Origin of the sequence: Streptomyces sp. NPDC091377 (genome assembly GCF_044757045.1) — a bacterium.
Lineage (GTDB): Bacteria > Actinomycetota > Actinomycetes > Streptomycetales > Streptomycetaceae > Streptomyces.
The window spans coordinates 395,894-453,445 of the sequence record NZ_JBIVUE010000005.1; the positions used below are offsets into that span (position 1 = coordinate 395,894).

Genomic DNA, 57,552 nt, shown 5'->3' on the forward strand with positions numbered 1-57,552 from the left:
CGCACCGCCGTGTCACGGACCCGGAGCAGCGACCCGATCGCGGCGACGGCGACCGGCGCGACCGCCACCAGGGCGAACCCGCCCGCCACCATCACGGGCGCCGCCCAGGCGGCGACGGTCACGGCCAAGGGGGTGGGGCGGGCGCCTCGACCGCCACGGGCACGGGTGGGTGACGGGACGGTCGATGTCATGGGATTCCCCTCGTTCAGCTCAGCTAGATGTACTGCCGTTCGTTAGAAGTTGTAACGCAGAGATTCTGTGAGAGTCAAGAGCGTCAGTGATAACCTCTCACTCACCTTGAGGGTGCGGATCCCACCGCGGCACACCAGCAGCCCACCAGCAGGACACCGGCATGAAAGGGCGGCAGCCATGGCCGACACCGGCACGACCCCGCGCGAGCGCTACCGCGCCCAGGTGCGGACGGAGATCAAGACCCACGCGTGGGAGCAGATCGCCACCGCCGGAGCCTCCGCTCTCTCCCTCAACGCCATCGCCAAGCAGATGGGCATGAGCGGACCCGCCCTCTACCGGTACTTCGCCAGCCGGGACGACCTGATCACCGCCCTCGTCCGGGACGCGTACCGCGGTCTGGCGGACACCGTGCGGGCGGCGGCCGGGTCCGGCGCCGACCTGCTCGGACTCGCCCACACCCTGCGCGCCTGGGCGCTGGACGACCCGCAGCGCTACTTCCTCGTCTACGGCACGCCCGTGCCGGGCTATCACGCGCCGGACGACATCACCGAGATCTCCGACGAGATCATGACGGCCCTGCTGGACGCCGCCGTCGCCCACGCGCCGGCGGCCACCGGGTCACCGCTCGAAGCGCATCTCGACGGCCCTCGTCAGTGGGCGCCGGGCCATCGCGCCGACGCCGCCGCCTCGGCCAAGGCCCTCACCTTCTGGACCCGGCTGCACGGAGTGCTGTCCCTGGAACTCGCCGGGCACTTCCAGGGGATGGGCCTCGACCCGGCCGTACTGTTCGAGGCGGAGGCGGAGAGCCTCCGTAGGCCCTGAACCGACACTGATCCGGTCCTGAGCCGGCCCTGATCCGGCCCTGATCCGGCTCTGAGACGGTCCTGAGCCCGCACCGGTGCCGCACCAGTGCCGCACCGGTGGTCGACACCTGCCGCGCCCTACGTCATCCGCCCCCGAGGTCCGGCAGACCCCGCAGCGCGTCCAGGACGACCCGGACCGCGGCGCGGGGCGGGGCGCCGCGGCGGACGGCGGCGGTGATCGTACGGGGCACGGGCGTGGCGAGTTCCCGGGTGGTCACCCGGTGCCGGTCGCCTACGGCGAGGCTGGGCAGCAGCATGATCGACAGTCCGGCCTCCACATGCTCAAGGCCCAGCATGTAGTTGCTGAAGCGGCAGACCACCCGGGGTTCGAAGCGGGCCTGGCGGCACAGTCGCAGGGCGAGGTTCGCCATGTAGGACTGGGGCATGTCGAAGGCCCAGGGCTCGTCCGCGCAGGCGGCGAGGTCGACCGGGCCGCGTCCGGCGGCGGGGTGGTCGGGGGGCAGGACCAGCACGATGTGATCGGTGGCCAGTGGGACGAGGTCGAGATCGGGGCCGAGGGGCAGATCGTGCACGTCCGTCGTGGTGACGATGACGTCCGCGTCGCCGACCCGCAGCGCGGGCACGCTCTCGTGCGGCTCCAGTTGCAGCAGTTCCACGTCCAGGTGGGGATACGCGCGGGCCAGCCGGGTCACCGCGGGCACGGCCACCGTGTGGATCGCGCTCTGGAAGGCGCCGAGCCGGACCAGTCCGGCGGGCTCCGCGCCGAAGCCGCGCAGTTCGGTCTCCACGCTGTCCATGTGGTCGAGGATGGCGCGGGCCCGCCGCGCGAGGATCAGTCCGGCGGAGGTCAGTCGGACCCGGCGGCCGGTGCGTTCGAGCAGTTGGGTGCGGGTCTCGGTCTCCAGCACGGCGAGTTGTTGGGAGACGCCCGACGGGCTCAGATTGGCGGCCTGGGCGACCGCCCGGACGGTGCCGAGGGTGTCGAGCTGGACGAGCAGGCGCAGCCTCCAGGGGTTCATCACACCCCCATTGTTGTGCGGTTTTTCCGAACAGCACAGCCGGGATCGTTTGATGGACGTGCCGCTCGGGCGGTCCTACGGTCGGGGCATGACGCCCTCCCCCGGAACCTCCCCCACGCCCCCGTCCGCCCCGTCCACCTCGTCCGCCTCGTTCAACCGGACCACGGCTGACACGGCCGCCTTCTGGTCGGACGCCGAGCGGCATCTCGTGCGCTACGGCGGCGGCGCGTTCACCCCGGAGATCATCGAGCGGGCCGCCGGAAGCTATGTGTTCACCGCGGACGGCCGCCGGATCCTGGACTTCACCTCCGGCCAGATGAGCGCCATCCTCGGCCACGCTCACCCCGAGATCGTCGCCACGGTCCAGCGGCAGGTGGCGAGCCTCGATCATCTCTACAGCGGGATGCTCAGCCGCCCGGTGGTCGAGCTGGCCCGGCGGCTGGCCGGCACGCTGCCCGCGCCGCTGGAGAAGGCGATGCTGCTGACGACGGGCGCCGAGTCGAACGAGGCCGCGCTGCGGATGGCCAAGCTGGTCACCGGCAAGCACGAGGTCGTGTCGTTCGCGCGTTCCTGGCACGGGATGACCCAGGCCGCCGCGTCGGCCACCTACAGCGCGGGCCGCAAGGGCTACGGGCCCACCGCGCCCGGCAACTTCGCGATCCCGGTGCCGCACGCGTACCGCCCCGACCTCACCACCGCCGACGGCGCCCTGGACTGGCGACGTCAACTGGACCTCGCCTTCGATCTGATAGACGCCCAGTCGACGGGCAGCCTGGCCGCGTGTCTGGTGGAGCCGATCCTCAGCTCGGGCGGCATCATCGAACCGCCGCCCGGCTACTTCGCGGCCCTCCAGCACAAGTGCCGGGAGCGCGGCATGCTGCTGATCCTCGACGAGGCGCAGACGGGACTGTGCCGCACCGGCACCTGGTACGCCTTCGAACGCGACGGCGTCGTCCCCGACATCCTCACCCTCTCCAAGACACTCGGCGCCGGGCTGCCCCTCGCGGCTGTGATCACCAGCGCGGAGATCGAGCAGGAGGCGTACGACCGCGGCTTCCTCTTCTTCACCACCCATGTCTCCGACCCGCTGGTGGCCGCGGTCGGCAACACGGTCCTGGACGTCCTGGTCCGCGACCGGCTGGACGAACGCGCCCGGACGCTCGGCGCGTTCCTCCGCGAGGGCCTGACCGATCTCGCGGGCCGCCACCAGGTGGTCGGTGACATCCGCGGCCGGGGTCTGCTGGCCGGTCTGGAACTGGTCGTGGACCGCGAGAGCGGGCGGACCTCGGACGAGCTGGGCGCCCAGGTCACCCGCCGCTGCCTCGAACTCGGGCTGCACATGAACATCGTCCAGCTCGCCGGGATGGGCGGCGTCTTCCGTATCGCCCCGCCGCTGACGGCGACGGAGGAGGAGCTGTCGCTGGGCCTGGAGATCCTGGACCGGGCGATCGGTGACGTATCCCGAAGCCCAGCTCTCTGACCGGGGGCTCGCCTAGCCGAGGAAGCTGAGCCGGACCTTGCGTTCGGGGTTGTCCCGGTTGGTGTCCACCAGGCACACCGACTGCCAGGTGCCCAGCTCCAGTCGGCCGCCGACCACGGGCAGGGTCGCGTGCGGGGGGACGAAGGCCGGCAGGACGTGGTCACGGCCGTGACCGGGGCTGCCGTGCCGGTGCTGCCAGCGGTCGTCGGCCGGGAGGAGGGTGTGCAGGGCGGCGAGGAGATCGTCGTCGCTGCCCGCACCCGTCTCGATGACGGCGATCCCCGCCGTGGCGTGCGGGACGAAGAGGTTGAGCAGTCCGTCCCGGCCGGCCGCCGCCTCGCGCAGGAAGGTCTCGCAGTCGTGGGTGAGGTCGTGGACCCGCTCCCGCGAACCGGTCGAGATGTGCAGCACTCGCGTCGTGAACGTGTCTGGCATGCGTCCCATCCTGACCCACGGACCGGTCTTCCCGCGCGTCAACGGGCCCGCGGGAGGGCGGGGGAACCCGACGGGCGGGGTGCGGACGCGCGGGTGTAGTGGTCGGCGATCTCGTCGCTGGTGGTCAGCCAGACTCCGGGGTGGTCGGCGACGTACTCCAGGGCCTGGTCCAGGTAGGTGTGCCGGAACGGCTGCCCGATGACGAAGGGGTGCAGTGCCAGTGCCATCACCCGGCCGCTGTCCGCCGAGTCGGCGTGGAGCTGGTCCAGTTGGTCCTTGACGACCTGGACGAAGTCCGGGCCGGTGAACCCCTTGCCGACGAAGAGACTGATGTCGTTCAGCTCGACCGAGTAGGGCACGCTCAGCATTCCGGGGACGTTCAGGGGGTAGGGCTGGTCGTCGTTGGTCCAGTCGAGTACGTAGTCCAGGCCGAGTTCGGCGAGGAGTTCCGGGGTGTGGAAGGTCTCGGTGAGGGCCGGTCCCATCCAGCCCCGGGGCCGGGTGCCGGTGGTCCTCTCGATGCTGTCGACGACCTCGGTCAGGTAGGTGTGCTCCTCCTCGCGGGTCATGCCGGTCTGGAAGAGGGAGTTGTTCCTCCCGTGGGCGAGCCAGGCCCAGTCCCTCCTCCGTCCGGCTTCCACGATCTGCGGATAGCGCTCACCTGCATCGGAGTTGAGCAGCGCGCTGGCGCGTATCCCGTGCCGGTCGAGGCTCTCGATCAGCCGCCACACGCCGACCCGGGGGCCGTAGTCGCGCCAGCCGTAGTTCAGCGGGTCCGGCGTCAGTGCCGCGGTGTCCGGGAAGGTGCTCGTGGCGGGACGGTCGATCTGGTAGTGCTCGATGTTGAGCCCCACGTAGAAGGCGACGCGGGCGCCGCCGGGCCACTGGATCGGCTCGCGGCCGGTGATCGGGCTGTAGTCGTAGAGCTGGTGGTCCATCAGTGTCACCCCATGGCTGCCGGTTTCCCTGTCCGTGGATACGCTCGGACCTTCACATTGATGTGAAGGTCAAGGGAACCGGTCTTGTGGGGTCGATCACATGCGTATCGGAGAGCTGTCGGATCGCACGGGCACGTCCCGTCGGCTGTTGCGCTACTACGAGGAACAGGGGCTGATCGCCGCCCGCCGGTGCGCGAACGGCTACCGCCAGTACGACGAGCGCTTCGTGGACCGGGTCGTCCAGATCAGAGGTCTGCTCGACGCCGGGCTGCCGACCCGGATCATCAAGCAGATCCTCCCGTGCCTGGACAAGCCCCGGACCATCTACTTCTCCGACGCCACACCGGAGATGCTGGCCACGCTGGAACGCGAGCGTGACCGCATGACGGAACGCATCCGGTGTCTGTCGCGCAACAGGGACGCCATCGCCGAGTACCTGGACGCGGTACGCGGCGAGAACCCCCCGGGCCGCGCGTAGCCCAGCGCTAGCTGCTGCGTCCCGGCAGGTCCCGGCGGTGTTGTGCGGAGGCGAAGCCGAGCCAGGTGTGCCGGTTGCCGGCCCAGCACCAGCCGACCTTCGGGGCGTTGCGGCGTTCGCGGCCGTCCCGGCCGGTGCCGTTGCTGATCCAGATCGCCGGGGTGCGGGCGTCCAGGGTGCCGCTGGGCTTGCGCAGCCGGGAGCCGATGGTCATGAAGCAGTGGTTGCGCTCCAGGGCGGCCGGCTGCTGGATCACCCAGTGGAGGCCCTCGGTGAGCAGGAGCGGCGTACGGGCCTGTTCGGTGAGGGCGGGCAGCGCCTCGTCGGGGCTCCAGTTGGCCATGTGGTCGCCGCGGTCCACGTCGGTGAGGAGGTAGAGCGGGGCCTCGGGGGGTGCGATCGGGGCGAGCGGGGTGAAGTCGTCGACGTCGGGCATGTCGATGACGACGAAGCCGGGCTTGTCGTCGCGGCGGAGCAGCGGTGCGAGCACCGAGGCGGGGGCACGGTCGGGGTGGACGGCGAGGAGGGTCCGGGCGTCGCCCTGTTCGTCGCCCGCGTCGGCCTGGGCGGCCCGGGTGGCGTCCCGAAGCTCGGCGGCGGACAGGCCGGCGATCTCGTGGACCCCCCGTGCGATCAGCCGCTCGGCCTGCGCGCCCAGCTCCGGGAGGGAGGTGCCGAACGGAGAGGCAGGGGTGGTGGGGATGGCGGGGGTGGCGGGGATGGCGGGGGTGGATTCGGGCAACGGTGCTCCCAGCGGCGGTGATGTGGACGGACCCGGGAGGAACGAGCCTGCCGGGCGGAATGTTCCCGTGCTCGCGCCGGCGAGGGGAGAGCGGCGGGGGAAGATCCATGCCCTCCCCATAGTTAGTAGAAGCGTGAACAACACACGTGAGGTCGAGGTGGTCGTCGTGGGCGCCGGTCAGGCGGGGCTGTCCAGCGCCTTTCACCTGCGCCGGGTCGGGTTCGAGCCGGAGCGTGACTTCGTGGTGCTCGACCACTCCCCCGCGCCGGGCGGCGCCTGGCAGTTCCGGTGGCCCTCACTGACGTACGGCAGGGTGCACGGGATGCACGCGCTGCCGGGGAGGGAACTGACCGGCGCCGACCCCGCGCGGCCGTCGTCCGAGGTCATCGGCGAGTACTTCGCCGACTATGAGCGGGCCTTCGATCTACGGGTGCGGCGGCCGGTGGACGTGCGGGCGGTGCGGGAGGTGCGGGAGCCGGGTGGCGAAGCCGACGACGACCGGGCGGGCGGGGGCGAGCGGGCCGGTGGGGGCGAGCGGGCCGGTAGGGGTGAGCGGGCCGGTAGGGGTGAGCGGGCCGGTAGGGGTGAGCGGGCCGGTAGGGGCGGGCTCGGGCGGCTGTCGGTGGAGACCTCGGACGGGATCTGGTCGACCCGGGCGCTGATCAACGCCACCGGCACCTGGGACCGCCCGTTCTGGCCGCGCTATCCCGGTCAGGAGACCTTCCGGGGGCGGCAGTTGCACACCGCGCAGTATCCGGGACGGCCCGAGGAGTTCAGCGGGCTGCGGGTGGTCGTGGTGGGCGGCGGGGCCTCCGGTACCCAGCATCTGCTGGAGATCGCCCCGTACGCCGCCGCCACGACCTGGGTGACCCGGCGTCCGCCGATCTTCCGCGAGGGTCCGTTCGACGAGGACGCGGGGCGGGCGGCGGTCGCGCTGGTGGAACAGCGGGTACGGGAGGGACTGCCGCCGCGGAGCGTGGTGTCGGTCACCGGGCTGCCGCTCACCGACGCGGTCCGGCAGGGCCTCGCGGACGGGGTGCTGGACCGGCGGCCCATGTTCGAGCGGATCACCCCGGACGGGGTGGAGTGGGCGGACGGTCGGCGGGTGGCCGCCGATGTCATCCTCTGGGCCACCGGTTTCCGGCCCGCGATCGAGCATCTCGCGCCGCTGCGGCTGCGGGAGCCGGGCGGCGGGGTCCGGCTCGACGGCACCCGCGCGGTCGCCGACCCGCGGGTCCAGCTGGTCGGCTACGGCCCGTCCGCCAGCACCATCGGCGCCAACCGGGCGGGCCGCTCGGCCGTACGGGACATCCAGCGGCTGCTGGGCGGGGACCGGTCGGCCGTCGCCGTGTGAGGTCCCGTCGCCCTGTGAGGTCCCGCCGCCCTGTGCGCGCGGGCGAGGTGCGCCCTGCCCGGCGTCACGCCTTGGCGGGCTGCGGGCTCTGGCTCTGGCTTGGGCTTGGGCTTGGGCTCCGGCTCTTCCGGAGCTTGTTGAACTCCGCCACATTGCGCTGGTGCTCGGCGTAGTCCGCGGTGAAGCGGGTGTCGCCGGGCTTGACGGTGACGAAGTAGAGCCAGTCCCCCGGGGTCGGGCTGATCGCGGCCCCGACGGCGTCCTCACCTGGGTTGTCGATGGGGGTGGGCGGCAGACCCATGCGCTGGTACGAGTTGTAGGGGCTGTCGATCCGGGTGTCGTCCAGCGTGGTGTCCAGGGTGCTGCGGTTGAGCGCGTAGTTGATGGTGGAGTCCATCTGGAGTGGCATACCGCGCTCCAGCCGGTTGAAGACGACCCGGGCCACCTTGCCCATGTCGGTCTTCGTGGCCGCCTCGGCCTGGACGATACTGGCGATGGTGACGGCCTGGTAGACGTTCATGGCGTTGCGCTGGGCGCCGGCGGCGATCGGGGCTCCGTTGAACTTCTTGTTCGCCGTCTCGACCATCTGCGCCAGCAGCGCCTCCGGTGTCGACTCGTCGCTCAGTGGATATGTCGCCGGGAAGAGGTAACCCTCCGGGTTGCCGTCGGCGTCGTTCGGCAGCTTGAGGCCGGCCTTGGTGAGGGACTTCTTGGTGGTGCCGGGGGCCAGTTCGAGCGACTTGTCGACGGCCGCGTAGACCTGGGTCGCGCGATACCCCTCCGGGATCACCAGCGAGGTGGGCTTGGCGGGCACCTCGTCGTCCAGGGTCAGCAGCGGCACCGCCACGGCGGTGCCGGCCACGACGGCCCCGGTCGCGAGGAGGGCGATACGGCCTCTGCGCGTCAGTCGGATCGTGCTCCGTGGCGGAGTGTTCATCTGCATGCGGGCACGGTAACCCGCATATCGTCACAAACCCGGCATATCTTCATCTTGTCGATGGTGAACTGTGCACGGGGCCGGCGGTGGGTGCGGGGGGGCCGGCGGTCGGGGCCCGGGGCCGGTCAGGACGCCGGTTCCAGTTGGGCGTCCCTGCGGGCCAGGGCGGCGTAGCGGCCGTCGAGGGTGAGCAGTTCGTCGTGCGTCCCGAGTTCGACGGCCTTGCCCGCCTCCAGGACCACGATCTGGTCGGCGTCCCGGACGGTGGACAGCCGGTGGGCGATGGTGAGGGTGGTCCGGCCCGCCGAGAGGGCGTCGATGGCCTCCTGCACGGCCTGCTCCGTCCGGGTGTCCAGCGCGCTGGTGGCCTCGTCCAGGATGAGCACCGGCGGGTCGCGCAGGATCGTGCGCGCGATGGCCAGCCGCTGCTTCTCGCCGCCGGAGAAGCGGTGGCCCCGCTCCCCCACCACCGTGTCGTAGCCGTCGGGCAGCGACGCGATGTGCTGGTGGATCTGGGCCGCGCGGGCGGCGGCGTACAACTCCTCGTCGGTGGCGTCCGGCTTGGCGAAGCGGAGGTTGTCGGCGACCGTGGCGTGGAAGAGGTAGGTCTCCTGGGAGACGACTCCGACTCCGCGCGCGAGGGTGTCGAAGGAGAGGTCGCGGACGTCGATCCCGTCGAGGGTGACCCGGCCGCCGGTGACGTCGTAGAGGCGGGGCACGAGGTGGCCCAGGGTGGACTTGCCCGCGCCGGTCGTGCCGACGATCGCGAGACTGCCGCCCGCGGGGACGGCGAGGTCGATGCCGTCGAGGACGGGGCGGCGGCGGTCGTCGCCGGGGGCGGGGTGGGCGCTGCCGGGTACGGGGGCGGGGTGGGCGCCGCCGGGTCCCGGGGCGGCGCTGTCGGGTCCGGGGGCGCCCTGGGCGTCGTACTCGAACCGGACGCTCTCGAAGCGGACCTCACCCTTGACTCGGTCAAGGTGGACCGGGTCCTGGCGTTCGGTGATGTCGATGGGCAGGTCCAGGTACTCGAAGATGCGCTGGAACAGGGCGAGCGACGCCTGGATCTGCACGCCGGTGCCGAGCAGGCTCACGGCGGGGCGGAACAGGCCCTGCTGGAGGGTGACGAAGGCGACGATGGTGCCGATGGAGACCGCCGGTCCGCCGGTGTGCAGGGCGAGGCCCGCGGTCCAGTAGATGACGGCCGGCATGGCGGCCATGACGACGGTGATGACCGCCATCCGCCAGCGGCCCGCCATGTTCGACCGGACCTCCAGGTCGACCAGGCGCTCGGACTCCCCGGCGAAGGAGTCGGTGAGTGAGCCGGAGCGGCCCATGGTGCGGCCCAGCAGGATGCCGCTGACGGAGAGCGACTCGGTGACCGTGGCGGCCATCGCGGCCATCTGCTTCTGCCGCTGGGTGGTTATCCTCCGGCGCTCGTCACCGACCCGGCGGCTGATCCAGACGAAGACCGGGAGCAGGGCGAGCGAGACGGCCGTCAGTCGCCAGTCGAGCGCCATCATCGCGACGACGGTGGCGACCACACTGGTGGCGTTGGAGACGAGGGAGGTCGCGGTGGAGGTGACCGTGGCCTGCATACCGCCGATGTCGTTGGCTATGCGGGACTGCACCTCACCGGTGCGGGTGCGGGTGAAGAAGGCCAGTGACATGCGCTGGAGGCGGCCGTAGACGGCCGTGCGCAGATCGTGCATGACGCGCTGGCCGACGGTGGTGGAGATGAAGGTCTGCAGGACACCGAAGACGCTGGTCAGCACGGCACTGAGAATCATGCCGAGGGCGAGCAGTGTGAGCAGCCCGGTGCGGCCCTGCGGGATCGCGGTGTCGAGGATCGCCTTCAGCAGGAACGGGGTGGCCACGGAGACCAGCGCCGCGGCTCCGACCAGCAGGCCGACGACCGCGAGCCGACCGCGGTACGGGCGGAAGAGGGCGAGGATGCGGCGCACCTCATGCGGCTGCGCCGGGGCGTCGCCGTCGGCTCTTTTCCGGACGGTCGAGTCACTGGGGAAGCGGGTCGGGGTCCGGGTCCGCGCGGAGTGATGTCCGTGGTCCATGTCACGGCTCATGTCGCGGTCCATGTCACGGCTCATGTCGCGGTCCATGTCACGGCTCATGTCCCCGTCTTTGCCACGGCTCATGTCACGGTCCGTGTCACGGCTCAAGTCGCCGTCGTTGCCGGGGTTCATGTCTCCGCGCAGGTCGCGGTTGATGTCTCGGTTCATGACAGGGTGTGTGTCTCGATTCATGTCGGGGTGCATGGGCTCCTTCGGAGGGGAGTCAATCAAGGTCTGGCGGAGCTTAGCTCATTGTTACCTATACTCACAATGAACTGAGTCCTGATATTGTTCCCACATGACCTCCCCCGATCCCGACGGCATGCTCGCCGAGCAACTGCTGCGGTTCACTCGCCGGGTCCATCGCATCCAGAAACGCCATCTGGAGCAGCGCGCCCTGGGCATCACACCGGCTCAGTCCCGGCTGCTGCGCACCCTCGCGCATTTCTCGGCACCGCCGCGCATGGCCGATCTGGCCGCCCGGCTCGAAGTGGTGCCGAGGGCCGTGACCACCCTGGTCGACGGGCTGGAGGCCAGCGGCAAAGTGCGGCGCGCACCCGACCCCGAAAGTCGCCGGGTCATCCGGATCGAACTGACCGAGGACGGGCGCAAGGCGCTGCGCGAGCTACGGGACGCGCGTCGGGCCGCGGCCCAGGAGATCCTGGCTCCGCTCACCGCCGATCAGCGCTCGCAGTTGGCCGGACTGCTGGACACGCTGATCGACGGAGGGCCCGTCGGCCCCTGCTGAGAGCCGGGGTGGGCAGGGATCGCCGCAGGTGAGAGCGGTGGTCAGCAGCGCCGACGGTCCTCCGTGAGCACCCCCTGCACCGAGGTGACCGTACGGTCGTGGCATCCGTCCGAGCCGTGCAGCCGGTAGCGCTCGGTCGTCGTGGCGACACCCTGACGTTCCTCGCGCGGCACGTTCACGGTGTAGGTGGCGTCACCGGTGTAGGTGTCGTCCAGTCGCGACCAGCCGGTCACCTTGCCGCCCCGGGCCCGGGTGACGGTGGCCCGGTCGCCGAGCGTCAATACGGTGCGCAGGCGGTCTCCGGCACCCAGGGTGGTGGTGCCGTCCACCAGGTAGGTGCGATGGGTCCGGGTGGTGACCGCCGGGCCGCGTCCGTCCGTGGTGACGGTCTCCCGGTCCGTCCAGGTGCCGTCGAGCACGTCGGTGCTCTCGTCGTCGCTCCAGCGGTGCACGGAGGTGTGGGCGAGCGCGCGGGTCACAGTGGTGGTGACCCGGCCGTGCGAGGTGTCGACATAGCCGGAGACGGTGAGCCGGTGGCCGCCCTCGGTGTCCACCCGGTGCCGCGGCCCGGGCGATCCGGGTGACCCGGGTGAGTAGGTCGAGGAGCCGGTCAGATCACCGGCCCGGTGCGTGGTGAGTCCGCCGGTCACCTTCCGGCTCCCGGCGTCCTGCCACACCAGCACATTGACCGGGGTGCTCCAGCCGCTCTGCCCCTCGGGCACACCGGCCACCGAGACCTCGACGCGGTGCGGGCGGCCGTCGTTGAGCAGCCCGGCGAACGGGGTCAGGTCGTACTGGATCGGCTTCACGTCGAGGGCGCGCGGGCCGGGGACGACGTACCAGAGGAACGGGTTGGACCAACCGCCGGTCCAGACGGTCGGGAACGGTGCCGCGATCCCCGCGAGCTTTCCGTCGACCGTCACTCGGACCTCGCGGTAGGGGCCCTTCTCGGTGCGGCAGGAGTAGGGGGCCGCAGTCGGTACGGTGAGGTACCAGTACTCCTCGCAGCCGCCGCCGGAGCCGGTCGCGTACACCTCGGCGACGACGCGCTCACTGTTGCGCGGGGTGGTCAGTGTCGTGCCGCCGGTGGTGCCCTCGGCGAGGGTGAGGACGCGGTCGGGGGTGTCGGCGCGCGGGGCGGTGCCCTCGTAGAAGGTGAGGGTGACTGTGACGTCGATGACGCCGGTGTAGGTGTCGTTGACGACATTGCCGATGAGCAGCTCGACGTCCTGGGTGCCGCGGAGGGTGTCCCGGTAGCGCGTGACATCCTTCTCGACGGACCACTCGATACCGTCGGGTGACGGCTGCGGTGTGGACGTACGGAGGATCTCGACCCCGCCGAGGCGGAGGTGACCGAGGCGGTCGTACTGACGCCCCTTCACCTTACCGTCCAGCCGGAGCACCACCTTGCTCCAGTCGTCGCCGCAGCCGTCGGGCGGGGTGTAGCGGCCACGGTGCGGGGTGAAGTCGCGGAACTGCGCCTGCGCGACCGTGATGGTGCAGGACTTGGTGTCCGGCCTGGGGACGGGCGGGGCGGCGGTGAGGGGGTCGTGCCAGTCGGTGCCGAACTCGGGGGGTATGTCGTGGGCGCCGGCCGCCGGTGCGGGGGCCGCGCCGATGAGGGTGCCCACGAGGAGGGTCACTCCGGTGAGCAGAGCCACAAGGAGCCTTTTTGTCATGCACGTGTTCTACGGGGGCGGGAGGCGGGGCCGCAATGAGGCATCCGGGGCCACGGGGCTCGGCACGAGTCACCCGGGCCGCAGCGGGGACGGCCGTCCCCGCCTCGCAGAACAGGCCGCTCCCGAGGCGGAAACCGGGTTCCCAAGTCGACCGAAACACACCCCTCCCGCCATGAGAAAACAGCTTGCCCCGAAGCGCCCTCCAGGGTGAACCTTGCACGGTTTGCTAGAGCCTTTTCACGGCGGGCGGACGTCACTCTCCGCACCCACCTGCCTACCTTCCCGATCCACCGCACGACACGAACCACTGGGACGCCATGCAGATCCAAGACCTTCCGTACCTCGATCCTGGTGTGCCGGACGCGCGATCGGGGCCCCGGTTTCTGAGGTGGCTGTTCCGGAACCAGTTGGGCGGTCAGCTCACGTCGCTGGCCTGGGGACTGCTGCACTTCGTCTCCGTCTCGGCCATGCCCTTCTGTGTCGGCCTCGCGATCGAGGCGGTCGTGGACCGCTCGGGGTCACGACTGGCGGTCGCGGGCGGACTGCTGGCACTGGCCGGGGTCGGCGTCGCGGTCGGTGACACCTTCCTGCACCGCACGGCGATCACCAACTGGATCACCGCCGCCGCGCGCGTCCAGCAGTTGCTGGCCCGCAAGGCCGCCCAGCTCGGCTCCGGCCTGACCCGACGGGTCGCGGCCGGTGAAGTGGTCGCCGTGTCCACGGGTGACGTCGAGAAGATCGGATGGTTCGTGGAGGCCCTGTCGCGGTTCACCGCGGCGCTGGTGACCATCGTCCTGGTCGCCGTCGGTCTGGTCGTCTACCAGCCCGCGCTCGGCGTCGTGGTCGCCGTGGGCCTGCCGGTGCTGGCCCTGTCGGTGCTGCCGCTGCTGCCGCGCGCGACCCGGCGGGCCGACGTCCAGCGGGAGAAGGCGGGCCACGCCACGGAACTCGCCTCGGACACCGTCGCCGGTCTGCGCGTCCTGCGCGGCATCGGCGGCGAGGAACTCTTCCTGGCCCGCTACCGCCGCGCCTCCCAGGAGGTCCGGCACGCCGCCGTGCGCAGCGCCCGCATGTGGGCGCTGATAGCCGCCATCCAGGTGCTGCTGCCGGGCCTGCTGCTGGTCGGGGTCGTCTGGTACGGCGTCGGACTGGCCCGCGAGGGCCGGATCACCGTCGGTGAACTGGTCACCGTCTACAGCGCCGTGATGATCCTCAGCTATCCACTGCGGCATTTCGAGGAGATCGCCATGGCGTACTCCTTCTCCCGGCCGTCGGCGCGGCGCGCCGCCCGGGTGCTGTCCATGGAGCGGGCCACCGACACGCGAGGGCTCCGGGAGCACCAGGTGCCCGCCGGGGAGCTGTACGACCCGGACACCGGGTTCCTCGCTCCGACCGGTCGGCTGACCGCGGTGGTGTGCGGTGACCCGGACGCGGCGGGCCTGCTGGCCGAACGGCTCGGCGGACACCCCTCCGAGCAGGGCGCCTCGGTGCTGCTGGACGGCGTGCCGCTGGACGAGCTTCCGCTGGACGCGGCCCGCACGGCCGTGCTGGTCCAGGACAAGGACCCGGTCCTGCTCTCCGGCACCCTGCGTGAACTTCTCGACGTCCCCGGCTCCGGCAAGGTCGACGCGAGGGCGGCGCTGGCCGCCGCGCAGTGCGACGACGTGCTGGCGGCGCTACTCCAGGGCTCGCTGGAGGTGACGGATCCGCTCGACGCGCACCTCACCGAACGCGGCCGGTCCCTGTCCGGCGGCCAGCGCCAGCGGCTCGCGCTGGCCCGGTCGTTGATCACGGACCCGGAGGTGCTGGTCCTGGACGAGCCGACCTCGGCCGTCGACTCGCACACCGAGGCCCGTATCGCCCACGGTCTGCGTGAGCTGCGCGAGGGCCGCACGACGGTGGTGTTCACCTCCTCGCCGCTCCTCCTCGACCGGGCCGACCACGTGGTGCTGGTGCACGACGGCAAGGTGACCGCCGAGGGCCCGCACCGCGAACTGCTGCGGAGCGAGCCGAGGTACCGGGCGGTGGTGACGAGGGAGACGGACGAGGAGAAGGAGGTGGATGCCTCGGCATCCGGGGATGCAGGTGGCTCGGCGTCCGGGGATGTGGGTGGCTCGGCGTCCGGGGACGTGGGTGCCTCGGCATCCGGGGATGTGGCGGCGGCGAGTGAATCCGCCTTGGACAGGTCCGACGAGGACAAGTCCGCCAAGGGCGGGTCGGCGATCGACGGGGCCGAGAGCGACAGGGACATGGCCGTGCGCGCAGGCGGCACCGGCAAGGACGTGACGAAGGCCGCGAAGCCGGTCCGGGACGACGTCGAGGTACTGGAAGACATCGAGGAGAGCGCATGATCGGCGTGGCGCCACCGGCGTACGACCCGGCGGCCCCGACGACCGCGAGCACCCTGCCGGTCGGGGCCCCGGCCACCGTGCGCGCGTACGTGACGGAACTGTTCCGCCGCCACCGAGTGGCCTTCCTGCTCCTCATGGGCGTGAACACGGCTGCCGTGATCGCGTCCATGGTGGGCCCGTATCTGCTCGGCGGCCTGGTGGAGCGGGTCTCCGACGGGGCCGAGGACCTCGGCTTGGAGCTGACCATCGGCCTGTTCGTCACCGCGCTGGTGATCCAGGCGGTCTTCGTGCGCGAGGTCCGGCTGCGCGGCGCGATGCTGGGTGAGCGGATGCTGGCCGATCTGCGTGAGGACTTCCTGGTCCGCTCGGTCGGGCTGCCGCCGGGCGTGCTGGAGCGGGCCGGCACCGGCGATCTGCTGTCCCGGATCACGACCGACATCGACCGGCTCGCCAACGCCATGCGCGAGGCGGTGCCCCAGCTGGCCATCGGCGTGGTGTGGGCGACGCTGCTGCTGGGCGGCCTGGTCGTCACGGCGCCGCCGCTGGGCGCGGCCGTGCTGCTCGCGCTGCCGCTGCTGATCGTGGGCTGCCGCTGGTACTTCAAGCGGGCGCCGCAGGCGTATCGCTCGGAGGCCGCCGGGTACGCCGCCGTCGCCGCCGCGCTGGCCGAGAGCGTGGACGCCGGGCGCACCATCGAGGCCCACCGCCTCGGCGCCCGCCGCACCGCACTGTCGGACCAGCGGATCCGGGAGTGGACCGCCTGGGAGCGGTACACGATGTGGCTGCGGTCGGTGCTCTTCCCGATCATCAACGTCACGCATGTGACCGTGCTCGGATCGGTGCTGATGATCGGTGGTGTCTTCGTCCTCCAGGGCTGGATGGACGTGGGGCAGCTGACCACCGGCGCGCTGATCGCGCAGATGCTGGTCGACCCGGTGGGTCTGATCCTGCGCTGGTACGACGAGCTTCAGGTGGCCCAGGTGTCGCTGGCCCGGCTGGTCGGGGTGCGGGACATCGAGCCCGACGCGGGCGACGACTCGCTCTCCCCCGAGGGACGCCATGTGCGGGCCGACCGGGTGGACTTCGGCTATGTCGAAGGCGTGGACGTACTGCGCAAGGTCTCCCTGGAGGTGCCGCCGGGCACCCGGCTGGCGCTGGTCGGCCCGTCGGGCGCGGGCAAGTCCACGCTGGGGCGGCTGCTGGCCGGTATCTACGGGCCACGTCGGGGTCAGGTCACCCTCGGCGGCGCCGAGCTGTCGGCGATGCCTGCCGAGCAGGTCCGCTCCCATGTGGCCCTGGTCAACCAGGAGCACCATGTCTTCGTCGGCTCGCTGCGGGACAATCTGCTCCTCGCGCGTTCCGAGGCGGTGGACGCGGAGCTGTGGGCGGCGCTCGGTGCCGTCGACGCGGACGGGTGGGCGCGCGCCCTGGACGGCGGCCTGGACACCGAGGTCGGCTCGGGCAGCCTGGCGCTCACCCCGGCCCAGGCCCAGCAGATCGCCCTCGCCCGGCTGGTCCTGGCGGACCCGCACACCCTGGTGCTGGACGAGGCGACATCCCTGCTCGACCCGCGCGCCGCACGTCACCTGGAGCGCTCCCTGGCCCGGGTGCTGGAAGGCCGTACGGTCGTCGCCATCGCCCACCGGCTGCACACCGCGCACGACGCGGATGTGATCGCCGTGGTCGAGAACGGCCGGATCAGTGAGCTGGGCAGCCATGACGAGCTGGTCGCCGCCGACGGGGCGTACGCGGCGCTGTGGCGGTCCTGGCACGGGTGAACGGTCATGAGGGGGCCCTCCCGGCCCAGGCTCCATCGCCCGGGGTCCATCGCCCGGAGATCCTGGCCCGGGTCCATTGCCTGGGGCTCCTGGCCCGGGGTCTCCTCGCCCGCGGACTCCTGGCTGGGGAGGCGGCCCCGGACAGGTGGGGTCAGGGCTGCCGGCTGCGGAGGCGGTCCCGGACCGGCGAGGCCAGGCTTCCCGGCTGGGGAGGCAGCCCCGGACCGGCGAGGCCAGGCTTCCCGCTGCGGAGGCGACCCCGGACCGGCGAGGCCAGGCTTCCCGGCTGCGGAGACGACCCCGGACCGGCGGGCCCGGGCGGTGGGGCGTGCGGTGTGTGCCTCACTCGGCTCGTGGGTGGGCCGTGACGCCTGCGCCCCGCCCCTGCTCCCCCGCCCCTCGGGCCGTGTGGCGTTGCGCGGTGCCGAAGGGGGGTGGAAGGCTGGAGAGCGGCACCGGTTCGCGCGTCGGCCGGGGAAACGCCCGGTTTCCCGCCGGGTGTGTCGCGCGCCCGGCCCCGCGGCCCACCCCGGCGGCGGCAAGCGGGGACCATCTCCACCACCTGGAGGTACCTGTGAACAGCTCCGAGGGCTGGGGAGACGACGTCTACCAGCCGGACGGTTCCGAGGTCCAGGACGACGCGGGACTGCTTGACGCGGAGGACACCCTGGTCGACGACGGTGTCGGCGACCCCCTCGACCGCGGCTGGTCCCCGCCTGAGCGGCCGTGGGCGGTGGAGCGCGACGATGTGACCGCCGCCGAGCGCCGCCGGGGCGAGACCCTCGACCAGCGGCTGTCCGAGGAGCTTCCGGACCGTCCCCGGCCCGACGGCGACGGCATGGGTGACACGGCCGGCACGGACGGCGAACTCTGGGACAACGAGGTCGGTGCCGCCCGCTCCGGCCGTCTCGTCGCCCCCGACGAGGGCGCGCACGAGGACGAGGAGAGCGCACTGGTCGCCACGGACGTCGGTATCGACGGTGCGGCAGCCTCCGCCGAGGAGGCCGCCATGCACGTCGTGGACGAGGATGCGCCACCCGGCTGACCCCGACTTCCTCCTATACTCCGTCCCCTTCCCGACGTCGTCACAGGAGTCGCCATGCAGCAGGACAAGCACCCCGACTACCACTCGGTCGTCTTCCGGGACCGTGCCGCGGGATACGCGTTCCTCACCCGGTCGACCGCGACCAGCGACACCACCATCGAGTGGGACGACGGCGAGACCTACCCCGTCGTCGATGTCGAGATCTCCTCCGAGAGCCACCCCTTCTACACCGGCAAGGCCCGCACGGTGGACTCCGAGGGCCGTGTCGCCCGCTTCGAGAAGCGCTACGGCACGGGTGGCGGAGGCGCCGCCGACTCGGCGTAGCGGCCTGGAGCCCTTTCCCTGGCCCGCCGCGCTCCTGCTGGCCTTGGGTACCGGGCGCCGGGCCGTAGCCGCGCCCGGGTGGCCCACGGCCGTCACCGCCGCCCTTCGCGGTCCGTCAGCGCATCGGAAGCAGCACGGCGGCGTCGCGCACCCCGGCCGACTGCCGCCCGGCCCGGCCCGAGCGGCAGCGCCAGGACTGCGAAGGAAGCCGCCACGACCGGTCCGTCGCGGCTGCGCGACCCCCGGAAGCCCGCCCCCGGGTTCGCCGCCGTCGCCGAGACCCTCGCGACGATCGAGGCACTCGCGAACACCGAGGCGCTCGCGTAGACCGACGCCGACCGCCCCGTGGCCCAGACCACCGGGCACCTGAGGTGCACGCCCGCCGGTCAGCCGTTCGGCAGTACCTGTCCGAGCCTCCCTCACGCGGCCGACCTCAGGAAGGCCGGTTGATCGGAGAAGCGGATCACGGGCGTGGCCACCTGGCGGGACGCCCCGTACCGCACGCCCGTCGAGCGGGCCGCCCTGGCAGTGCCGGCGGCCGTGCTCACACCCAGCGCAGACGGCGGGCGCGTCCCGGGCGCCCTGTACAGGGACTGATGGGTCACCCGGCCGGGCGGGTGGGGTGCGGCGGCGCGGGGCGGACCGCCACACCGTCCGCGGGGGTGTCCGGCTCAGATGACGTTGAGCGCCGCCGCCCCGCCCACTCCCCCGAGCAACATGAACGCCGGCATCAGCACCTTCAGTTCGACCCAGCTTCCCGCCCGGAACCGCAGGACCTTCGGCGGCCCCAGCGGGTACCAGCGCCGCCTGCCGATCGGGATGGGCCACAGGATCGGGCAGCCCGAGACGGTCAGCGCGTCCCCGATGTCGTGGACCAGGGCTCCCAGCACGATCGGCAGGCCCAGCCACAGGTACTCCTGGCCGGGGTCGGTGAACAGCCAGTCGGCGCCGTTGCCCGTCTTGTCCAGCACCCCGGCGAGGATCCACGCGCTCGTCGCCGCGAGCAGCCACACCAGCACATCGCTGCTGGGCCGCGCCGCCCGCCACAGCAGGCCCTCGATCGCCAGCACCATGTGCACGAAGAGGATCGCCAGCACCGCCCAGCGCCCGCCCGCTATGGCCAGCGCCGAGGCCCCGCCGCCGATCAGCACCGCCCACAGCCAGGTGTGGGTCAGCGTGCGGTGGCCGCCGGTGCGGCGCGGGTCGCCCTGCTTCTTGGTCGCCTTGTAGACGGCGTACGACAGCTTGTCGACGATCTCGCACAGGGCCCGTGAGATCGGTCCGAAGGCGCGCGAGATGGTGGCGGCCTTGTGGTCGAGATCGGGGGCGAGGGCGGCTCCGGCGCAGATCAGCGCCCCGACGAGCAGGACCGGCCAGGGCATCGCATGGCCTGCCGCCGCCGCGGCGGCGCCGACACCGAGCCAGGCGGCGGCCCCCGACAGTGAGTGTGCTGGTCCCATCATCGCCGCTGCCCGCCCCATTCGTCGTGTACCGCTGTCCAGTTGGCCGTGTGCGCTGACGGCACGTCGGCGACACAGCGTAGCGTTCGCGATCTTGCCGTCCGCAGCCGATTCCCCCCTGGGCCCGGACGCCAGGCAAGATGGGGGCGTGACCCTCATCGATCAGCTGCCGCGGACCGCCGACCCCGACGCCCTCTATGACGCCTTCGAGTCGTGGACGCGGGAGCGCGGTCTCACCCTCTATCCACACCAGGAGGAGGCGCTGATCGAGGCCGTCTCGGGCGCGAACGTGATCGTGTCGACCCCGACCGGCTCGGGGAAGAGCATGATCGCGGCGGGTGCGCACTTCGCCGCGCTCGCCCGTGACGAGGTCACCTTCTACACCGCGCCGATCAAGGCGCTGGTCTCGGAGAAGTTCTTCGAGCTGTGCAAGCTCTTCGGCACCGAGAACGTGGGCATGCTCACCGGCGACGCCTCGGTGAACGCCGACGCCCCGGTGATCTGCTGCACCGCCGAGGTCCTCGCGTCCATCGCGCTGCGCGACGGAAGGAACGCGGACGTCGGTCAGGTCGTCATGGACGAGTTCCACTTCTACGCGGAGCCGGACCGCGGCTGGGCCTGGCAGATTCCGCTGCTGGAACTGCCGCAGGCGCAGTTCGTGCTGATGTCGGCGACGCTCGGTGACGTCTCGATGTTCGAGAAGGACCTCACCCGGCGCACCGGCCGCCCCACGTCGATCGTCCGCTCCGCCACCCGCCCGGTGCCCCTCTCCTACACCTACCGGCGCACCCCGCTCACCGAGACGCTCACGGAACTGCTCCAGACCCAGCAGGCACCGGTGTACATCGTGCACTTCACCCAGGCGCAGGCCGTGGAGCGGGCGCAGGCGCTGATGAGCATCAACATGTGCTCGCGGGAGGAGAAGGAGCAGATCGCCGAGCTGATCGGCAACTTCCGTTTCACCACCAAGTTCGGCCGCAATCTGTCCCGGTACGTCCGTCATGGCATCGGGGTGCATCACGCCGGCATGCTGCCGAAGTACCGCCGGCTGGTGGAGAAGCTCGCGCAGGCCGGTCTGCTGAAGGTCATCTGCGGCACGGACACCCTCGGGGTCGGGGTCAATGTCCCGATCCGCACCGTGCTGTTCACCGCGCTGACCAAGTACGACGGCAGCCGGGTGCGGACCCTGCGGGCGCGGGAGTTCCACCAGATCGCCGGGCGCGCGGGCCGCGCGGGCTTCGACACGGCGGGGTATGTCGGGGCGCAGGCCCCGGAGCATGTGATCGAGAACGACAAGGCGCTCGCCAAGGCCGGCGACGATCCGAAGAAGCGGCGGAAGGTCGTCCGCAAGAAAGCACCCGACGGTTTCGTCGCCTGGAGCGAGGACACCTTCGAGAAGCTGATCACCTCCGAGCCGGAGCCGCTGACCTCCCGCTTCCGGGTCACGCACACCATGCTGCTGTCGGTGATCGCCCGCCCCGGCAACGCCTTCGACGCGATGCGGCATCTCCTGGAGGACAATCACGAGCCGCGCAAGCAGCAGATCCGGCACATCCGGCGGGCGATCGCCATCTACCGCTCGCTGCTGGACGGCGGGATCGTGGAGAAGCTGGACCAGCCGGACGCCGAGGGGCGGATCGTCCGTCTGACCGTCGATCTCCAGCAGGACTTCGCGCTCAACCAGCCGTTGTCCACGTTCGCCCTCGCCGCGTTCGAACTCCTCGACCCGGAATCGCCCTCCTACGCCCTCGACATGGTGTCGGTCGTGGAGTCCACGCTGGACGACCCCCGGCAGATCCTCGCCGCCCAGCAGAACAAGGCGCGGGGCGAGGCCGTGGCCGCGATGAAGGCGGACGGTGTCGAGTACGAGGAGCGCATGGAGCGCCTCCAGGACATCACCTACCCCAAGCCCTTGGAGGAGCTGCTCTTCCACGCGTACGACACGTACCGCAAGAGCCACCCCTGGGTCGGTGACCACCCGCTGTCGCCGAAGTCCGTCATCCGCGACATGTACGAGCGGGCGATGTCCTTCACCGAGCTGGTCTCGTTCTACGAGCTGGCCCGCACCGAGGGGATCGTGCTGCGCTACCTCGCCAGCGCGTACAAGACCCTCGACCACAACATCCCCGACGACCTGAAGTCGGAGGATCTCCAGGATCTGATCGAGTGGCTGGGCGAGATGGTCCGCCAGGTCGACTCCAGTCTGCTGGACGAGTGGGAGCAGCTCGCCAACCCGGAGGAGATGACCGCCGAGCAGGCGCAGGAGAAAGCCGACGAGGTCAAGCCGGTCACCACCAACGCGCGGGCCTTCCGGGTGCTGGTCCGCAACGCCATGTTCCGGCGCGTCGAACTCGCCGCCCTCGACCAGGTCGGCGAACTCGGCGAGCTGGACGGGGAGTCGGGCTGGGACGCCGACGCGTGGGGTGAGGCGATGGACAAGTACTGGGACGAGTACGACGACCTCGGCACCGGCCCCGACGCGCGCGGCCCGAAGCTGCTCGTGATCCACGAGGAGCCGGAGAACGCCCTGTGGCGGGTCCGGCAGATCTTCGACGACCCGAACGGCGACCATGACTGGGGCATCAGCGCCGAGATCGACCTCACGGCGTCCGACGCCGAGAGCCGGGCCGTCGTCAAGGTCACCGACGTCGGCCAGCTGTGAGCCCCGCCCCGGGGCCTTGAGGCGCTCCGCCAGAACGCCCCGGGCCCACTTCAGAACACCCGCACTCCGCACCAGGACACTCACGAGGACGCCCATGACGAATCCGGCCGAGAGACTGGTCGACCTGCTCGACCTGGAGCAGATCGAGGTCAACATCTTCCGTGGCCGCAGCCCGCAGGAGTCGTTGCAACGGGTCTTCGGCGGACAGGTGGCCGGCCAGGCGCTGGTCGCGGCCGGTCGCACCACGGAGGGCGACCGGCCCGTGCACTCGCTGCACGCGTACTTCCTGCGCCCCGGCCGGCCGGGGGTGCCCATCGTGTACCAGGTCGAACGGGTGCGGGACGGCAGGTCGTTCACCACCCGCCGGGTCACCGCGGTGCAGCAGGGCCGTACGATCTTCAATCTCACCGCCTCCTTCCATCAGCCTGAGCAGGGTCCTTTCGAGCACCAGCTGCCGCCCGGCCGGGTGGTCCCGGATCCGGAGTCGCTGCCGACGGTCTCGGACGAGATCCGTGAGCATCTGGGTGCGCTGCCGGAGCAGTTGGAGCGCATGGCGCGCCGCCAGCCCTTCGACATCCGGTATGTGGACCGGCTGCGCTGGACGCCCGAGGAGGTCAAGGACGCGGAGCCGCGCAGCGCGGTGTGGATGCGCGCGGTCGGGCCGCTCGGGGACGACCCGCTGGTGCACACCTGCGCGCTGACCTACGCCAGCGACATGACCCTCCTGGACGCCGTGCGCATCCCGGTCGAACCGCTGTGGGGTCCGCGGAGCTTCGACATGGCGTCGCTGGATCACGCCATGTGGTTCCACCGGCCGTTCCGCGCCGACGAGTGGTTCCTGTACGACCAGGAGTCACCGATCGCGACCGGCGGCCGGGGCCTGGCCCGGGGCCGGATCTACGACGTTCAGGGGCGGCTGCTCGTCTCCGTCGTCCAGGAGGGGCTGTTCCGGGCGCTGTAACGGCACCGGTCGGCGCCGGATCGTCAGCTTCTGCGGCGCAGCCAGCCCAGGAGACCTCGGGATTCCCTGCTCCCGCCGCGGGGCGTGGGGACGGCGGGGCGGTTGCAGTCCGGTTCGGATACGGGTGACCGGTGCGGAGGCGTTCCGTCCGGTGCCGGTGACGCCTGAGCCGCCTGGGCAGGTCGGGCAGGTCGGGTAGGCCGGGTAGGTCGGGCCACCTGGGTCGGATGGGTCGCCTCGGCAGGATGGGGCGGATGGTGGAGCTGGGGCGTACGCGGTTCCGGTCGTGGGGCCGGGTGCTGGGCGCGGGCCTCGGTCAGGGCCTGTGCCAGGTCGGTGCGGAGCCAGTCGATCTCGTCCGGGTCGCTCGCGGTCGTGATCCTTGTGACGAGGTCGGCCGTGCGCGACGCCGAGACCCGCACGGGCGGCAGTGGTCGGAGCCGGCCCAGATGGGCTTGTTCGTACGGGTCCTGCACGAGGTCCGAGACCAGGGCCGGATCGAGGAAGGACGCGAGGGCGGCGGTCTGCGCCCAGGCGTCGTCGCCCACCTGGCGCAGCAGGAAGCCCAGATGACGTCCCCGCCAGTTGCGCGCCCGCAGATCCAGCCCGGTGCGTTCCTGGCCGCGCAGGCCCTCGGGCAGTCGGCCCTTCAGATAGGGGGCGTTCTTCTCGTCGGCGGCGAACTGACGCAGCTCTTCCGCGAGATAGAGCCAGACCAGGGCGCCGTAGCGACTGAAGTAGAAGGAGACCGGGACCAGCAGGCCGAGCCGGGCGAGGCGGCTGAGCCGGACCGCGGGCACGTCCATGAGGGTGGCGCCCGTCGGAGCGGCCACCGCCCGGACGCTCTCCCGGAGGGCTTCCGGGAATCCGTTCTCGGACCGCAGCCGGTCGATCTCGGCGCGGGTGATCCGGCGGCCCGGTCCCGAGGGATCGGGCACCGACCGGACGCGGCCGAGGCCGAGGGCCAGCTCCAGCTCAGGACGTTTGAGGCCCAGTTCCCGAGCGGCGCGGGTCGTGGTCCAGAGCGCGTTGTCAGGTCGCGCGACGGTGTTGCCTGCCATGGTCGGTCTCCCCCGTGAAGTCTTGCGCTCACGCTCCGTGCGTTCGCGGTGACTCCACGGTACCCGCCCCGGCTGATCTCGTGGCAAGCCTGTGGATAACTCTGCGCTACGGGAGAAAACCGCAGGTCAGCCGTGGTCGAGCGGGCCGCGTTCGGGATGCCGGGCATCGACTGCGAGATGCTCGCCGACCCGGTTGACGAGCAGGGTCATCTCGTAGGCGATCTGGCCGAAGTCGGAGTCCGCGGCGCTGAGGACGCACAGGCAGCTGCCGTTCCCGGCCGCGGTGACGAACAGCACCGCTTCCTCGAACTCGACCATCGTCTGCCGTACGCCACCGGCGCCGAAGTGCCGGCCCGACCCCTTGGCGAGGCTGTGCAGGCCGGAGGCGACCGCGGCGAGATGTTCCGCGTCCTCGCGCCGCAGTCCGGTACTGGCTCCGGTGACCAGTCCGTCGTTCGACAGAACGAGAGCGTGCCGCACATGATCGACACGTTCGGTCAGATCGTCGAGCAGCCAGCCGAGTCCCTTGGTCTGCGCCATGGTCCGGTCTCCCGTGGTGACGTCGCCCCCTGGTGGAGATCCCCCGCAATGGAGGGACACCTCCGCCAGCCTTCCGCACCGGACGCCCCGCGGGCAAGCAGGATGGGGAGCATGGCAGAGAAGATGACCGACGAGGAATGGCGGGCTTTCGTCTCGCACGGCACCCGCACCGCCAAGCTGTCGACCGTTCGCGCCGATGGGAGCCCTCATGTGGCGCCGGTCTGGTTCGTGCTCGACGGAGACGAGGTGGTGTTCAACACGGGGAAGCAGACCGTCAAGGGCCGGAATCTGCTGCGGGACGGCCGGATCGCCCTGTGCGTGGACGACGAGCGGCCACCGTTCGACTTCGTGATTCTGCAGGGCCGGGCCCGGATCTCCGAGGATCTCGGCGAGCTGCGGCACTGGGCGGGGCGGATCGGTGCCCGGTACATGGGTGAGGAGCGCGCCGAGGAGTTCGGTGAGCGCAACGGGGTGGCGGGTGAGTTGCTGGTCCGTGTCCCGATCGACAAGGTGCTCGCCCAGAAGGAACTGGCGAGCTGATCCGGCCGCACGGACCCGCCCCGGCTCGGTGCTCCGGCCGGTGGGAGATCATGCGGGCATGAACGAGGACCGTACGCACACGCAGGAGTTCTTCACCGCCCGCGCCGCCGACTGGGACAGCCGCTTCCCCGACGACGGGCCCGTCTACGCCGCCGCCGTCGCCGAACTGGCCCTGCACGAGGGTGACCGCGTGCTGGACGCGGGCTGCGGCACAGGGCGGGCCCTGCCCTCGCTGCGGGCCGCCGTGGGGCCCTCCGGGGTGGTCGTCGGCGCCGATCTGACGCCCGCGATGCTGGAGGCCGCCGTACGGGCCGGACGGGACGAGGACGGCCAGTTGGTGCTCACCGACGTCTCCGCGCTGCCTTTGCGTTCGGGATCGCTCGACGCGGTATTCGCGGCCGGTCTCATCGCGCACCTTCCCCGCCCGGCCGAGAACCTGCGGGAACTCGCCCGTGTGGTCCGGCCGGGAGGGCTGCTGGCCCTCTTCCATCCCCTCGGCCGTGCCGCGCTCGCCGCCCGTCAGGGACGGCAGATCGCCCCCGACGACCTTCGCGCGCGGCCTCGTCTCGCCCCGCTGCTGGCCGACTCCGGCTGGCGCATGACGTCCTACGTCGACGAGGACACCCGTTTCCTGGCCCTGGCGGTCCGGGAACGCTGAGCCGGACCCCCGCGTCCTCTCACGGCTCGATCGCCCGCTCGCGCACCCGGCCGCCTCCGCGCGACCGAGGTCACAGCGCTTTCACCAGGCCGCCCCTCTTCTGTCGCGGAGCCTTCAACTCTACGTTGAGGTGCGGCGGCTGAAAGGGCGTCGAGCGCAGCTACGAGAGCAAGGGTGGTCGCATGTGGGGCAGGGTCCGCAAGTCCTGGAGCACGGTCCGCTACGCGTTCCGGACGGAGCGGGACACAGGTCGACAGGCCCGCTCGCACAACCTGTTCGAGGCCGCCGCCGCGTATGTGTCGGCCTGCGCCGAGGACGATCAGGAGCGGATCGAGGAGGCCGCGGGCTGGGTGTCGCCCGAGGCGTTGTCGTTCGGGGTGAACGAACTGGCGTGCCGCGCGGTGATAGCCCTCGCGCGCGAGCGCGACGAGTCGCCCCGGGCCGTGGCACGTGACCTGTTGGGGCTGCCAGCAGCCTGACGGAGCTATGCGGAGGCAACCGGAACCGGGCGGTCGATTCGCCCGGTCCAGCCGGATCGTCCCAGCTCCGGGGAGCCATGGCGGTCGTGACAAGGCGCCGCCGGTCCCACTAGGGTGCGCCTCCGTTGGACGAACCTGGGGAGGCTGGGATGGCCGGGACGGACGAGAACGCCGTCACCGCCGCTGACGACGCGCTCTATGTGCTCACGGCGGTACTGCTGACGCCCGCGCAGTTCCCGAGTGTTCTCGGCGACGACTACCCGGACGCCTGCGCGACGCTCGGCCTCGCCCCTCTGGCCGACGGGTACGGCCTGGTGCTGGGCCAGGACGGCGAGGGGGCGCGGTGGACCGTCGCCACCGACGATGTGTCGCTGGTGGCGGTGGCCGTCGCCGCCTGGGACTGCGGCATGGAGTACGACCTGTCGCCGGACGAGCGCTCGGTCGTCGCCGCGCTGCCGGGCTGGCCCCTCGCGGTCGCCGTCGCCGCTCCGGGCATCCCGGCACCGCACGACCCCGGCCCGGAGATCGCCGGAGGTCCCCCACTCAGCCCGCCGGACACTTCGGTCTGGGGTCCCGCCCAGCGCCGCCTGGGCGCTGACGAGATCGCGCTCCAGTGGACGATGTGGCGGGAGCAGATCGACGACGCCGACTTCCTGACGCCGGGCGGCACGGCGACGGCACCGGGCCCGTCCGTGGGGAGCCGCGAAGGGGAGGAGCAGGGAGAGGAAACGGCCGAGGCGGTCGGGGCGGTCGGAGGGGTCGGGGCGGTGGCGACTGCCGGTGGGGCGGCGGAGGCTGGCGGTGAAGCGGCCGAGGCTGGCGGTGGGGCGGCCGAGGCTGTGGAAGTCGCCTCGGAGGGTGGCGGCACCGCAGGGGCGGCAGCCGACCTCGCGGCGGCGGGCGAGGTCGTGGAGACCTGGTGGCAGACGGAGCCCTATGACGCCACCGCCAGCCAATCGCCGGGATCCGGCGGCTCCGGCGGCTCCGGCGGCTCCGGCGGCCCAAACAACCCCGGCACACCGGGCACACGGAGTAGGCCGAGTGGGCTGAGTGGGCTGAGTGGGCCGAGCACGCCCAGCGCGCCGAGCGCACCCGGCATACCGAGCCCGCCGGGCGAACCGGGCGCACAGAACGGCGCGCTCCGCCCCGGTCACAGCGGCATACGTCGTGTCCTGGCCGAGGCAGCCGCCTATGTGGACACGCCTCCGCCGCTCGGCCGGGTCCGCTCCTCCTTCGCCCCCGGTGACGCGCGCACTCTGCGCGCGGACGGCCCCGGCTGGTCCCTGGTGGCCCGCACGGACGACATCGCCTTCGTCCTGCTGGACGACGAGCCGGGCGAGGTCCTGCCGGTGGGACGCGGCCCCGAACTGCCCGGCCTGTTGGCAGCTCTGGACCGGATGGCCGTACGTCCTATCTGACCCTCCGGACGGCACCGGATCCACCGTCTGAGTCACCGCCTGCACCGGTCCGGTCCGCGTCCGCTCGGCGCAGCCCCGGGCACGCCCCCGACCTCAGTCCCGAACCCGTCGCCGGTCCCGGCCCCGGTGCCCAGCTACACCGTCGCCCCGCGCCCCTGCTCCGCCGCCCGTGACACGCACTCTCGCTCACCCCCGGGCGGCCGGGCAGCCGGTGCGCGCCTCAGCGACCCAACTCCTTGCGCGTGACACGACGCAGCCGACGGCGCTGCGCGGGGTCGAGCGTGAGGTACGCGGCGGCCGGAACCCCGAGCACGATCAACAACGCCACCCACCAGGGCAGCCAAATCAGCAAGATGATGCCGACCGCCACACCACCTGCGGCGATCTTGGCGTTCTTCGACATGGTGTCGCCTCCTTCGCGGCCACTGCCGCTCTCTGCTCTTCTGAACGGGTGGGTGCTCTCCGCGGTTCCGAACCACCACCCTGAGACACCCCTGACACGCACCCCGACTCATCCCTGACTACTCATCCCTGACTACTCATGCCTCACTGCTCCTCCCCGCGCCTCCGCCTTCGTCTCCCTCCCCCGTTCCGCCACTCGGGCTTCCTCGCCCCTCCCCTCACACAGTGACCCATGTCACGACTCTGACATGTCGGGAAGTCTCCTTCCATGCTGTACCCTCGGCGACTCCGCCCCCACGTAGTCAAATTTGAGGAGTACGGCATCTCCGCCATCACGCGTTCGCAGTCGGGCCGGCAGCAGCCGGACGCGGATTCGATCACAAGCTCAGCCCGCTGTATAGAGGAGTCCCCTGTGTCGCAGGCACATGACGCCGCCGCGTGTCAGGTCGAGTGGGAGCAAACCCATGTGTCCACTCTGTTCGAGTTGCTCGCCGAGCGGCTCTCCACGGCCCGGACAGAGCTGACGGAGGTACTCAGGACCCCGACCGAGGGCGCGGGGGAGGCGCACGCGCGCGAGGTCTCCGCCGCACGTCTGGCGAAGGAGATCGCACGGCTGGAGGGGGCCGAGAACGGGCTGGTCTTCGGCCGGATCGACCGGGCGGACGGCACGACCCTGCGGATCGGCCGGATCGGCTTGCAGACGGACGAGGAAGACCTGCCCCTCCTGGTCGACTGGCGTGCGAACGCCGCGCGGCCCTTCTACGAAGCGACGCCGATCCATCCCATGGGCCTGCGGCGGCGCCGGCACCTTCGCCTGGAGGAACGCGCGGTGGCCGCGGTCAGCGACGAGATCCTGGACGGTTCGACGCCGACCGCCCGGGACGTCGTAGGCGACGGACCTCTGATGGAGGCCCTTTCAGCGCGGCGTACGGGGCTGATGCAGGCGGCGGTCGCGACGTTGCAGACCGAGCAGGACAGGATCGTGCGCTCCGCCCACCGCGGGGTGTCGGTGGTCCAGGGCGGCCCCGGTACCGGCAAGACGGTGGTCGCTCTGCACCGGGCGGCCTATGTCCTGTACGCCTTCCCGCGCGTGGCCGAGCACGGTGTCCTGGTGGTCGGCCCGAACGCCCGGTTCCTCGCCTACATCTCCCAGGTCCTGCCCTCACTCGGGGAGAACGACGTCGTCCTGGCCACCTGCCAGGAACTGGCCGGGGTCTTCCCGGACACGGCGGGCCCACTCGATGTGGCGCGTCTCAAGGGCGGTGCGGCCATGGCCGACGCGCTGGCGGCCCTGGTCCGTGGCCACCAGGCTCCGAACGGCGGCTTCGCTGTGCGGATCGGCCACGAAACGATTCGCCTCACCCCTGAGGAGGTGGCAACAGCGCGCGACGCCGCCGTAGGCACGGGGTTGGGACACAACCCCGCGCGTCAGGTGTTCAAGGAACTCGTGGTCGATGCCCTCACCGACGCGCTGGAGCGCAGCACGGGCGACATCCTGGAGCGGATCGACGCCGAGGTCGCCCTGCTGACCGGCACCGACCTCGACCGGGCGGCGGCGGCCGACCTGCGTCAACTCGGCTACGACGAGGCGTCTGGCGCGGGGCCGGCCGACGAGTTCGACGCGGAGGCCGTCCGGGCCGGTCTCCTGGACGACGCCCATGTGGACCGCACGGTGGAGACACTGTGGCCGCGGCTGGTGCCCGGTGAGGTGGTGCGCGCTCTCCTGACGGATCCGGACACCTCCGCCAGATGTCTGCCCGGATTGACCGAGCACGAGCGGTCGCTCCTGCCGCAGGGCTCGCACGGCGGATGGACCGATGCCGACGTGCCCCTTCTGGACGAGGCGGTGCACCTGATCGAGGGCCCGCCGCGGCGTACGTACGGGTATGTCGTCGTCGACGAGGCACAGGAACTGACCGCCATGCAGTGGCGGATGATCGTACGACGCTGCCCCGGCAGGGCGATGACGCTGGTGGGCGACTTCGCTCAGGCGGGCCCCGTCACGACAGCACGTGACTGGAAGGAGGCGCTGAGCGCGCATGTCAGTCCGCGGTTCGACCTCCACACCCTGACCGTCAGTTACCGCACCACGCAGGAGATCCTGGAGAGCACCCGGGAACTCCTGGTACGGATCGCCCCGGACCAGGAGCCGACCCGTTCCCTGCGCCATGGTGAGGTTCCCCGCACCCTGACGACGCGACCGGAGACGCTGGTCGCCACCGTCCTCCAGGAGTTGGAGGAGCAGAGCGCCGCGCACCCCGGTGAGCTGTCCGGGGTGATCTGCGCGGATGGTCGGTGGGCCGAGCTGACGGCGGCGGGGGTCGCTGAGCATGCGCGCATCGTCCCTGCCTCCGAAGCGCGCGGGCTGGAGTTCGATGAGGTGGTCGTCGTGGATCCGGACGAGATCGCCGCATCCCGCCCCGGCGGGGAGCGGGATCTCTACGTGGCTCTGACTCGCGCCACCAAGAGACTGTGCGTCATCGACGTGCAGCCCGGGTGAGTAATCGCCCTCGGATGGCGGCGCACCGGCCCGCCGCCATCCGACCGGCGTCCGGCGTCCGGCGTCCGGCGTCCGGCGTCCGGCGTCCGGCGTCCGGCGTCCGGCGTCCGGCGTCCGGCGTCCGGCGATGCGACCTGAGTCTGTCCATCCGACCGGAGCCTGACCGTCCGACCGGCGTCCGGCCGTTCCTCCGGCGTCTGATTGCCCCTCACGACATGCCCACGACCAGGCGATTAGACCTAATCTTTACCTGTCTTTGGGCACCCTTGTATCTTGGGGTGCCACTTCACAGGGAGGGATCCAGGTTGGACGTCTCAATGACCATGTGGGTGCTCACGGTCGTAGGACTGTGTGTACTCATCGCGGCCGACTTCTTCATCGGCGGTCGCAAGCCGCATGAGGTCTCGATGAAGGAAGCGGGCACCTGGTCCCTCGTCTGGATCGTCCTCGCCGTGCTCTTCGGGATCGGCTTGCTGATCTGGGGTGACGGACAGGCGTCCGCCGAGTTCTTCGCGGGCTATATCACCGAGAAGTCACTCAGTGTCGACAACCTCTTCGTCTTCGTCCTGATCATGGCGAAGTTCTCGGTCCCGTCGATCTATCAGCCGCGGGTGCTGATGATCGGCGTGCTGATCGCGCTCATCCTGCGCGCGGTCTTCATCGCCGTGGGCGCCGCCGCGATCAACGCGTTCGCCTGGGTCTTCTTCATCTTCGGCGCCTTCCTCATCTGGACCGCCTGGAAGTTCATCCAGGAGGCGCGGGCCGGGGAGCAGGAGGACTGGGAGCCGGGCCGCGTGATGCAGGCCATCCAGCGGCGCGTGCCCTCCACGGACCAGTGGCACGGCACCAAGATGATCATCCGCGAGAACGGCAAGCGGATCGTCACGCCGATGCTGATCGTCATGGTGGCGATCGGCCTCACGGACGTCCTCTTCGCCGTGGACTCGATCCCGGCGATCTTCGGTCTGACCCAGGATCCGTACATCGTCTTCACCGCCAACGCGTTCGCGCTGATGGGGCTGCGGCAGCTGTACTTCCTCATCGTCGGCCTGCTGAAGAAGCTGGTCCATCTGTCGTACGGCCTGTCGGTCATCCTCGCCTTCATCGGTGTGAAGCTGGTCCTGCACGGACTCCACGAGACGACGAGCCTGCACGTGCCGGAGATCACGATCCCGGTCTCGCTGGGTGTCATCTGTGGCGTGCTGGTCATCACGACCATCACCAGCCTGATCGCCGCGAAGAAGGCGTCACAGGCCGGGGTCGAGAAGGACGAGAGGGCCGGGGAGGACGAGACGGCGGGGCAGGACGAGGCCGCCAGGAAGGATCAGGAGGCCGACAGGCGGGGCTGATCGCCTTCGCCACCCGTCGGTAGCCGCCAGCAGCCGTCAACAGTCGGCAAGCCGCGTCACCGTTCGGCAATCGCCGTTCGGCAATCGCGCATCCGACCGCCCCCTTCCCACGACATGGGAAGGGGGCGGTCGAGGTCTCGCGCTACAGGGTCTTGCTCAGACGGTCGGCGAGCAGTGTCGCGAAACGAGCCGGGTCGGTCAGGTCGCCGCCCTCCGCGAGCAACGCGGTCCCGTACAACAACTCGGCCGTCTCGGCCAGTGCCGGATCGTCCGCACGCTCCTCGTACGCTGCCTTCAACCCGCTCACCAACGGGTGCTCGGGGTTCAGCTCCAGGATGCGCTGGGCCGAGGGCACGTCCTGGCCCATCGCGCGATACATCTTCTCCAGGGCCGGTGTGAGACCGCTCATGTCGCTGACGAGGCAGGCCGGTGAGACGGTCAGCCGGGTCGTCAGACGGACCTCCTTCACCTCGCCAAGCACCTCGTTGAGCCAGCTCAGCACGGGGGCGTAGGCACCGGTCCGCTCCTCCGACGGCTTCTCCTCGGACGGCAGGTCGACCGCGCCGCGCGCGACGGACTGGAACTCCTTGTCGTCGTACGACCGGACCGCGTCGACCCAGATCTCGTCCACCGGGTCGGTGAGCAGCAGGACCTCGTACCCCTGCGCCTTGAAGGCTTCGAGATGCGGGGAGTTCTGGACCTGCGCGCGGCTGTCACCCGCCATGAAGTAGATCTTGTCCTGACCCTCCTTCATCCGGGCGACGTAGTCGGCGAGGGTGGTGAGTCCATTCCCTGCGGTGACCTCGTCGGCCGCGGTGGATCCGTCCGGCGCACTGGATCCGTCCGGCGCTGTGGTGTCGTCCGACGCGGTGGTGTCGCCCGGCGCGGTCGTGTCGCCCGAGGTTGCTTCGTCCCCCGAGGTGGCTTCGTCCGCCGCGGGGGACGCGAACGACGCGGTGGTCGCGAACGACGCGATGTCGAGAATCGCCTTCTGGGAGTCGGTGCCGTCGAGGAGGCCCTCCTTGACGACGGCGCCGAACTCACGCCAGAACGTGCGGTACTTCTCGGGCTCGTTCTTCATGAGCGTCTTGACGGTCGCCAGGACCTTCTTCGCCAGCCGGCGCCGGATCAGCTGGATGTGCCGGTCCTGCTGGAGGATCTCGCGGGAGATGTTCAGCGGCAGGTCGGCGGCGTCCACGACTCCCTGGACGAAGCGGAGGTAGCCGGGGAGGAGTTCACGGCTGTCCTCCAGGATGAACACACGCTTGACGTAGAGCTGGAGGCCGCCGCGGGCATCGCGCTGGAAGAGGTCGTGCGGGGCCCGCGCCGGCATGAACAGCAGCGCCTCGTACTCGAAGGTGCCTTCGGCCCGGATCTGGATGATGTCGAGCGGATCGGTCCAGTCGTGGCTGATGTGCCGGTAGAACTCCCGGTACTCCTCGTCCGCGACCTCCGACCTCGGCCGCGCCCACAGGGCCTTCATCGAGTTGAGCGTGGCGTCGCCCATCCGGATGGGGAAGGAGATGAAGTCCGAGAAGCGCTTCACGACCTCCCGGATGCGCCATTCCTCGGTGTAGTCGTGGAGCCCGTTCTCGTCGTCCACGGGGCGCAGGTGCACGGTCACCGAGGTGCCCTCCGGGGCGTCACCGGTGGTCTCGATCGTGTACGTGCCGTCGCCGTTCGACTCCCAGCGCACCCCCGTCTCCTCGCCCGCCTTGCGGGTGAGGAGGGTGACCTTCTCGGCCACCATGAAGACGGAGTAGAAGCCGACACCGAACTGGCCGATCAGTTCGGCCGATTCCTTGCTCTCGCGGAGGCGGCGCAGCGTCTCGGCGGTGCCGGACCGGGCGATGGTGCCGATCAGCTCCACCACCTCGTCGCGGGTCATGCCGATGCCGTTGTCCCGCACGGTCAGGGTGCGGGCGTCCTTGTCCGCCTCAATGGCGATGTGCGGATCGTCGGCCTTGAGGCTGTCGTCCGTGAGCGCGGCGTACCGTCGCTTGTCCAGGGCGTCGGAGGCGTTGGAGATCAGCTCGCGGATGAAGATCTCCTTGGTCGAGTAGATGGAGTGGACCATCAACTCCAGGAGTTGCCGCGCTTCGGCCTGGAACTCCCGCGTCTCGGTGGTCATGGCTTCCCTTCTGGTCGGACGGCACGGTGAGTACGTCGTGTCATGACGTCCCGCACATAGAATTCAAGCACTGCGTGCAGAACACGAGGGCGGTTACGCTCACGGCGATGTCCGTGCGGCCGGTCCGTGCGCCGGGTGCTCGCCCGGAAGGGACCGGCGGCGCAAGTCTCCTGGCCCTGGGCCGGTCGAGGGTGCGGCGTACGCGGCGTACGGCGTGGACACGCGGCATCGCGGCCGTCGCGGGAATGCGGCATCGCGGCATCGCCAGGGGCTTGCCACCGGATGCCTTCCGTGCGCCGATGCCCGGACTCAGCTCGTCGCGTCAGTCGCCCCTATCCCAGCTCGCCGAGGTCGACCGACGGCAGGCCGGACGGGAAGAGCGATTCGAGTCCGCTGGGCAGGTGCGTCGGGAAGTCACTGGGAAAGCCGCTCGGGAAGTCAGTGGGCCATCCGGTGAGCCAGTCGCTCGGGAATCCGCTGGGCAGGTTCGTGGGGAAACCAGTCGGAAGGTCTGTAGGAAGGGACGGCAGCGCGGTGGGCAATTCGATGCCGCCCGAGCCGCCCGACGCCCCCGGCGACGGCTCGGCGCTCGCGCCGCTCTCACTCGCGGCCGGGGCGGGGTCGGAGGAATCGCCACCGTCATGGGCCATGACCGCGATCACAGCGACGGCTCCCCCGGCCAACAGGACGCCGAGCGCGAGGAAGACGGCGTTGCGGCGCCCGCCGTCCCCGCCTCCGCCCCCAGGGCCGTCCGGGGCGTCGAAATCGTCCGGTCCGGGTCCGAACCCGTCACCCGGAGGCGGGGGATATCCCGGCGGAGGTGTGTCGTTCGGCGGCTGCGCCTCACCGGGCGGCGATGGAGGCGGCGTCGGCCTCCATTCCGGCGGTGGAGGCGGCCCCTCCGGCGGTGGAGGCGGCCCTTCCGGCGGTGGCCCCTCCGGCGGTGGAGGCAGCGGCGTTCCACCCGAAGGCGGCTCGGGCGGCGTCCCGTCCGAGGGCGGCTCGGGCGGCTGAGGCGGAACCGGAGGCATGGCCATACCGACCAGCATCCCGCCGGAGAGGATCAAGCCGCGACCCCCGCACGGAGATTGCTACGAACCGGAGCACTGGAATGCACGGTTCCGAAACATTCCGCACGGAGGTCACACGGATCACAGGGATCACAGGGATCACAGAGGCCACGGAAGTCGCGGAGGCGACACTCAGCCCCGCGCCGCCAGCAGATGGTCCATCGCCAGCTGGTCCAGCCGCTCGAAGGCCATCCCGCGCGCGGCGGCGGCCTCGACATCGAACTCCTCGAACGCCCCACGGTCCGCGAGGAGCGCCTGGAGGCCGTCGTCCGCGGTGGGCCGGGCCAACTCGTCCAGCCGGGAGTCACGCAGGGCCTGCTGGACCTCGGGATCGGCCCGGAAGGCGGCGGCGCGCTCCTTGAGGATCAGGTAGTTGCGCATACAGCCGGCGGCCGACGCCCAGACGCCGTCCAGGTCCTCGGTGCGCGGTGGTTTGAAGTCGAAGTGCCGAGGGCCCTCGTAACCGGCGCTCTCCAGGAGGTCGACCAGCCAGAAGGCGGACCGCAGGTCACCGGCGCCGAAGCGGAGGTCCTGGTCGTACTTGATGCCGTTCTGGCCGTTGAGGTCGAGGTGGAAGAGCTTGTCCGACCACAGGGCCTGGGCGATGCCGTGCGGGTAGTTGAGGCCGGCCATCTGCTCGTGCCCGACCTCGGGGTTCACGCCGTACATCGCGGGGCGCTCCAGCCGCTCGATGAACGCGAGCGCGTGGCCGACGGTGGGGAGCAGGATGTCGCCGCGCGGCTCGTTGGGCTTGGGTTCGATGGCGAAGCGCAGGTCGTAGCCCTGGTCGATGACGTACTCGCCGAGCAGGTCGAAGGCTTCCTTCATACGGTCGAGCGCGGCGCGTACGTCCTTGGCGGCGCCGGACTCGGCTCCCTCCCGGCCGCCCCAGGCGACGTAGACCTCGGCCCCCAGTTCAGCGGCGAGGTCGATGTTGCGGATGGTCTTGCGCAGGGCGTAGCGGCGTACGTCGCGGTCGTTGGCGGTGAACGCGCCGTCCTTGAAGACGGGGTGCGTGAAGAGGTTGGTGGTGGCCATCGGCACGGTCATGCCAGTGGCGTCGAGTGCCTCCCGGAAGCGCTTGACGTGCGACTCGCGCTCGGTGTCGGACGCGCCGAACGGGATCAGGTCGTCGTCGTGGAACGTCACGCCGTGTGCGCCGAGGTCGGCGAGCCGCCGCACTGTCTCGACAGGGTCGAGCGCCCTGCGGGTGGCGTCGCCGAACGGGTCCCTTCCCTGCCAGCCGACGGTCCACAGGCCGAAGGTGAACCTGTCCTCGGGGGTGGGCTGGTAGTTCATGCCGCGGCTCCCTTGTTCGCTGGTGAGTGTCCTGACGCTTGTCGCGTGCGGATGTCGCCGACCGCTATTTCGTCATGGCGGTTTACAAATTAGTATGCCGTCGCGTCCCTGGGAAGAGACATAGTTGTCCCGGGGTCGGGAAACCGGCCGGTACCCCGGCCGCAAGTCGGCGAAAACCCACCCCACGCGTGCGTGGGAACGACTGGACACGAAAGACCACGCCCCGCGCGCGTGGAAGCAGGATCACGACACGAGCCGCACCCGCGGGGCAGGCGGCACAAGCAGGACACCGGACACGGCACGAGCCGCACAAGAGGGAGAGCCCATGTCAGCAGCCGAGGGTCCACTCGTCGTCGGCGTGGACACATCCACCCAGTCCACGAAGGTGCTGGTGGTGGACGCGGCGACCGGGCGGGTCGTGGCGAGCGGCCAGGCCACGCACGAGGTCAGCACGGGCGCGGCCCGGGAGAGCGATCCACGCCAGTGGTGGGACGCCCTGGGTGAGGCCCTGCACCAGTGCGGGGACGCCGCGCGGGAGGCCGCGGCCGTGTCGATCGGGGGTCAGCAGCACGGGCTGGTCACGCTGGACGCGCGCGGGGAGCCCGTACGGCCCGCGCTGCTCTGGAACGACGTACGGTCGGCGCCGCAGGCGCGGCGGCTGACGGACGAGTTGGGCGGCGCCGAGTTCTGGGCCGAGCGGACCGGATCCGTGCCGACCGCGTCCTTCACGGTCACCAAGTGGGCCTGGCTCGCCGAGCACGAGCCGGAGGCCGCGCGCGCGGTGCGCGCCGTCCGGCTCCCCCACGACTACCTCACCGAACGCCTCACGGGCGTCGGCACCTCGGACCGCGGTGACACATCCGGTACGGGGTGGTGGGCGTCGGCGACGGAGTCGTACGACGACGAGATCCTCGCCCGGGTGGGCCTGGACCCGGCGCTGCTCCCCCGGGTCGCGCGCCCCGGCGAGGTCGTTGGCACGGTGCGTGACGGCAACGGGCTGCCGTTCGCGAAGGGGACGCTCGTCGCCCCCGGCACCGGCGACAACGCCGCCGCCGCGCTGGGGCTGGGGCTGCGTCCGGGCACGGCGGTGCTGAGCCTGGGCACCTCGGGCACCGTCTACGGCGTGTCGCGGAGGCGGCCGACCGATCCGACCGGCACGGTGGCGGGCTTCGCCGACGCGCGCGGGGACTGGCTGCCGCTGGCGTGCACGCTCAACTGCACGCTCGCCGTGGACCGCGTGGCCTCGCTGCTCGGCCTGGACCGTGAGGCCGTGGAGCCGGGCACCTCGGTGACCCTGCTGCCCTACCTGGACGGCGAGCGCACACCCGACCTGCCGCACGCCTCGGGGCTGCTGCTGGGCCTGCGCCACGACACGACCGCCGGCCAGCTCCTCCAGTCCGCCTACGACGGTGCCGTGCACGCGCTGCTGGGCGCGCTGGACCGGGTGCTCGACCAGGATGCCGATCCGTCGGAACCGCTCCTGCTGATCGGCGGCGGCGCGCGCGGCCGGGCCTGGCAGCAGACCGTACGGCGGTTGTCGGGGCGGCCGGTGCGGGTGCCGGAGGCGAGGGAACTGGTCGCCCTGGGCGCGGCGGCCCAGGCGGCCGGTGTGCTCACCGGCGAGGACCCGGCTGCCGTCGCCCGGCGCTGGAACACCGCGCGCGGGTCGGTGTTTGACGCCGTGGAACGCGACGAGCGGACGTTGGAGAGGATCTCCGGGGTACTCTCCGACGCGGCCCCGCTGCTGGAACGCGGCCCGGAGCGCGGCTGACGACCACGCCGAGGGCCCTGGAGGAGGGATTGGCACCCGCATGACCGCACCGCTGCACGAGGCACACCCCACCGGTCCCGGACGCGCCCTTCCCGACACCCAGCAGGGCATGCGCCGCCGCAACCTCGCGCGCGTGATGCACACCGTGAGCGCGGAGGGGCCGCTGTCGCGCGCCGCGGTCGCCTCACGCATCGGACTGACCCGCGCGGCCGTGTCCACGCTGGTGGACGAACTCGTCCGGGCGGGCCTGCTGGACGAGTTGGGCCCGGAGCGTCCCGGCCGGGTGGGCCGGCCCGGCTCGGCGCTGGCCGTCAGCGGACGCGGTCCGGCCGGGATCGGCGCGGAGATCGGCGTCGACCACCTCGCCGTCTGCGCGGTGGACCTGCGCGGCCAGGTCCGCGCGCGTGCCGTACGGAACGGCCCGAACCGCGGCCGTGCGCCGGAACCGGTGGCCGAGGAACTCAGGGCGCTGCTGCGACGGGTCGTGACGGAGGCCGAGCGCGAGGGGCTGTGGCCCGCCGGGCTCGCCCTGGCCGTGCCGGGCCTGGTGGCGCGCGATGCCCGTACGGTCGTCCGCGCGCCGAACCTCGACTGGCACGACACCGACCTGGCAGCGCTGTTCCCGCCCGAACTGCCGCCGGTCGTGGACAACGAGGCCAACTTCGGCGGCCTGGCCGAACTCTGGCTCGGCGAGGCCACTCCGCGTGACTTCCTGCATGTGTCGGCCGAGATCGGCATCGGCGCGGCCGTCGTGGTGGACGGACGGCTGCTGTCCGGAACCCGGGGCTTCGCGGGCGAGTTGGGCCATGTACCGGTGCGCCCCGACGGTCCCGCGTGCGCGTGCGGGGGGCGTGGCTGTCTGGAGCAGTACGCGGGCGAGGAAGCGGTGCTGCGGGCCGCCGGACTCGAACCCGGTGATAACCGTGTGGAGTTGCTCGCGGAGCGCGCCGAACGGGGCGATGAGACCGTACGGCATGCGCTGCGCGAGGCGGGCGAGGCGCTCGGCATCGCCCTGACCGGCGCTGTCAATCTGCTCGATCCGGGGAGCGTCGTCCTGGGCGGCTCACTCGCCGCGCTCGCTCCCTGGCTGCTGCCTGCCCTCCGGGAGGAACTCAACCGGCGTACGGCGGGACGGGCCTGCCCGGTGACGGTGTCCCGGCTGGGCCCTGAGGGGGCGCTGCTGGGAGCGGCGCATTCGGTGGTCCGGGGGGTGCTGGACGATCCGGGGGCGGTGGCCGGGCGCGGGTGAGGGCGGGAATGGGGGCGGGGGTGAGGGCGGCCGGAGGATGCGGGCGCGTTGCCGGTGGGGCGCGCGGTCCGGGCCGTCACCCGATCGAGTGGCGGAGTTATCCACAATCCGGCGGCTCTCCACGACTTCCGCTGCGCCTTCCTGACCGGCCGTCCGGCCGCTTACCGTGATGCACATGAGGCGCACACGCACCGTGTGACCTGGAGCGGGTGCGCCTCATGGGCGGAGGTCACGGACGGACGGCGGCCGGGCAGACACCGGCCCGCACCACGTGTCCGCCCGCCCGCCATGCCACCGGAAGGGCCGGTCTCCGCCGGCCCGACCTCGACAGCCAGATCGGAGCTGTGCAGTGACGAGCGACCCGCGGATCCTGACCGTGCGACCCGAAGCGGGCGAGTACGCCTGGACGTTCGGCGGCGCGCCCCCCGTGGCGCGGATCGCGCCGGGCACGGTGCTGGACCTGTTCACCGAGGACTGCTTCGCCGGGCGGGTGCGCTCGGAGAAGGACCTGGTGTCGGAGGTGTGCGAGTTCCCGTTCCTCAATCCGCAGACGGGCCCCTTCCACATCGAGGGCGCGGAACCCGGAGACACGGTCGCCGTGCACTTCGTCTCGATCGAACCGGCACGGGACTGGGCCGCCTCCACCACGGTCCCCCTGTTCGGCGCGCTGACCTCCACCCACACGACGGCGACGCTCCAGCCGCCGCTGCCCGAGACCGTGTGGATCTGGCAGCTGGACCGGGAGCGGCGCACGGCCCTGTTCCGCGCGCGTGAGGGCGATTTCGAGGCCGAGCTGCCGATGGACCCGATGCACGGCACCGTGGGTGTCGCGCCCGCCAATCTGGAGGTCCGCTCGGCGCTGGTGCCCGACGCGCACGGCGGCAACATGGACACACCGGAGATGCGGGCCGGTGTCACCTGCTATCTCGGGGTGAATGTGGAGGGCGCGCTGCTGAGCCTGGGAGACGGCCATGCGCGGCAGGGTGAGGGTGAGACGTGCGGGGTGGCGGTGGAGTGCGCCATGAACACGGTGGTGATCGTGGAACTGCTCAAGGGGGTGAGCACGCCCTGGCCGCGCATTGAGTCCGACACGCACATCATCTCGACGGGTTCGGCCCGCCCGCTGGAGGACGCCTTCCGGATCTCCCAGCTGGACCTGGTGCACTGGCTGGTGCGCGACTACGGATTCGGACAACTGGACGCCTACCAGTTCGCGACCCAGGCCGTGGAGTCACCGCTGGCCAATGTCTGCGACACGAACTACACCTGCGTGGCCAAGATCCGCAAGGAGTGGTTGCCGGAGCGGGAGACCCATCGGGGCCTCCACGCCGAGCTGCGGCGGAGAGCGGCGGAGCTGCGCTAGCAAGCACCGCCGCGCCGAGTCGGCACGGGACCGCACCCTCTGTCACTCCCCTCGACACCGTCCCCCTCCCCCTCCCTCTCCCCCTCCCTTCCCCGGGACGCACTTCCGAAAGGCCCAGTGATGGAACGACCCCGACCGCTCCCCGGTCGGCGACATCTCCTGAAGGGCGCCGCGCTGGCCGTCCTCCCCTACACGCTGCTCCCCGCGCCCCGGGCGGGCGCGCTCACCCCGGCGCCCGACCACCCGTCCGGCGAGTGGCAGCCCGCGCACCCCAGCAACCACACGGCGGCCGACCGCCCCGCCGACCACCCCGTGGACTTCGTCGTCATCCACGTCACGCAGACGCCGTACGCCAACACCCTGTCGATCTTCCAGGAGGCGGGGCGGAGCGTCTCCGCGCACTACGTGATCAGATCGGGCGACGGGCATGTGGCGCAGTGCGTGCGGGAGTCGGACATCGCCTGGCACGCGGGGAACTGGGACTACAACACGCGCAGCATCGGGATCGAGCACGAGGGATGGGTCGACGAGCCACGCTGGTTCACCGAAAGGATGTACGAGAGTTCGGCCAGGCTCACGGCCGCGATCTGTGGCAGACACGCCATTCCCAGGGATCGCGCCCACATCCTCGCCCACTACGAGATGCCGGGCACCGACCACACCGACCCCGGGCCGCTGTGGGACTGGGACCGCTACATGAGCCTGGTCGCGTCCGTATGAGGGAGCCGGGTTTCGGACAGACGGTCGACCCCTGGCAAGAGCGACGGGTCACGAGAGGGAAGGAGGAGTCCGAAGAGCGGAGCGTCGACGGTCCGGACGGTTGCCGGTCGGCGCGATGGGCATGACGATGTCGCCACCGCTTCGCGATCCGGGAGGCCGAGTTGACCGATCCCTGGGTGGCTCTGGAGCCGGGAGCCGACCCTGTCGAACACGCGCGCATACTGCGACGGGCGCACGAGACGTTCACCGCGGCGGGTTCGGTGCCACGGCCGGTGCGGGCGGTGGTGGCGGACTCCTGGCGGCGGTCGGCGCGGGCGGGGGTCGGTCCGGACGACACCGCGAGTGTGGAACTGACGGACGGTGACCTCGGTGCCTATCGCGCGGAGCATCCGCTGGGGCGGGTGATGCCCTTGGTGCGGGAGCTGTTGGGGACGTTCGCGGCGGACGGCGAGCATCTGCTGGCGGTGTGCGACGCGCAGGGCCGGCTGCTGTGGGTGGAGGGGCATCCGGCGACCCGGCGGAAGGCGGGGCGGATGAACTTCGTGCCGGGCGCGCGGTGGGCGGAGGCCGCGATGGGGACCAACGCCCCGGGGACGGCGGTGGTCGTGGACCGGCCCGTGCAGGTCTTCGCGGCCGAGCACTTCAGCCGGCGGGTGCAGCCGTGGACGTGCGCGGCGGCCCCCGTGCACGACCCGCGTACCGGGCGGGTGCTCGGCGCGGTGGACATCACCGGCGGGGACGGGCTCGCGCATCCGCACAGCCTGGGATTCGTGCAGGCGGTGGCCAGGGCCGCGGAGTCCCAGTTGGCGCTGCTGGAACCGGTGGCACCGGCCGACGGAGGGTGCGAGTTGGACGCGCTCGGCCGGGACGAGGCCCGGCTGCGGGTCGGCGGGCGGACCCGCAGGCTCAGCAGGAGGCACAGCGAGATCGTCGTACTCCTCGCGCGGCATCCGGAGGGGCTGAGCGGGGACGAATTGCTGTGCGCGCTGTACGAGGACGAGTCGGTGCCCCCGGTGACGTTGCGGGCGGAGCTGGCACGGCTGCGCGGGGTGCTGGGGCCGGGGCTGCTGGCGTCGCGGCCCTACCGGCTGACCGAGCCGGTCGAGTCGGATGTGGACGCCGTCGAGCGGAGGCTGGCGGCGGGTGCGGTGACCGCGGCGGCGACGGCGTACGCGGGCCCGCTGCTCCCCGCGTCGCGGGCGCCCGAGGTGGCCCGGCTCAGATGCCGGCTGGCCGGTGGGCTGCGGGCCGCGCTGATCGCCCGTGGCGACCCGGACCTGCTGGCCGACTGGGCGCACACGCCGTGGGGCGAGGACGATCTGGCGGTGTGGCGAGCGCTGGCGTCGACCCGTCCGACCGCCGCGGTACGGTCCCGTCTCGCCGCGCTGGAGGCGGAGCTGACGGCACCGCCGCGAGCCCGGCCGACGGGACGGGGGCTGAACGTCGTACGGAACTGAGGGCTGAACGTCGTACGGACTGAGGGCCGTACGCAACCGATGGTGGTACGTCACACCCCCGGGTGTCCTGGGACGCCCGGGACACGCAACGTGCTCGCAACCTCCCCGCTCCTACCCTCGCGGCGAGAGCTGTCCAATGGCGGGCAGTGAGCATCGGGAGGCAGAGCAGGATGACCCGTTACGCGGCGCCCGGGACCGAGGGCGCGATCGTCTCCTACCAGGCTCGGTACGACCACTTCATCGGCGGCGAGTATGTGCCGCCGGCACGGGGGCGGTACTTCGAGAACCCGAGTCCGGTCAACGGACAGGCGTTCACGGAGATGGCGCGGGGCACGGCAGAGGACGTGGAACGTGCGCTGGACGCGGCGCACGCGGCGGCCCCGTCCTGGGGACGCACGTCGGCGACCGAGCGCTCCGACATCCTGCTGAAGATCGCCGACCGTATGGAGGCACGTCTGGAGGAACTGGCGGTCGCCGAGAGCTGGGAGAACGGCAAGCCCGTACGCGAGACGCTCGCCGCCGACATCCCGCTCGCGATCGATCACTTCCGGTACTTCGCGGGGGCGATCCGTTCGCAGGAGGGGGCGCTCAGCGAGGTGGACGACGACACGGTCGCGTACCACTTCCACGAGCCGCTGGGGGTGGTCGCGCAGATCATCCCGTGGAACTTCCCGCTGCTGATGGCGACGTGGAAGCTGGCGCCGGCCCTCGCGACGGGCAACGCGGTGGTGATCAAACCGGCCGAGCAGACCCCGGCCTCGATCCACTACTGGATGAGCCTGGTCTCGGATCTGCTGCCGCCGGGAGTGGTGAACATCGTCAACGGCTTCGGCGAGGAGGCGGGCAAGCCGCTCGCCTCCAGCCCGAGGGTGGCGAAGGTGGCCTTCACGGGTGAGACGTCGACAGGGCGGCTCATCATGCAGTACGCGGCGGAGCATCTGAAGCCGGTGTCGCTGGAGCTGGGCGGCAAGTCGCCCAACATCTTCTTCGACGACATCTGGGACAAGGACGACGCCCTGCGGGACAAGGCGCTGGAGGGCTTCACCATGTTCGCCCTCAACCAGGGCGAAGTGTGCACCTGCCCGTCCCGTGGACTCATCCAGCGCGGCAACTACCCCGACTTCCTCCAGGCGGCCATCGCCCGCACCGAACAGATCAAGCCGGGCCATCCGCTCGACACCGACACCATGATCGGCGCCCAGGCGTCCGGCGAGCAGCTCGCGAAGATCCTCTCGTACGTCGACATCGGACGTCAGGAGGGCGCGAAGGTACTCACCGGCGGCGAACGCATCGACTACGAGGGCGAGTTGCAGGGCGGCTACTACGTCCAGCCCACGATCTTCGAGGGCGACAACCGGATGCGGGTCTTCCAGGAGGAGATCTTCGGCCCCGTGGTGTCGGTGACGTCGTTCGACGACTTCGACGACGCCATCAAGGTCGCCAACGACACGTCGTACGGTCTCGGCGCGGGCGTGTGGACCCGTGACATCAACACCGCCTACCGCGCGGGCCGCGCCATCCAGGCGGGCCGGGTCTGGACCAACTGCTACCACGCGTACCCGGCACACGCGGCCTTCGGCGGCTACAAGCAGTCGGGCATCGGGCGCGAGAACCACAAGATGATGCTGGAGCACTACCAGCAGACGAAGAATCTTCTGGTGTCGTACTCGCCACAGAAGCTCGGCTTCTTCTAGGCATGAAGGAAGGGCGTCTGAACAGGGGGTTTCCCTGTCAGGCGCCCTTCGTGGTGCACTTCTACGCGTCGCGTCAAATCCGGGTGCGTGCCGCCGCGTGACGGCTGAGGTCGCCACGCGGCGGCGTCATCCCCGTGAGGAGATGCCTACCCTCGGAGCACCGTCGTGGCCTTGTTCCCCACGTAGTCCTCAAGGACGGCGACGACCTTGCTGCTCGTGCTGGACATGGTCACCTTCATCGCGGAGAGCGGAGTGCGTCCGCGCAGCATGTACGGCTTACTGCTTGATCCGGCGGGAAACGTCTTGGCTACTCCGTTCTCCGTGACGGTCAGGGTGTGCCAGTCGGGGGCCTCAGGGCTTGAGAAGGTGAAGGTGTTGCCTTGAATCGCCACCGAGGAGGCCGGGTACGGGGTAGCCGTCGTGTCTGCGAATTTCCCTCGTACGGCTGTGGTCGTGCCCGTTCCGGACTGCAGGGTGAGAAGGTACCCGTCACCGTTGACGGGTACGTTCGTGAGCGTCACGCCCGTGCTCGTGCCGGGGACCGTCACCTCCTGGCTGTGGGGAGTGGTGGTGTCGAGGCTGCGGACCTTCACGGTGACCGGTGCTCCGGAGGCCGGTGGTGTCCAGTCGGCCTTCAGGGTGCCGTCCCCGCCCGCCGTGGCGGTCACGCCGCGGGGTGCCGTGGACAGGTCGAAGGTCACCGTCGCCGGCTGACTCTCGGAGCCGTCGGGGCCGACCGCCACGAGCTTGAGCGTGCCGGAGGTGGCGGTGAACCGCTTGACGTAGTACACGTCGTCGTAGATGCCACCGAGGTAGGTGTCGTCGAGGTAGACGTCGTAGCGGCGGACCTTGTCGTAGTCGCTGCGTGACCAGGACAGGAACAGTTCGTCGGTCTCCGGGAGGAGCTGGTCGATCCGCAGGTCCTCCGGTGCGGCCGGGGTGCGGTTGACGCCGTCGCTCAGGGCCAGCCCGCCCAGGTTGACCTGGTATCCGGCGATCGGCTGCGCTCCGGCGGCGACGACCAGTCCGAGGGAGGCGATGCGCTGCCCGGCGTAGGCGGACAGATCAGCCGAGACGGTGGTCCAGCCGTTGGTGCGTCTGCCGGTGTTGGCCAGGGGCACCTCAACCACCTTGCTGGGGTCGGAGGCCAGGGCCAGGGCGAGGCGGAGCTGGGAGTCGTCGTCCGCCGATGGCTTGTTGTAGGTCAGCTGGAGCGTCGACTGGCCGGTCACTGCCAGGTCGGTCTTGTAGAGACGGGCGGTGTTGTCGCTTTCGAGGCTGCCGCTCAGCACCAAGGAGCTGCCGCCGTTGTAGCCGCCCACCTTCTGATAGGAGAACCGGCTCGCCGACGTGTACTGGGGGCCGTAGTCGTAGTCCGCTCGGAGTGGGCTGCGGGCGGCGTCGATCCACCACTGCCAGGTCACCGGAATGTCCTGGAGGTTGATGTTGCCCCACTCCGTGTCGTTGGACAGCCGCCCCTTCCTCCACGTCGACAGTCCGTGACCGGTGTTGAAGGAGGTGGCGAAGGTCGTGCCCTTGATGACGGAGCGTTCGGCGATGTACTTCGAGATGCCCTTCCAGCTGCTGTCCGGCGTGGTGGCCCCCTGCGAGGAGCCGGTCCACCAGCGGCGTTCGCGGTCGAAGACGTTGAATTGTGCGGCGTCGTTGGTCTTGTCGGAGTAGTCGGAGTGGACGAAGTCCGATCCGAGGGTGGCGATGGCGTTCATGGGAGCACCGGCGGCGTCAAGATTGTCATCGAGGTTGTAGGGCTGATTGAACTGGTACAGCCCGGCCTCGACACCGGCGAAGACGCTCTTGCGAGAGTCGAGCCCCAGCTGAGTGGCGTGCGACTTGGAGTTGGTGAGTTTCGTCCGGTTCCACCAGTAGTTGAGGAAGATGGAGTCGGAGACATCGCCCAGGGCCGCGTCGCGCACGAAGGGGGAGTTGAGCGAGTTGAACTCGTTCTGGTACGAGACTCCCCCATTGGTGTTGATCACGGAGTCGTACCACTGGACGTACATGCCGCCCTCGCGCAGCTGCTTCATGAACTGCTTGTAGACGGGGATGTCGGCAGTCGCGACGGTCTCCTCCTGGTTGAAGAAGTAGCCGTCGAAGCCGTAGTACTTCGCGACCTCGATGAGCTTCGTCGCGGCGGGGAACTTGCCCGCCGCGTCACGGGTGAGGAGCTGGCGATAGTTCTGGTCGTCACCGCGCGGGGAGAAGATGCAGCCCAGAGAGCGTACGCCGTTCGCGTGGGCGGCGTTGGTGTACGCGGGGTTGGGCAGGTTGAGCGTGCCGAACTGGAAGTCCCGTTGCGTCCAGTCGGCCTTCGGGTCGTACAGGCTCTTCGGGGTGCCCTCGGGGGGCGCGCCGTGCCATGAGGCGTAGATGTCGGAATACTGCCAGTAGTTGAAGATGTTCTGGCTGAACTCGTTGGTGTACGGGTGGCTCTCGAAGAAGGAGATGCCGTAGTCACCGGCCAGGTTGAGCATCTGGGTGTCGGCGGGCAGCGCCTTGTTGCGCTGCGTCGCGGGGTTGGCCGCGTTGCGGGACTGCAGAGGCACCTTGGCACGCAATTGTGTGGCGTCGGTGTCGTTGGCGGGGTTCCAGCTGAGCAGGTCGGTCGGTGTGTAGCCATGCTGGTAGGGCTGGTTCGGCCCGGCCGCGCTCTGGCCGGTCCAGGGCAGGGTGTCGCTGGCCTGGGTGGCACCGCTGCCCATGGTCAGGGCGAACAGCGTCGCCACCGCCGTGCCCATGCAGGCCCAGGCCCGTTGGACTCGGCTGTGTGGTCTTGTCATCACGACTCCTCTTCTCTAGAGGGGGTTGCGGCCGTCCCGTGGTCGGACGGCCAGTTCGGGGGTGCTGTACGGGTGGATCGGCGTGTGCAGATCCTCGACGTACAGATCCGTGCGGGCGCGGTGGAGCGCGCCCTCGGCGAAGCAGGTCCGGACGGGCAGGTCCCAGACGACGGTGGTCCGGGCTCCGGGAGGCAGGGGGATCCTGCGGTGGGCGAGAAGCTCCCTTCGCCGCGGCAGAACCCGGCCGCCGGCGCGATGGGCGAACAGGGGCACGATGGCCTCGGTGCCGGTGTTCGTGGTGTTGCCGACATCGACGCTGACGCGGACCGTGGCGGGCCCCACGGCGGCCGTGAGGTTCTCGAAGACCACCTGGTGGTACCGCAGCCCGAAGCCGAACGGGAAGAGCACTGGCTCCCGCGCGTCCCGGTAGACGTTCTGGGCCGGATGCCGATCGTTGTAGCGGACGGGCACGGCGCCGGGATGACTCGGAAGGGTGAAGGGAAGCAGTCCGACGGGTTCCTCGGTGCCGAGCAGTGCATCGGCGATCGCCCGGCCGCCGAACGGGCCCGGGTAGCCGGCCCACAGGACGGCGTCGGTGTTCTCGACGACGGTGGTGAGGACGTGGGGGCGTCCTGCGATGACCACGGCGACGATGGGGCAGGTGACGACCTGCCGCAGGGCAGCGGCCAACACGTCCTGTCCCTCGGGCAGGGATACGTCCGCCATGTCGACACCCTCCCCGGATGTCGCCTCGGCCTTGGCGATGAGGGCGCCGTTGGCTGCGAACTCGTCGTCGTAGGCGCGGTGGCTGGTGCCCCCGAGAGCGAGGACGACCAGGTCGGCCCCCTTCAGCTGGGCTGGGGTCGGAAGGCCGGGCGCCCATACGATGTCCGAGGCGGGCAGTGCCTCGCGCAGGGCGGCGTAGAGACCGGGAGCCGCCCCCTCGGGAAGGGGCGGAACGTAGTCGCCGAGCATGGCGGTCACGTCGAGACCGTTGGGGCCCGCGACGACGACCTTGCCCCGTGCTTCTCGTGTCAGCGGCAGGACACCGCCGTCGTTGTGCAGCAGGACCATGGCCTGGCGGGCGAGACGCCGCGACAGACGGGCGGCGTCGTGATTGCCGATGTCTGCCGCACGCGTCCCGCCTCCGGTCACCGTCACCCGCTCGCGCACCGGTCCTCGGGGGTCGCTGTCTTCCTCTCCCCTGCCGATGGCAAGGAGACCCATCCGCTGTTTCAAGGTGAGCATCCGCCGGCACGCGGCGTCGACCAGCTCCGCCACGTGGCGGTCCTGAGCCGCCGCGGACTCCAGCAGGACGAAGGACTCGTCCCACAGGGACAGGTCCACGCCGGCTTCGAGCGCGGTGACGGCGCCGGCCATCGGGTCGTCGGTCATCTCGGTCAGGCGGTCCACGGCCAGACCGTCGCCCATGACGATTCCGTCGAAGTCGCACTCGTCGCGCAGGAAGCCGGTGATCAGAGCGCGGTTGGCGCAGCATGGAACGCCGTCGATGTCGTTGTAGGCGGCCATGAAGCCGAGGGCACCGGCCTCCACCGCGGCCCGGACAGGCGGCAGATGCAGCTCTCGCAGGTCGCGGGGGCCGATGACGGACGACTGGCCATTGCGCCCACCGGTGGCCTCCCCTTGCGCGGCGAGGTGTTTGACCACGACCCCGACGCCGCCTGCTCCGATCGCACCGCGCCGATCGCCCTGCATGCCGCACACCACGGCGCGGGTCAGTTCGGCCGCCAGCAGCGGATCCTCCCCGAAGCACTCCTCCGCTCGCCCCCAGCGTGCGTCACGCAGCAGGTCGAGCGCCGAGACCAGGGCAAGGTGCACACCGGAGGCCGACAGTTCGGCCGCGACGGCGGCTGATGCCTCGGCCACGAGTGCGGGGTCCCAGCCGGCGGCCAGTGACAGGTTGGTGGGCAGGAGGGTGGCTCCCAGGGCCTGGTGGCCGTGCGGTGCCTCTTCGGTCAGCAGGGCACCGATGCCGTGCTGACCGGCGTGCCTCACCTCCTCCTGGACCAGAGCGGCGACCTCGGCCCGCTCCTGCGGCCGGATGCCGTCGGTCCAGGTGCGCCCGGACCAGGCATCGGCGCGGAACAGCCCGTAGAGTGCCCCGAGGCCACCCCATCGGTCGAGTTCGGCGCGGGCTACGCGGGTGAGGCGGAAGCCTCCACGCTGCGTCCTTTCGACCGCCTGCCACCCGTACAGGCGCTGGTTGAGCTGGCCGACCTTCTCCCTGAGGGACATCCGGCCGAGCAGGTGGTCGACGGCTGCGGTCCCGGGGACGGTCTGACCTGGGTTGCCGTCACTGTCCCGCATGGGCAGCCGTCCGCTCCAGCACTTCGGCGTCGCTGACGGAGCTGTAGTAGGTGTGTCCCGTGGGGGTGGCGTGGACGAGCCGTTGGATTCCCCGTGCGGACAAGGCGGATGGATCGCTCGCCGCGGTGGAGGTGACGAGAGCGGGACGGGCACCTTTGCGCGCGCGGTCCATCCATGCCTCGAACACGCCACCGCCCGGGGACAGTTCAGCCCTGGACAGCGGGACGTCGTCGCTCCCGACGGGGACGACCACGGCTTCCGTGCGGACCTCGGGACGGGCACGGTCGCGCAGTTCCGCGGCCATCGCGGCGAAGCGCCGGCCGATCGGCTTGACGACGCCATCGGCATCGATCAGTCCGAGGCTGTGCTCCAGGTCCGGGAAGTCGGAGAGGCGGCGCTCCACATCGTGGGAGCACCACCAGGTGATCCCCCACAGAGCGTCGCAGTCGGCCGCCGCTCGCACGGTGCGTTCACAGAAGTCGGGCGCCTCCTCGGCGGTGAGGTGGTTGAGCGGAGCGCCGACCTCCTGCAGCCATACCGGGCGATCGAGGGCGAGGGCGAACGCCCGCGAGAGCTCGATGAGGTAGGCGGCGTGATGCACGCTTTCGTGGGACAACGCACCGTATCCCTGCGCCGTTCCGTTGAAGATCCACGAGTGGATCACGCTCATCCGGCCGTGGCGGGCGGAGTGCGCCGGTACGAAGGGGTGGCCGTCGGCGTACCAGACCGCGTCGTACTCCGCGTTGAGTCGGAAGTGGCGGGCGTCGCGAGGACCGGAGCCGTGCAACGCCTGCAGCCATCCGGTCACGTCGTCGGTGGTGGCCTGCATCTGATGGGGGTGCAGGGACGACGCGAACTGGTTGACCTCGTTGCCGAGGGTCAGGCCGAGGAAGTTCGGCAGGTCGTGAAGGTGGTCCTCGAAGGCTTCGACCAGGAGGGACTGTGCGGAGACCGCGTCAGGGTCGGAGAACATGCTGCGCCGGTGCCAGTTCGCCAGCCAACTGGGTACGAAGTCGAAGCCCGAGAGGTGGCCTTGCAGGACGTCGACACTGGCATCGAGACCGGCCGACCCCGCGATCTCCACCACACGGCGCACGTCGTCCAAGGCGGTGTGACGGATCAGTGTCCGGTTCGGCTGTACGAGGGGCCACAGCGGCAGTACGCGGACATGGTCCATTCCGAGTGCGGCCAGAGCATCCATGTCGCGGCGCGTGACCGACCAGTCGGGGGCCAGCCAGGAGTAGAACCAGTCCTGGGACGGCGTGTAATTGACGCCAAATCTCAGCATGTCAGCCTTTCAGTCCACCGGATTCGAGCCCGCGGAAGAAGTAGCGCTGCAACGCGGCGAAGAAGGCCACGATGGGAACAAGGGCGATGATGGTGCCGGCCGCGATGAGGCGTGGGTCGTCGTAGAACGTGCCGCGCAGTCGGGTCAGGCCGACGGTGAGCGTGTAACTGTTCTCGTCCGACAGCACGACGAGAGGCCACAGGAAGTCGTTCCACGAACCGACGAACGCGAAGATCGCGACGACGGCGATGATGCCCTTGACCTGGGGCACAGAAATGCTGATGAAGCGCTGCCAGGCGTTCGCTCCGTCGAGGACCGCGGCCTCGTCCAGTTCGGCGGGCAGGTTGCGGAAGGCGTTGCGCATGAGGAGCACGTTCAGGGCGACGACGATCATCGGCAGGACGACGCCGACCAAGGTGTTGGCCAAACCCGCGGACCTGACCAGGAGGAACTGGGAGATCAGCACGGTCTCCGTGGGGACGAGCAGGGCCGCCACGCACAGAGCGGTGGCCGTGCCGCGGCCCCGGAAGCGCAATCTGCCGAGCGCGTAGCCGGCGCAGGTCGCGCCGACAACGTTGCCAACCACTGCCATGGCCGCCACCAGCAGGGAGTTGAACAGATAGTTCAGCACGGGAATGCGGTCGAGTACGTCGGAGAAGTTCGCGAGTGTGGGGTGCCCGGGTATCAGTTCAGGGGGCCGGGCGTACAACTCGTCGCCGACACCCTTGAGTGACAGCGACAGCTGCCACAGCAGAGGCCCCGCCATCAGCACGACCATCAGCAGCAGAATCACGTAGCGCGTGGCGTCGGCGGCCCGCGCCCTGGTGGTCCGTGCGGAGGAGGTCCGCGAGCGTGGTGGGGACTGGGGTGTGGTCATCAGAGCTTCTCCTTCCTGCGCTCCATGAGGAGTTGTGCGATCAGCAGGCCGCCCAGGACGACAAACATGACCAGGCTGATCGCACCGGCGTATCCGGTGCGGGCTTGCAGGCCCGTGCCCTCGCGCTGGATGAGCATGGTCATCGTCAGGTTGCCGCCGCCGACCCCGCCCGTCCCGCCGGTGAGGACGTAGATCTCGCCGAAGACACGGAAGGCCGCCACGGAGGACAGGAGCCCGATGAGTGCCATGGTGGAACGCACGCCGGGCACCGTGACGTTGAGGAACGTGCGCACTGTTCCGGCACCGTCCACCGCAGCCGCGTCATACAGACTGGGGTCGATGCCGGCCAAGGCAGCCAGGTAGATGACCATGTAGTACCCAAGACCGGTCCACACGGTGACGAACATGGCACTGAACAGCAGCAGCCATCGGTCGCTGAGGAAGGGGACGGGCTCCGCCACCGCGTGGAGCGTCCCCAGCAACTCGTTGACCAGGCCGCGCCGGTCGAGCAGGTTGGTCCAGATGAGCCCGACGACGACCGACGACATGACCACGGGGAGGTACAGGGTGGTACGGAAGAACCCCGCGAGCCGGCCGACCCGGGCCACCAGTGCGGCCAGGATGAGCGGCAGGACCACCATGAAGGGGACCACACACAGGGTGTACAGGGTGGAGTTCAGCAGAGCGGTGGCAAAGCGCTCGTCGGTGAACAGCCGCCGGAAGTTCTCCGTCCCGACGAACGTGCCGGGCCGCAGGAGGGTCGAGTCGGTGAACGCGAGCCGCAGGGTGTTGACGAACGGCACGAGAGACGTGATCACGATCGCGGCCAGCGCCGGCAGGAGGAACAGCCAGGGGGTCACGTGCCAGCGGTGGGTTACCAGGCCGTCAGCCCCGCGCCGGAACGACGGTCCGCTCCGGCCTGCGGACGTGCTCGGCTCGGCGGACTCCGTCATCCGTTCGCGTCCAGCCGCTCGTTGGAGTACTTCACGGAGGCGTCCAGCGCCTCCTTGGCCGACTTCTTGCCCAGCAGAGCCTGGGCGATCTGCTCGCGGAGGGTCTCGCTGTCGGCGGCGCCGGAGAAGGCCGGCGGCCACCACACGACGGCTTTCCTCACCTGGTTCGCGCCTTCGACACGGACCTTGGTGGCGCTGTCCGCGCCGCTCTTGGTGAAGTAGGGGTCGTCCAGAGTGCCGGCGGACGACGGGAACACATCGGCGCTCTTGGCGAACGCGAACTGATTGGCCGAGTTGGTCACGTACTTGGCGAATGCCTTGGCCAGCTGCGGGTTCTTGCTGGTGGCGTTGACCACCAGTGACTCGATGTACATGTTGGGAGCGCTGTCGCTGATCCGCGGTCCGATGCCCAGCGACTTGTAGAGGTCCGGCGCCGTGTCCTTGAGGTCGTTGAGGGTGTAGGAGCTGCCCTGGAGGTAGGCGAGTCGGCCCGACTTGAACTCCTCCATCTCCTTGGTCTGCAGGTTGTTCAGCGCCTCCTCGGTGAGCCCCTTGCTCGCGAACAGCTCGCGGTAGCGCTCGACGAGTTCCACGCCCCTGGCGTCGTTGTACGTGAACTTCTTGCCGGCCTCGTCCATGAGGGGGACGCCGTACTCACCGAACGTCTCGATGGAGGGCATTCTGGCCAGCATGGAGGCGTCCGCGCAGTTCTTCGTCATGGTCTTCGCGGCGTCGAAGAGTTCGTCGTAGGTGGCCGGCAGCTCGGCCGGGTCCAGTCCGCACTTCTTGAACAGCGAGGTGTTGAAGAAGGACGGGCCGGTGTTGAGGTACCAGGGGTAGCCGTAGGTGCCGCCGTTCAGCCCCTCGAAAGTCATGGCTTCCCATGCCTTGTCCAGGTACTGGCTCTTGGCCTTGGGATCGGCCTCGTTGAGGTCGAGAAGGACACCCGCCTTGGCCAGGGTGTAGGCGGACTCGGGGCCCATGTCGGCGACGTCGGGCAGGGACCCGGCGACGGCGTCGGCCGACAGCTTGTCCTGATACCCCTCTGCGGGCTGGTCCACCCACTTGATGTCCGTCCCGGGGTTCGCCTTCTCGAATGCGGCGATGAGGTTGTCGAAGTAGGGGGTGAACTTCTCGTTCTTGAGGTTCCAGGTCTGGAAGGTGATCTGGCCGGACAGTTTGCCGTCGGCGGACTTCCCGGCCGATCCGCCGTTGCCACAGCCGGTCAGCAGCAGTGATCCGAGCGCGAGTCCCGCGATGAGGGCTTGGCGCTGGGCGATGATGGTCATGTGCTGTCTCCTTCGGGGTGCGAGCAAGCCGTAGGCCGGCCTGAACGTCGGTGTGGGGAATGGGAGTGTGGGCACGGTGGGGCGCGGCGTGCCGGTGGTCAGAGGGCGATACGCAGGGTCGCCACTTGGAAGGGGCCGAGGTCCAGTCGCGCCTGGTCCGCCGGTCTGCGCGATCCAGGTGGTCCGCCGCGCAGTGCGACGGGCAGGTCGTCATCCACGTCCAGGTCGCGTTCCAGCAGGTCCGTCTCCCACACGAGGGGGGTGTTCCCGACGGCGGCGCTGGGCTGGAGGAGGGCGCTTGCCCGGCCCCCCTGAGTCTCGTACACGCGTACGACGAGGTCTCCGGTCCCGTCGTCGGCGATCTTGATCCAGTCGATCAGCGCGTGGCCCGCCGTCAGGTGGAGGGACAACAGCGGCGGCAGCGCGGGGAGGCCGTCCGTCTCGGGGGCGTTGAACCGGTAGGCGGCTTCGACGACCTCGGGTCCCCTGGCACCGGGAAGCACCGCCCATCGGAACGTGTGGTGTCCTGCGTCGGCGTCCGGATCGGGGAATCGCGCGCCCCGCAACAGGGACAGCCGCAGGACGCTGGAATCATGCTCGTTCCGGGCGTCGGCCCCGTACATGCTCTCGTTGACGACCCCGAGGCTGTAGTCGCCGTCCGTCACCTGAACGTAGCGGTGCATGGCGGCCTCGAACATCGCCTCCTCCGATGCCGTGTTCGTCGACAGGGGCCGCTCGATGTAGCCGTACTGGGTCTCGAAGCGCGCGGTCCGGGCCATGACACGCACGGGCAGGGCGACCTTCAGCAGGCGTTCGCGTTCCCGCCAGTCGACAGCGCACACCGTCTCCAGCTGCCCGGTGCCGGCCCGCAGCCACATGGTCAGGGTGACGGTCGAGGTGCCGAAGCGGCGGATCACCTCGACGCCGGCGTCGGCGCCCTTGCGGACCACCCGGCGGCCGGTGACGTCATCGATGACCTGAGGGTGGCGCAGCACGTGCCGGTCCACGTCCCAGGCGTCCCAGCGGACGGGTTCGTCCCGGAAGAGCTGCAGTTCGTTGAGGCGCCGGGTGGGCGGAACGACCTCGCGTTCGGCTCGCAGGTCCCACAGTGAGGTGACGTGCCCGTCGGGGCCGATCACCACCCTCAGGAGACCGTCGTCCAGCGTCGTCGTGCCGTCCTCGGCCTCCTTGACCAGAACGGCCGGTGGTTCGTGGGCCGGGTCCGGGCAGCGACGCGCCGGTGCGAACGGAGGCATTGTGCCGTCGTCGGCCCCGTTCCCTCCCTCATCGAGCTGGGTGGCCGCCTGTCTGATCAGTTCTTGCAGACACAGCTCCAGGGAAGCGTAGGTGTCCCGCGCCTCTCTGTGCACCCAGCTGATCGAGGTGCCCGGGAGGATGTCGTGGAATTGATGCAGGAGTACGGCACGCCACAGCTCGTCGAGACATTCCTGTGGATAGGGGGTGCCGCGCAGGACATACGCCGCCGCGCTGAGGTACTCGGCGGCCCGGAGCAGTGATTCACAACGCCGGTTGTGCCGCTTCATCGCGGTCTGCGACGTCAGTGTTCCGCGGTGCAGTTCGAGATACAGCTCCCCGCGGTGTACCGGTTCCAGGGTGGGTGACACGGTGCCGATGTCGCGTAGTTCCGCCTCCGCGTCCTGGAAGAACTGCGCCGGAGGCCGGGAGATCACCCGGGGAGCACCCTCAAGATCGGAGAAGCGCCGCAGCCGTTGCGCCATGTCCCTGGTGGGGCCGCCGCCTCCGTCGCCGTAGCCGTAGGGCATCAGCGAGTGGGAGGCGATCGCCTTGTCCCGGAACGTCCGTACCGCGTGACTCAGTTCGCGGGCCGTGACCTCTGCCGCGTACGTCTCGGCGGGCGGGAAGTGGGTGAAGACCCGGGTACCGTCGATCCCCTCCCACCAGAAGGAGTGGTGCGGGAAGGCCGTGGTGTCGTTCCAGGAGATCTTCTGTGTCAGGAACCAGCGCGCACCCGCGCGCCGGGCCAGCTGCGGCAGCGCTCCGGAGTAGCCGAAGGAGTCCGGCAGCCATACCTCGCGGGTCTCGATGCCGAAGCGGCTGAGGAAGTAGCGCTTCCCGAAGGTCAGTTGGCGCACCATCGACTCGCCGGTGGGGATGACGCCGTCCGGCTCCACCCACATCCCGCCGACGGGGACGAGCCGGCCCTCTTCGACATAGTGCCGTACCCGGGCGAACAGGTCGGGCTGCTGCGTTTCGAGCCAGTCGAAGTGCTGAGCCGCCGACATCGTGTACACCAGGTCCGGGTGGTCGTCCAGCAGTGCGAGGGTGTTGGACACCGTGCGGATGACCTTGCGTCTTGTCTCGCGCAGGGGCCACAACCAGGCGGTGTCCAGGTGGGCGTGGCCCACTGCGGTGATGTGATGGGCACTCGCGTGGGCCGGTGATGCCAGCAGAGGCGCCAGTACCGCTCGCGCGCGCCGGGCACTCGGAGCGGCGTCCGACTCGTCGTAGACGTCCAGGGCCTCCTCGATTCCTCGTAGGAGACGCCAGTGCCTGGGTTCCGCCTCGTCGAGTTCAGCCGCGAGACCGCCGAGCACCTCAAGGTCGAGGTCCAGTGCATACACCTCCGGAGCGAAGGCGGCGATCTCCGCGCGGCGCAGCCGGAACTGTTCGAACGGCGCACGCGCCCCCTTCTCCCCGTGCTCGGTGACGACGAAGGGGGGCACTCCGAGCAGCAGAGGGTTGGCTGCCGCCTCGACGTAGAGGACAAAGCCGCCTCGGTCATCGAGCAGTCCGTGAACGGCACCCTCTCCCCACAGCCTGATCTCGTGCTGGCGAGGGTGCAGGCCCTTGACCAGGGCAC

Annotated in this window: 44 protein-coding genes and 1 pseudogene (2 of these 45 only partly in view); 23 read left to right on the top strand and 22 right to left on the bottom strand. The window is 70.5% G+C overall.

Annotation, left to right across the window (positions count from 1 at the left end; all coding sequences use genetic code 11):
• Positions 1 to 191: the 5' portion of a hypothetical protein gene (locus tag ACIQNG_RS14235; protein ID WP_401484949.1), read on the bottom strand. Its footprint begins 172 nt before the window's first position; 191 of the gene's 363 nt are visible here — the first part of the coding sequence; it begins with the start codon at positions 189 to 191; the stop codon falls past the left edge of the window.
• A gap of 178 nt (positions 192 to 369) precedes the next feature.
• Between ACIQNG_RS14235 and ACIQNG_RS14240 the strand changes: the two genes are divergently transcribed.
• The gene (locus tag ACIQNG_RS14240; RefSeq protein ID WP_401484951.1) at positions 370 to 1,014 is read left to right on the top strand and encodes a TetR/AcrR family transcriptional regulator; all 645 of its coding nucleotides are present in this window, start codon (positions 370 to 372) and stop codon (positions 1,012 to 1,014) included.
• A 124-nt stretch (positions 1,015 to 1,138) separates the two neighbouring features.
• On the opposite strand, the gene ACIQNG_RS14245 is transcribed toward ACIQNG_RS14240, so the two are convergent.
• The gene (locus tag ACIQNG_RS14245; protein ID WP_401430857.1) at positions 1,139 to 2,035 is read right to left on the bottom strand and encodes a LysR substrate-binding domain-containing protein; all 897 of its coding nucleotides are present in this window, start codon (positions 2,033 to 2,035) and stop codon (positions 1,139 to 1,141) included.
• A gap of 88 nt (positions 2,036 to 2,123) precedes the next feature.
• On the opposite strand from ACIQNG_RS14245, the gene ACIQNG_RS14250 reads away from it, so the two are divergent.
• A complete protein-coding gene (locus ACIQNG_RS14250; RefSeq protein ID WP_401484953.1) occupies positions 2,124 to 3,515 on the top strand; it encodes an aspartate aminotransferase family protein in 1,392 nt (463 codons plus the stop codon).
• A gap of 12 nt (positions 3,516 to 3,527) precedes the next feature.
• Here ACIQNG_RS14250 and ACIQNG_RS14255 read toward each other — a convergent pair whose 3' ends face one another.
• The gene (locus ACIQNG_RS14255) at positions 3,528 to 3,950 is read right to left on the bottom strand and encodes a secondary thiamine-phosphate synthase enzyme YjbQ (protein ID WP_401484955.1); all 423 of its coding nucleotides are present in this window, start codon (positions 3,948 to 3,950) and stop codon (positions 3,528 to 3,530) included.
• A 38-nt stretch (positions 3,951 to 3,988) separates the two neighbouring features.
• Positions 3,989 to 4,888, bottom strand: a complete 900-nt coding sequence (locus ACIQNG_RS14260; RefSeq protein ID WP_401484957.1) for a polysaccharide deacetylase family protein — start codon at positions 4,886 to 4,888, stop codon at positions 3,989 to 3,991.
• Positions 4,889 to 4,988: 100 nt separating this feature from the next.
• Between ACIQNG_RS14260 and ACIQNG_RS14265 the strand changes: the two genes are divergently transcribed.
• Positions 4,989 to 5,366 carry a MerR family transcriptional regulator gene (locus ACIQNG_RS14265; RefSeq protein WP_401484958.1) on the top strand — a complete coding sequence of 126 codons (378 nt, stop codon included), beginning with the start codon at positions 4,989 to 4,991 and terminating at the stop codon, positions 5,364 to 5,366.
• Positions 5,367 to 5,373: 7 nt separating this feature from the next.
• Here the strand turns inward: ACIQNG_RS14265 and ACIQNG_RS14270 are convergent, their stop codons facing one another.
• Positions 5,374 to 6,108, bottom strand: coding sequence for a DUF5701 family protein (locus tag ACIQNG_RS14270; protein ID WP_401484960.1), 735 nt, complete (start codon positions 6,106 to 6,108; stop codon positions 5,374 to 5,376).
• A 133-nt stretch (positions 6,109 to 6,241) separates the two neighbouring features.
• Here ACIQNG_RS14270 and ACIQNG_RS14275 point away from each other — a divergent pair, with 133 nt between their 5' ends.
• Positions 6,242 to 7,462, top strand: a complete 1,221-nt coding sequence (locus tag ACIQNG_RS14275) for an NAD(P)-binding domain-containing protein (RefSeq protein WP_401484962.1) — start codon at positions 6,242 to 6,244, stop codon at positions 7,460 to 7,462.
• 64 nt (positions 7,463 to 7,526) lie between these two features.
• Here the strand turns inward: ACIQNG_RS14275 and mltG are convergent, their stop codons facing one another.
• Positions 7,527 to 8,405, bottom strand: coding sequence for an endolytic transglycosylase MltG (mltG, locus tag ACIQNG_RS14280; protein WP_401484964.1), 879 nt, complete (start codon positions 8,403 to 8,405; stop codon positions 7,527 to 7,529).
• 119 nt (positions 8,406 to 8,524) lie between these two features.
• Positions 8,525 to 10,636 carry an ABC transporter transmembrane domain-containing protein gene (locus ACIQNG_RS14285; RefSeq protein ID WP_401484966.1) on the bottom strand — a complete coding sequence of 704 codons (2,112 nt, stop codon included), beginning with the start codon at positions 10,634 to 10,636 and terminating at the stop codon, positions 8,525 to 8,527.
• A gap of 130 nt (positions 10,637 to 10,766) precedes the next feature.
• On the opposite strand from ACIQNG_RS14285, the gene ACIQNG_RS14290 reads away from it, so the two are divergent.
• Entirely contained in the window at positions 10,767 to 11,216 is a 450-nt protein-coding gene (locus ACIQNG_RS14290) for a MarR family winged helix-turn-helix transcriptional regulator (RefSeq protein ID WP_401430875.1), read from the top strand.
• A gap of 41 nt (positions 11,217 to 11,257) precedes the next feature.
• On the opposite strand, the gene ACIQNG_RS14295 is transcribed toward ACIQNG_RS14290, so the two are convergent.
• Positions 11,258 to 12,895, bottom strand: coding sequence for a peptide-N4-asparagine amidase (locus ACIQNG_RS14295; protein ID WP_401484968.1), 1,638 nt, complete (start codon positions 12,893 to 12,895; stop codon positions 11,258 to 11,260).
• A gap of 317 nt (positions 12,896 to 13,212) precedes the next feature.
• On the opposite strand from ACIQNG_RS14295, the pseudogene ACIQNG_RS14300 reads away from it, so the two are divergent.
• The 4 genes and pseudogenes from ACIQNG_RS14300 to ACIQNG_RS14315 all read left to right on the top strand — a co-directional run.
• Positions 13,213 to 14,947: pseudogene (locus tag ACIQNG_RS14300) on the top strand (ABC transporter ATP-binding protein); the annotation flags it as partial.
• Positions 14,948 to 15,242: 295 nt separating this feature from the next.
• Entirely contained in the window at positions 15,243 to 17,024 is a 1,782-nt protein-coding gene (locus ACIQNG_RS14305; RefSeq protein WP_401484970.1) for an ABC transporter ATP-binding protein, read from the top strand.
• 574 nt (positions 17,025 to 17,598) lie between these two features.
• Complete coding sequence (locus ACIQNG_RS14310) at positions 17,599 to 18,069, top strand: DUF5709 domain-containing protein (RefSeq protein WP_401430883.1); 471 nt, start codon at positions 17,599 to 17,601, stop codon at positions 18,067 to 18,069.
• A gap of 54 nt (positions 18,070 to 18,123) precedes the next feature.
• Positions 18,124 to 18,393 carry a type B 50S ribosomal protein L31 gene (locus ACIQNG_RS14315; RefSeq protein ID WP_401430885.1) on the top strand — a complete coding sequence of 90 codons (270 nt, stop codon included), beginning with the start codon at positions 18,124 to 18,126 and terminating at the stop codon, positions 18,391 to 18,393.
• 671 nt (positions 18,394 to 19,064) lie between these two features.
• Here ACIQNG_RS14315 and ACIQNG_RS14320 read toward each other — a convergent pair.
• Positions 19,065 to 19,856 carry a metal-dependent hydrolase gene (locus ACIQNG_RS14320; RefSeq protein WP_401430890.1) on the bottom strand — a complete coding sequence of 264 codons (792 nt, stop codon included), beginning with the start codon at positions 19,854 to 19,856 and terminating at the stop codon, positions 19,065 to 19,067.
• Positions 19,857 to 20,001: 145 nt separating this feature from the next.
• Between ACIQNG_RS14320 and ACIQNG_RS14325 the strand changes: the two genes are divergently transcribed.
• Positions 20,002 to 22,515, top strand: coding sequence for a DEAD/DEAH box helicase (locus tag ACIQNG_RS14325; protein ID WP_401484972.1), 2,514 nt, complete (start codon positions 20,002 to 20,004; stop codon positions 22,513 to 22,515).
• Positions 22,516 to 22,609: 94 nt separating this feature from the next.
• Positions 22,610 to 23,476, top strand: coding sequence for an acyl-CoA thioesterase (locus ACIQNG_RS14330; protein WP_401430894.1), 867 nt, complete (start codon positions 22,610 to 22,612; stop codon positions 23,474 to 23,476).
• Between the two features lie 23 nt (positions 23,477 to 23,499).
• Here the strand turns inward: ACIQNG_RS14330 and ACIQNG_RS14335 are convergent, their stop codons facing one another.
• Positions 23,500 to 24,537 (bottom strand): DUF6397 family protein, encoded by a 1,038-nt coding sequence (locus ACIQNG_RS14335; RefSeq protein WP_401484974.1) that lies wholly within the window; start codon positions 24,535 to 24,537, stop codon positions 23,500 to 23,502.
• A 126-nt stretch (positions 24,538 to 24,663) separates the two neighbouring features.
• The gene (locus ACIQNG_RS14340) at positions 24,664 to 25,077 is read right to left on the bottom strand and encodes a roadblock/LC7 domain-containing protein (RefSeq protein WP_401430898.1); all 414 of its coding nucleotides are present in this window, start codon (positions 25,075 to 25,077) and stop codon (positions 24,664 to 24,666) included.
• A 111-nt stretch (positions 25,078 to 25,188) separates the two neighbouring features.
• On the opposite strand from ACIQNG_RS14340, the gene ACIQNG_RS14345 reads away from it, so the two are divergent.
• The 4 genes from ACIQNG_RS14345 to ACIQNG_RS14360 all read left to right on the top strand — a co-directional run bounded on the left by ACIQNG_RS14345 (position 25,189) and on the right by ACIQNG_RS14360 (position 28,172).
• Positions 25,189 to 25,617, top strand: coding sequence for a PPOX class F420-dependent oxidoreductase (locus ACIQNG_RS14345; protein WP_401430900.1), 429 nt, complete (start codon positions 25,189 to 25,191; stop codon positions 25,615 to 25,617).
• A gap of 58 nt (positions 25,618 to 25,675) precedes the next feature.
• On the top strand, positions 25,676 to 26,275 hold the full coding sequence (locus ACIQNG_RS14350; protein WP_401484976.1) for a class I SAM-dependent methyltransferase: 600 nt from the start codon (positions 25,676 to 25,678) through the stop codon (positions 26,273 to 26,275).
• Between the two features lie 182 nt (positions 26,276 to 26,457).
• The gene (locus ACIQNG_RS14355) at positions 26,458 to 26,754 is read left to right on the top strand and encodes a hypothetical protein (protein WP_401484978.1); all 297 of its coding nucleotides are present in this window, start codon (positions 26,458 to 26,460) and stop codon (positions 26,752 to 26,754) included.
• 149 nt (positions 26,755 to 26,903) lie between these two features.
• Positions 26,904 to 28,172, top strand: a complete 1,269-nt coding sequence (locus ACIQNG_RS14360) for a hypothetical protein (protein WP_401484979.1) — start codon at positions 26,904 to 26,906, stop codon at positions 28,170 to 28,172.
• Between the two features lie 220 nt (positions 28,173 to 28,392).
• Here ACIQNG_RS14360 and ACIQNG_RS14365 read toward each other — a convergent pair whose 3' ends face one another.
• Positions 28,393 to 28,575, bottom strand: a complete 183-nt coding sequence (locus ACIQNG_RS14365; RefSeq protein ID WP_401430908.1) for a hypothetical protein — start codon at positions 28,573 to 28,575, stop codon at positions 28,393 to 28,395.
• A 411-nt stretch (positions 28,576 to 28,986) separates the two neighbouring features.
• Between ACIQNG_RS14365 and ACIQNG_RS14370 the strand changes: the two genes are divergently transcribed.
• Together ACIQNG_RS14370 and ACIQNG_RS14375 are read left to right on the top strand one after the other, a co-directional pair.
• Entirely contained in the window at positions 28,987 to 31,074 is a 2,088-nt protein-coding gene (locus ACIQNG_RS14370; protein WP_401484981.1) for a HelD family protein, read from the top strand.
• Positions 31,075 to 31,391: 317 nt separating this feature from the next.
• Entirely contained in the window at positions 31,392 to 32,423 is a 1,032-nt protein-coding gene (locus ACIQNG_RS14375) for a TerC family protein (protein ID WP_401485112.1), read from the top strand.
• Between the two features lie 142 nt (positions 32,424 to 32,565).
• Here the strand turns inward: ACIQNG_RS14375 and htpG are convergent, their stop codons facing one another.
• The 3 genes from htpG to xylA all read right to left on the bottom strand — a co-directional run bounded on the left by htpG (position 32,566) and on the right by xylA (position 36,923).
• On the bottom strand, positions 32,566 to 34,554 hold the full coding sequence (gene htpG / locus ACIQNG_RS14380; protein WP_401484983.1) for a molecular chaperone HtpG: 1,989 nt from the start codon (positions 34,552 to 34,554) through the stop codon (positions 32,566 to 32,568).
• 332 nt (positions 34,555 to 34,886) lie between these two features.
• Positions 34,887 to 35,216 carry a hypothetical protein gene (locus ACIQNG_RS14385; protein WP_401484985.1) on the bottom strand — a complete coding sequence of 110 codons (330 nt, stop codon included), beginning with the start codon at positions 35,214 to 35,216 and terminating at the stop codon, positions 34,887 to 34,889.
• A 540-nt stretch (positions 35,217 to 35,756) separates the two neighbouring features.
• Positions 35,757 to 36,923: a xylose isomerase gene (xylA, locus tag ACIQNG_RS14390; protein WP_401484987.1), complete on the bottom strand. Its 1,167-nt coding sequence runs from the start codon at positions 36,921 to 36,923 to the stop codon at positions 35,757 to 35,759.
• A gap of 325 nt (positions 36,924 to 37,248) precedes the next feature.
• Between xylA and xylB the strand changes: the two genes are divergently transcribed.
• The 6 genes from xylB (at position 37,249) to ACIQNG_RS14420 (ending at position 45,177) form a co-directional block, all read left to right on the top strand.
• On the top strand, positions 37,249 to 38,694 hold the full coding sequence (gene xylB, locus ACIQNG_RS14395; protein ID WP_401484989.1) for a xylulokinase: 1,446 nt from the start codon (positions 37,249 to 37,251) through the stop codon (positions 38,692 to 38,694).
• A 40-nt stretch (positions 38,695 to 38,734) separates the two neighbouring features.
• Positions 38,735 to 39,943, top strand: a complete 1,209-nt coding sequence (locus ACIQNG_RS14400; protein WP_401484992.1) for an ROK family protein — start codon at positions 38,735 to 38,737, stop codon at positions 39,941 to 39,943.
• A gap of 349 nt (positions 39,944 to 40,292) precedes the next feature.
• Positions 40,293 to 41,306: an acetamidase/formamidase family protein gene (locus tag ACIQNG_RS14405; RefSeq protein WP_401430924.1), complete on the top strand. Its 1,014-nt coding sequence runs from the start codon at positions 40,293 to 40,295 to the stop codon at positions 41,304 to 41,306.
• Positions 41,307 to 41,426: 120 nt separating this feature from the next.
• On the top strand, positions 41,427 to 42,026 hold the full coding sequence (locus ACIQNG_RS14410; RefSeq protein ID WP_401484995.1) for an N-acetylmuramoyl-L-alanine amidase: 600 nt from the start codon (positions 41,427 to 41,429) through the stop codon (positions 42,024 to 42,026).
• A gap of 161 nt (positions 42,027 to 42,187) precedes the next feature.
• The gene (locus ACIQNG_RS14415; protein WP_401484997.1) at positions 42,188 to 43,483 is read left to right on the top strand and encodes a GAF domain-containing protein; all 1,296 of its coding nucleotides are present in this window, start codon (positions 42,188 to 42,190) and stop codon (positions 43,481 to 43,483) included.
• Positions 43,484 to 43,653: 170 nt separating this feature from the next.
• Positions 43,654 to 45,177 carry an aldehyde dehydrogenase family protein gene (locus ACIQNG_RS14420; protein WP_401430930.1) on the top strand — a complete coding sequence of 508 codons (1,524 nt, stop codon included), beginning with the start codon at positions 43,654 to 43,656 and terminating at the stop codon, positions 45,175 to 45,177.
• A 146-nt stretch (positions 45,178 to 45,323) separates the two neighbouring features.
• Here the strand turns inward: ACIQNG_RS14420 and ACIQNG_RS14425 are convergent, their stop codons facing one another.
• The 7 genes from ACIQNG_RS14425 to ACIQNG_RS14455 all read right to left on the bottom strand — a co-directional run.
• Positions 45,324 to 47,975, bottom strand: coding sequence for an endo-beta-N-acetylglucosaminidase (locus tag ACIQNG_RS14425; protein WP_401484999.1), 2,652 nt, complete (start codon positions 47,973 to 47,975; stop codon positions 45,324 to 45,326).
• Between the two features lie 15 nt (positions 47,976 to 47,990).
• Positions 47,991 to 50,303: a glycoside hydrolase family 3 protein gene (locus ACIQNG_RS14430; RefSeq protein WP_401485001.1), complete on the bottom strand. Its 2,313-nt coding sequence runs from the start codon at positions 50,301 to 50,303 to the stop codon at positions 47,991 to 47,993.
• Positions 50,290 to 51,591, bottom strand: coding sequence for a glycosyl hydrolase (locus ACIQNG_RS14435; protein ID WP_401485003.1), 1,302 nt, complete (start codon positions 51,589 to 51,591; stop codon positions 50,290 to 50,292). Before ACIQNG_RS14435 ends, ACIQNG_RS14430 begins: the two co-directional genes overlap by 14 nt.
• 1 nt (position 51,592) lies before the next feature.
• Positions 51,593 to 52,468 carry a carbohydrate ABC transporter permease gene (locus ACIQNG_RS14440; protein ID WP_401485004.1) on the bottom strand — a complete coding sequence of 292 codons (876 nt, stop codon included), beginning with the start codon at positions 52,466 to 52,468 and terminating at the stop codon, positions 51,593 to 51,595.
• Positions 52,468 to 53,421, bottom strand: a complete 954-nt coding sequence (locus ACIQNG_RS14445; protein ID WP_401485005.1) for a carbohydrate ABC transporter permease — start codon at positions 53,419 to 53,421, stop codon at positions 52,468 to 52,470. The genes ACIQNG_RS14440 and ACIQNG_RS14445 overlap by 1 nt, the downstream gene beginning before the upstream one ends.
• Positions 53,418 to 54,710, bottom strand: coding sequence for an ABC transporter substrate-binding protein (locus ACIQNG_RS14450; protein WP_401485006.1), 1,293 nt, complete (start codon positions 54,708 to 54,710; stop codon positions 53,418 to 53,420). Before ACIQNG_RS14450 ends, ACIQNG_RS14445 begins: the two co-directional genes overlap by 4 nt.
• Before the next feature lie 98 nt (positions 54,711 to 54,808).
• Positions 54,809 to 57,552 carry the 3' portion of an alpha-mannosidase gene (locus ACIQNG_RS14455; protein WP_401485008.1) on the bottom strand. It continues 283 nt past the right edge of the window, so only the last 2,744 of its 3,027 coding nucleotides appear in the window; its start codon lies off the right edge, out of view — the gene reads right to left on this strand; its stop codon occupies positions 54,809 to 54,811.

Bases quoted from the DNA above. Each gene is read 5' to 3' on its own strand.
- ACIQNG_RS14240 (WP_401484951.1), top strand. From the start codon at position 370: ATGGCCGACACCGGCACGACCCCGCGCGAGCGCTACCGCGCCCAGGTG.
- ACIQNG_RS14245 (WP_401430857.1), bottom strand. From the start codon at position 2,035: ATGAACCCCTGGAGGCTGCGCCTGCTCGTCCAGCTCGACACCCTCGGC.
- ACIQNG_RS14250 (WP_401484953.1), top strand. From the start codon at position 2,124: ATGACGCCCTCCCCCGGAACCTCCCCCACGCCCCCGTCCGCCCCGTCC.
- ACIQNG_RS14255 (WP_401484955.1), bottom strand. From the start codon at position 3,950: ATGCCAGACACGTTCACGACGCGAGTGCTGCACATCTCGACCGGTTCG.
- ACIQNG_RS14260 (WP_401484957.1), bottom strand. From the start codon at position 4,888: ATGGACCACCAGCTCTACGACTACAGCCCGATCACCGGCCGCGAGCCG.
- ACIQNG_RS14265 (WP_401484958.1), top strand. From the start codon at position 4,989: ATGCGTATCGGAGAGCTGTCGGATCGCACGGGCACGTCCCGTCGGCTG.
- mltG (WP_401484964.1), bottom strand. From the start codon at position 8,405: ATGCAGATGAACACTCCGCCACGGAGCACGATCCGACTGACGCGCAGA.
- ACIQNG_RS14285 (WP_401484966.1), bottom strand. From the start codon at position 10,636: ATGAACCGAGACATCAACCGCGACCTGCGCGGAGACATGAACCCCGGC.
- ACIQNG_RS14290 (WP_401430875.1), top strand. From the start codon at position 10,767: ATGACCTCCCCCGATCCCGACGGCATGCTCGCCGAGCAACTGCTGCGG.
- ACIQNG_RS14295 (WP_401484968.1), bottom strand. From the start codon at position 12,895: ATGACAAAAAGGCTCCTTGTGGCTCTGCTCACCGGAGTGACCCTCCTC.
- ACIQNG_RS14305 (WP_401484970.1), top strand. From the start codon at position 15,243: ATGATCGGCGTGGCGCCACCGGCGTACGACCCGGCGGCCCCGACGACC.
- ACIQNG_RS14315 (WP_401430885.1), top strand. From the start codon at position 18,124: ATGCAGCAGGACAAGCACCCCGACTACCACTCGGTCGTCTTCCGGGAC.
- ACIQNG_RS14320 (WP_401430890.1), bottom strand. From the start codon at position 19,856: ATGATGGGACCAGCACACTCACTGTCGGGGGCCGCCGCCTGGCTCGGT.
- ACIQNG_RS14330 (WP_401430894.1), top strand. From the start codon at position 22,610: ATGACGAATCCGGCCGAGAGACTGGTCGACCTGCTCGACCTGGAGCAG.
- ACIQNG_RS14335 (WP_401484974.1), bottom strand. From the start codon at position 24,537: ATGGCAGGCAACACCGTCGCGCGACCTGACAACGCGCTCTGGACCACG.
- ACIQNG_RS14340 (WP_401430898.1), bottom strand. From the start codon at position 25,077: ATGGCGCAGACCAAGGGACTCGGCTGGCTGCTCGACGATCTGACCGAA.
- ACIQNG_RS14345 (WP_401430900.1), top strand. From the start codon at position 25,189: ATGGCAGAGAAGATGACCGACGAGGAATGGCGGGCTTTCGTCTCGCAC.
- ACIQNG_RS14350 (WP_401484976.1), top strand. From the start codon at position 25,676: ATGAACGAGGACCGTACGCACACGCAGGAGTTCTTCACCGCCCGCGCC.
- ACIQNG_RS14355 (WP_401484978.1), top strand. From the start codon at position 26,458: ATGTGGGGCAGGGTCCGCAAGTCCTGGAGCACGGTCCGCTACGCGTTC.
- ACIQNG_RS14360 (WP_401484979.1), top strand. From the start codon at position 26,904: ATGGCCGGGACGGACGAGAACGCCGTCACCGCCGCTGACGACGCGCTC.
- ACIQNG_RS14365 (WP_401430908.1), bottom strand. From the start codon at position 28,575: ATGTCGAAGAACGCCAAGATCGCCGCAGGTGGTGTGGCGGTCGGCATC.
- ACIQNG_RS14375 (WP_401485112.1), top strand. From the start codon at position 31,392: ATGACCATGTGGGTGCTCACGGTCGTAGGACTGTGTGTACTCATCGCG.
- htpG (WP_401484983.1), bottom strand. From the start codon at position 34,554: ATGACCACCGAGACGCGGGAGTTCCAGGCCGAAGCGCGGCAACTCCTG.
- xylA (WP_401484987.1), bottom strand. From the start codon at position 36,923: ATGAACTACCAGCCCACCCCCGAGGACAGGTTCACCTTCGGCCTGTGG.
- xylB (WP_401484989.1), top strand. From the start codon at position 37,249: ATGTCAGCAGCCGAGGGTCCACTCGTCGTCGGCGTGGACACATCCACC.
- ACIQNG_RS14400 (WP_401484992.1), top strand. From the start codon at position 38,735: ATGACCGCACCGCTGCACGAGGCACACCCCACCGGTCCCGGACGCGCC.
- ACIQNG_RS14410 (WP_401484995.1), top strand. From the start codon at position 41,427: ATGGAACGACCCCGACCGCTCCCCGGTCGGCGACATCTCCTGAAGGGC.
- ACIQNG_RS14420 (WP_401430930.1), top strand. From the start codon at position 43,654: ATGACCCGTTACGCGGCGCCCGGGACCGAGGGCGCGATCGTCTCCTAC.
- ACIQNG_RS14425 (WP_401484999.1), bottom strand. From the start codon at position 47,975: ATGACAAGACCACACAGCCGAGTCCAACGGGCCTGGGCCTGCATGGGC.
- ACIQNG_RS14430 (WP_401485001.1), bottom strand. From the start codon at position 50,303: ATGCGGGACAGTGACGGCAACCCAGGTCAGACCGTCCCCGGGACCGCA.
- ACIQNG_RS14435 (WP_401485003.1), bottom strand. From the start codon at position 51,591: ATGCTGAGATTTGGCGTCAATTACACGCCGTCCCAGGACTGGTTCTAC.
- ACIQNG_RS14440 (WP_401485004.1), bottom strand. From the start codon at position 52,468: ATGACCACACCCCAGTCCCCACCACGCTCGCGGACCTCCTCCGCACGG.
- ACIQNG_RS14445 (WP_401485005.1), bottom strand. From the start codon at position 53,421: ATGACGGAGTCCGCCGAGCCGAGCACGTCCGCAGGCCGGAGCGGACCG.
- ACIQNG_RS14450 (WP_401485006.1), bottom strand. From the start codon at position 54,710: ATGACCATCATCGCCCAGCGCCAAGCCCTCATCGCGGGACTCGCGCTC.